Raw genomic sequence first — 56,311 nt, forward strand, 5'->3', positions numbered from 1 at the left:
GCGAATTCAAAAGAACCCGCACTTTCGCCGCTCGAACTCGCCAACCGGATCGAAGCGGCAGACCCACGCGTGCGGGTGACCTTTCTGCCGCTGGGCGTCGTGCCGGGCCGAACCTTGCAAATGCGTGTGCAGGGCCGAACCAATCCGGCCACCGGCAAGCCTTACGCACTGGACTTCAATCAGATCGCAGTCGATCCCGGCACCGGGGTCGTTCAGGGGCGCCGCGACTGGGGCGCGTTGTCGCTCAGGCGGCTCAACCTGATGCCGTTCCTTTATCAATTCCACTACACGCTTTATTTGCCCGCGACCGGTAGCGGTATCGCGACCGGTGTGTGGCTGCTGGGTATCGTCGCCATCGTCTGGTTGTTCGATAGCGTTATCGCGTTGATTCTGGCGTTTCCGAGCTTCAAAACGTGGCGCAAGTCGTTCGCGTTTCGCGTGCGCCGCGGCGGCTACACGGTTGTGTTCGACCTGCATCGCTCCGGCGGCGTGTGGGTGTGGGGCCTGCTGTGCGTGATTGCGCTGACGTCGATTTCAATGAACCTGGAGCGCCCCGTGGTGCGTCCCATCGTATCGCTGTTTTCGCGCCTGACGCCCGGCCCCGAGAGCAATTCCGAGTTGCAGACGCCTGTGCCGGCCGGCACTGCCACGTTGAGCCGCGAGCGTATCGTCGAGTTGGCAACCGCTGCGGGACACCAGATGAAGCTGAATGCCGAGCCCGGCGCGACGTTCGAAATCGCCTCGCTCCATCTTTATGGGGTGGGCTATTTCGAACCGGGCGGCCTTTACGCCGACGGCCGTCTTGGCAATGCATGGACTTACTGGGACGAACGGACCGGGCGCGAGGTCGGCGGCACGGTACCCGGCCAGGGCACCGCGGGCGATATTTTCCTGCAGGCGCAATTCCCGTTGCATTCGGGACGTCTTTTTGGACTGCCGGGCCGCATCCTCGTCAGCTTCATGGGCGTGATGGTGGCGCTGTTGAGCGCAACCGGTCTTGTCATCTGGTTCAAGAAGCTAAAGGCGCGGCGCAGTGCTGCGCGACGGCAGAAGACCGGCAAATCGGCATTGCTTCAGTAGTCCTTTGTTTGCCGGTGTGCGTGGCGTGTTCGTTTTGTCTGGTGAACCTCGCTTGCCTGAGTGGCCTGACTCACCTGACGTATCGGGTTAGTTACCCGCCGCGTTTCCTCATGCCGGGTATTTGACCGTTGCCCGCACGAATTCAACGAAGCGCATCACTACCGCATCATCCCGCCCGTGCTGCCATGTGAGTCCGACTTGCCATTGCGCGGCGGGATTGCGTAACGGCAGCACGCGGGCATCGCGCAGCAGATATTGCGTGCGCGAGGGGAGAAACGCCGAGCCGACCCCTGCCGCGACGGCAGCGAGGACCGACTGGATGTCGTCGACCTGCTGGATCACGCGCGGCACAAAGCCGCGCTCGCTGCACCAGCGGTCGATCTGCGCCGCGAGTCCCGGCCCGCGGCCGCGCGCGAGACCGATAAACCCCAGTTCGTTCAATTCGTCCAGATTGGCGGGGACGCGTTTCCAGCGCGCGTGTTGCGGCACGGCCAGCGCCAGTGCTTCGTCCAGCACCGGAAAGGCGTCCAGCCCGGCATCCGCCGGCAAACGCAGGAACCCGATATCCAGCTTGCCGGCGAGCAAGCGCCTGCTTTGCTCCGCCGACGACAGGTCGTTCAGCGTGACGCTGACGTTCGGATGGCGTCGGCGGAACTCGGCGATCAGTTGCGGCGCGAGCGTCAGCGTCGACAGTCCAAGTCCGACTCGCAAAAAACCGCGCTTGCCGCTGCTCGCCTCGCGTGCCCGCGCATGGATCTCGTCCGCATCGCGTACCAGCGCCTGTGCGTCGGCAAGAAATCCCGAGCCGAAGGTGGTGAGCTCCGCGCCATGCCGGCCGCGCTCGAAGAGCCGCGCGCCCAGGCTGTCTTCCAGTGCGACGATCTGCTTGCTGAGAGCAGGCTGGCTCACGTTCAGCACCTCGGCCGCGTGGCCGAAGTGGCGCAGGTCAGCGACAGCGAGAAAGGCGCGCAGGAGTTTGAGTTCCATTCCAGAAGGTAATCGAATGTATCGGAAGATTCATTTTACTTATCGAATGACGAGCGGTCCAATGGAGCCATTCCTGTCTACCACGCCGTGAGATGTCATCCTTGTCCGTTCCCATGCTTCGCGTTGCATCCGTCCCGCTGCGGTCCTGTCGCGGCGAGGCCGCGCAAAACGTCGCGCGGGTTGCGCAGTCGCTGGCGCTGGCCGCTCGCGAGGCGATCGGCCTGGTCGTTTTTCCGGAGACCTGTCTGGCCGGTTATGGCAGCTTCGCGAAGCTGCATCGCGATGAACTCGAGGCGCTTGCTGAACCGCTCGATGGGCCTTCGCTCGGCGCGGTGGCGGATGCTGTCGAGCGCACGGGTGTGGCGGCCGGCGTGGGCCTGATCGAGCGTGCGCCGGATGGACGACTCTTCAATAGCTACGTGGTATGCATGCCGGGCGGAATCCGGCATTGCCACCGTAAGCTGCATGCATTCGAGCATCGGCGTATTGTGAGCGGGGACCGCTTCACCGTTTTCGATACCGTGTGGGGCATTCGTATTGGAGTCCTGATTGGTGGCGATGCCTATCTGGTTGAGAACGTGCGTATGACGGCGCTCATGGGGGCGACGCTGCTTGTCGCTCCGCATCGCAGTTACGCCACCCAGCGCGGCGGCGCTCGGGCGATGCAGCCGGTGTCGGCCGAACAGTGGCACAAGCGCGATAGTGCGGCCGGCGTGGTGGCCGGATTTGCGGGTGATGGTGATGCGGCGGCGGATGGCGCGCGTACCGTGACAGGGCGCGCCGGACGCTCCGGTGACAGCGCAACGCACTGGTTGCGTGCGTCGCTGCCCGCACGCGCCGCCGACAACGGTATGTTCGTCGTACTGAGCGACGGGCTGGACAACGCCAACGAAACCGCCAACGCCTACGCCGAGCCCGCTTCGGGCACTGGCATGATCGTCGACCCATCTGGCCGTATCGTGGCCGAGAGTGCTGGCGCGAAAGATGAAGCATGCGCCATCGTTTCGGCGAGAATCGACCCGCGCCTGATCGATAGCAGCGCGGGGCATCAATGGCTCAAGGCCCGTCGCCCGGATCTGTACGCGCCGCTCGGTCAGGCGGAGCACCATGCTGCCAGCTTCGAACCGCGCGGCATTTCGGCACGCGGCGCGATCGCCGTCAGTTTCGCGCAGGTCGCGCGCAACCGGCTGGCACGCTAGCGTCGTCTCGAGCGAATGCGAGGCGCTGTCTCCGGCGTCGTCCGGACAACTGCAACCGGCTCCGGCACCCGTCTATAATCTCCCTCGAATTCGACTTGGGACATTCAACCAGTGAAAACGATTATTGCCGTCGCGCTCGCTACGCTCGCTCTCACGGCCTGTGGGTCGTCCGCCGACAAACAGGCGCAACAGGACAACGACTTTGCCCACTCCGAACGCCGTCTCGATGCGGCCCAAACCAACGCTACGGTGAGCTGCCGCGACGAAGCCCAATGCGATCAGGCCTAGCAACTGACGAAGACCTACGTGGCCCAGCATTCGGAAGAGCCGGTGATCCGCGCGGACGCGCTCGCGATCGAATCCGACGTGCCGGGCAGCTCGGGCCACGCCGTCTATTCGGCCGCGCGGGTGGCGAAGGGCAGCGGCGCGACGATCACCCTGTACGCGCAATGCAAGGGCATGTACGGCCCGGACCATTCGATGGCCTCGGACTACGACGAGTGCGTCAAGAAGATCACGACGACGCAGAACGGCTTCGCCTTGTTCCTGCAGCAGCACGTGAACGCCAATTGACGACTCGCCTCGCTTAAGCTTCCCGGCGGCGAAACTCGCCGAGCCATTCGGCGAGTGCGGTGACGGCCTCCAGCGTCACCGCGTTGTACAGCGAAGCGCGCAGGCCGCCGATCGAACGGTGGCCTTCGAGGCCATGAAAACCTTCCCGCCGGGCGCTCTCCAGCAGGCGCGTTTCCATTTGCGGATCGGGCAGGCGGAACGCGACGTTCATCGTCGAGCGGCAAGACGTGGCGCCGTGTACGCGATAAAAGCCGGGATCGGCATCGAGCGCACGGTACAGCACGTCGGATTTGGCCTGGTTGATCGCAGCCATCGCCTGCACGCCGCCGATCTCGTCGCGCAGCCAGCGCGTCACCAGCATCAGCACATAGATAGCGAACACGGGCGGCGTGTTGTAGACCGAGCGCGCGTCGATATGCGTGCGGTAGTCGAGCAGGGTAGGCAAGCCCGTCGTTGCCCGTCGCGCGAACTCGTCGCGCAGGATCACCACCGTGACGCCGGCGGGCCCGAGGTTCTTCTGCGCGTGCGCGTAGATCATGGCGTAGCGTTCCACGTCGAGCGGGGCGGCGAGCAGATTGGACGACATGTCGCAGACCAGCGGCACACCGGGCAGGCCAGGCGTATCGGCGAATTCGAGTCCTTCGACGGTTTCGTTGGACACGTAATGCAGGTAGGCGGCCTCCGGCGAGAGCGGCAGTTCGCCGGCTGCCGGCAACCGTCGATACCCATCGGCGCGGCCGTCCCATATCACGCGGGTGTCGCCTTCGAGGCGCGCCTCCACTGGCGCCTTGGCGCTCCAGTAGCCCGACACGATGTACTCGGCGTGACGGCGGCTCGCGCGCAGGAAATTCATCGGCAACATGGAGAACTGCAGGCTGCTGCCGCCCTGCATGAACAGCACGTGATAGTGCTCGGGGATGCCCAGCAGTGCGCGCAGATTGCGCTCGGCTTCATCGAGTACGCTACGAAACCACTCCGAGCGATGGCTCATGCCCAGCACCGAGAGACCGGTCTCCGGCAGCGCTTCGATGGCGTCGCGCGTTTCGCGCAACACGGAGGCCGGCAACGCGCCTGGGCCGCCGGAAAAATTCATGGGTTCGTTCATTCAAGCCGCCGTGCGACGCTTCATCAACCGTTCGAACGCGTCGACGATATGTTGGACAAAGGGATTCTTGTGGGCCAATGCGCCCGAGCGCCGCTCGTAATGGGCGAGCATCGTCGCGTTGGCCTCGAAGACGAAAACCTGGCCGTCGGGCAGCACCGTGAAGTCGATACCGCCGTAATCGAGATCGAGCCGGCGGCCGATAGCGGCGATCGCCTGCAGCGCCCGTTCGCCCAACACAGCGGCGGGATCCTGCAGGAAGCGCCGCTCTTCATCGAGCTTCCACGCATGGTCTTCCATCTCAGCGGAGAAGTAGTGGACCATCCAGTGCCGCGAGATGGCCAGATGATACGGAAACGGCTCGCGGTCGACGAAAATCATCCGGTACTTACGGTAGTGGCCGTCCGCCGAGCGGTAGTCGCGAAACGCGGTCAGGTATTGCGGGCCGTGGCTCTCGCGCAGTCTTGTCTCCAGCGCGGCGACGCTCTCGCAGAGAGCCAGTCCTTCGCCGCCGTGCGTGGCGGCAGGGCGAGCCAATAACGGCAAGGTCAGCCCGCGGTCGGCCAGCAAGCCGGCAAGCGTGGCGGGCGAGGCAAGCGGGGTGTCGACACGGATGCAGTGCGCAACTTGCACGTCGTGCAGATCGCCGAGCAACTGAGGGATCCGGTCGCGCGCGGTTCGCTCGATCGCGGCAGGCGGATTGAGCAGCGGGCGAGGGGCGTGGCTACCCAGGTGCGCCACGAAGCGGGCGAGCCGCCGCGCGAGCGGCGCCGCGACATCCGGCTCGCCGATCGCATTGAACACCAGGTCGAATGGCGGAAGCTGCGCGTCTTCCGAGTCGGCGGCGTAGTCGATGGCGTATTTGATCCGGCAGTTGATCGCGCCGGGCAGCAGCGCGTCGAACGGCACGTTGCCGGAGGCGCGCGCCGCACACAGCACCAGCACCCGGCGCAGATGGCCCGGCGCCTGCTCGACGAACACGCGCTGGATGCGATAGGCGCGCTCCCGATACGCGTCCGCTTTTGCAGTACGTCCTGCATCTGCGTGGATCGCGGCCAGGTTCTGGCAGGCAATCGCGACGTTCGGGTCGAGCGTGAGGACGAGCTGATACCAGCTGGCGGCGATGTCGTGATCGCCTTTCATGAAGTACCCGGTGGCGACGTCGCAGAGGTTCGCTACGCTGGCTTCGGCGGAGCAGCTCGCGTATGCGTCGAGCGTGTGGGCGGCAATCAGGTGAGCGACGGCGCCGAGTTCGTCGCCGGCGGCACGCCTTGCGTCGGCGAGCGCGCGATGTTGCGCCGGGTCGAGCGGAAAAGCCTGCGTTGCCTCGGCCGGTGGCGCGGCTGAATGATCGGGATCTCGAGTCATATTCCTGCGGGATGGGCGTCGTGGCGATGCGCCAGCGCGCGTCCGAAGAATAGTGGGCGCGCACGAGATCCAGATTACAACCGTTCGTGCGCCCGTTACAGAAATTTACGCGGCGGCGCTAGAAGCGCATGCCCGTCGAGCAGCCTGCCGCGAGCGCGCCGCCGCTGCCGCCGGCGCCGCCGCAGAACACGCCGCATCCCGAGAGCGCGGCGCACAGCACGACGCCCGCCAGTACCGCGCGTACAAGTGACGACCCGCTTCGAGCGCGAAAAGCCGGTACGACGGCCGCGACGGCGCGTTGGCTTGGTCGCGCAAGGGCGAGCGGGGCGTCGGATGAGGACATCGGTTCAGATGGTTCTGGCAGAAGGTTAACTCGCATAAGAAAGAAGGCTCAACGCAGTAGCAAGGATGGGGCGGTCGTCGCGATCGAAAGCAAATCGCAAGTTTCGACCTGCGAGGCGACCGCGGGAGACACGACCCTAACGCAGCACCTTACGCCCCTCAAATACGCAGAATCCGAAAATCAGAGGGGATTGTCAGCTTGCCGACCGAGTCTTACGGTTGGCTCCCTGATAGAATGCGTGAGCCGCAACGTAGTGGACTGCAGATGAGATTGCTTGATGCGTTAGTTGAACAACGTATAGCCGCCGCGGCAGCGCGCGGCGAGTTCGACGATTTGCCGGAAGGGCGCGCCGCGCTTGCACTGGAGGACGATGTCCAGGTTCCTCAGGAAGTGCACGTCGCGAACCGCATCCTGAAGAATGCCGGGTTCGTGCCACCCGCCGTCGAACAACTGCGGGCGCTGCGCGACCTGCAGGACGAACTGAACGCGGTCAGCGACCGCGCCACCCGTTGCCGTCTGCAGGCAAGCATGCTCGCGCTTCACATGGCGCTCGAATCGCTACGCGGCGGCCCGCTGGTCCTGCCGCGCGAGTATTGCCGGCGGATTGCCGAGCGGCTCTCCGAACGCGCCGCGGGCAGCGTCGGCGGCGCATCTGCCGGTGAGCCGGGGCCACAGTGAGCGAGCCGCTCGCGAACCCCGCAGCGCTTGCAGGTTCGAAGGCCTCATCCGATGCGCCCGAGCCTGCCGCTAGCGAAGTCACTTCACACACCACCCACGCTGTTCCCGCCTGTGCCGAGGGCGGCGAATCTTCTGCGTCTGGCCATGCTGTAACGGTTGACGCCCCCCCGGTTATTCCCGTCTCCTTCTCGGAGCGCGATCTTCACTTCATGAAGCTGGCCCAGGCGGCCGCCGAGGAAGCGCGCGCGGCGGGCGAAGTGCCGGTCGGGGCCGTGCTGGTTCGCGGCGACGAGGTCATCGCGAAGGGCTTCAATCATCCCATCGGGGCACACGACCCGTCTGCCCATGCCGAGATGGTCGCGCTGCGCGCGGCGGCACAGGCCCTCGAAAATTACCGGTTACCCGGCTGCGAGCTGTACGTGACGCTCGAGCCCTGTCTGATGTGCGCCGGTGCGATCATGCATGCGCGCATCGCCCGGGTGGTGTTCGGCGCCCGCGATCCGAAGACCGGCGCGTGTGGCAGCGTGGTCGACGCGTTTGCCAATCCGCAACTCAATCATCACACGACGGTGATGGGCGGCGCGCTGGAAAGCGAATGCGCCGCCGCGCTCAAATCTTTCTTCGCAGACCGGCGGCGTGCCGTGCGCGAAGCGCGGGATGCTGCCAGGGGCGAACCTGGGCCTGCTGAGCTACTCTAAAAGCTATTCCCTCCACCACTGCCGATCATGACCGCCCATCGCACTTTCGAACTGGTCGCGCCTTCGGGTTACCCGCATGACGCGGAAGCGATTCACCGGGCGCTGCATCGCTTGCATGCGCAAGGGCATCGCGTCGAGGGCGTCAATGCCACGGAGCGTCGCTATCAGCGCTTCGCCGGGACCGACGGAGAGCGTGCCGCCGAGTTGAACCGGCTGGCCGATCCGTCGCGCAAGCTGCCTGACATCGTGCTCGCCGTGCGCGGCGGCTATGGCGCGGTGCGCATCCTGCATGGCCTCGACTATGAGGGCTTGCAACGGCGGCTGACGGATCAGCCGGTCGCGTTCGTCGGCCATAGCGATTTCACTGCGATCCAGTTGGCGCTACTGGCGCGTGCCGGCCTGAAAACCTTCGCCGGCCCGATGCTGATGGGCGACTTCGGCGCGGAAAATCTCAGCGAACCCATGACGCAGCATTTCTGGTCGGCACTGACCGCGCCGAGCGTGACGGTGACGGGCACGGTGCCGCAAGCGCAGGCGGTGGATGTCAGCGGCATGCTGTGGGGCGGCAATCTGGCCGTGCTGAGCTCGCTGGTCGGCACGCCGTACATGCCGCCGGTGGAGGGCGGCATCCTGTTTGTCGAGGACGTCAACGAACAGCCGTTCCGCCTCGAACGGGCACTCTATCAACTGCATCTGGCGGGGATTCTCGAGCGGCAGCAGGCGCTGGTGCTCGGCGACTTCTCGGGAGGCAAGCCCTTCGAGTACGACAACGGCTACGACCTGAACGCGATGATCGAGCACGTGCGCTCGGTGATCCGCATTCCGGTGATCACGGGGTTGCAGTTCGGGCACATCCCGAACCTGGTGACGCTGCCGGTCGGCGCGGACGCGCATCTCGTCTCGGATGCGCATGGCTTCAGGCTGACGGCGTCCGGTTATCCGCACCTCGGCTGACAGGGAACGGGGCAGGGCGAAGCGGGCATGGCCCGCTTTTTTGCAGGCATAAAACGCAACTAACGGTCAATTTTTTGAGGTGCCCACGGACATCCCGTCAAGTGGCGAATGCAGATTTTGTTGACAAAATCCGCCGCCAGAAAGCTGGCCGATTTCCACGAATCAGGCGCCTGGCCAAGCTGGACAAGCCACCTGCCGGGCCCGATGGGCTCAGCCTATCGCCTTGGTCTGCGATTGTCGAAAATTCAATATTGAAATTGTTGACAATCATTGTGTCCATCCTATGATGGGCACCATAACGGAACGCATATCATGTCGACCCCATCCCTAGCCGGCTCAAATGGTTCGAAACCCGAAGCGATCGCCGAGCGCATCCGCGCCGCGATCCTGGAGCATCGACTCGCGCCTGGGGCCAAGCTCACGGAAGCACAGTTGTGCGAAGTATTCGGCGTCAAGCGCGGACCGATCCGCCAGGCGCTCGCGCTTCTCGCGACCGACCGGCTCGTCGATCTCGAGCCGAACCGCGGTGCCTTCGTCGCGAGTCCGTCGCTGCAGGAAGTGCACGAAGTGTTCGAGATGCGTCGCATCATCGAGCTGGCGGTGGTGGAGCGGATCTGCGCTGGACATGGTCCGCGTCGTCTGAAGAATATGGGCAGCATGATTGGCCGCGAACGCAAGGCGTTCGAAACGCGCGATTTTTCTGCGTGGATCCGCCTCTCCGGCGAGTTCCACACGGCACTGGCCTCGCTCACGGGCAATACGGTGTTGTGCGACTGCCTGAATGGACTGGTTGCGCGTTCAACCTTGATTTCGGCTTTGTACGAATCGCTCGGGCGCAGCCCGTGTTCGTTCGAAGACCACGAAGCGATTCTCGCCGCGCTCGACGCCGGCGATGCCAAAGAGGCGGCGGCCCTGATGTCGCGCCATTTGCAAAGCGTCGAACTGAAGATGCTCGACAGGCCGGCCCGCGGCGCAGCGGATCTGCACGAAGTGTTCGGCTTACGGCCGGGAAAGACCGCGGCAGCCTGATGTGAGTCGCCCGCGCGTTGGATGGCGCGCGCAAAAAAGAGCGCGGCTACGCGCTGCACTAAACAGGAACTGATGAATCATCGCGAACAGGCGGTGTGGCGAAGCTCGTCCATACGATCTGCACGTGGCTGCCTGCAAGGGGCTGCGTAAGCGCGAGAACGTTTCGGCGCGAGCCCGCGGCTGGTGGCGAAGCGATAACAACAAGTGCTTAGTTGTCCATATAAGTACGGAGACAACCGCGGAGCCGCGATGCGCGCAGTCCAACCCGGCCGGGAAGGGCGCCGTGCGTGTCGGATGCATTGCCCGTCGTTTTGCAATCGACGGTCCCCATACTCAAGGAGGAACCATGGCTCAGTTCAGTGCAGCACCGCGTAATCCCGCTATTCCCGCCTTCGACGATGAAGGTCCCGCTACCGATCCCGGCATACCTACCGGCTACAGCGAGCGCCTCTATAACGAAGACCTCGCGCCGCTGCGTCACCAGAGCTGGAGTGCGTACAACATCTTCGCGTTCTGGATGTCAGACGTACACAGCGTGGGCGGTTACGTGTTCGCCGGCAGTCTGTTCGCACTCGGTCTCACCAGTTGGCAGGTGCTGATTGCGCTGCTGGTCGGCATTACCATCGTCAACCTGTTGTGCAACCTGATTGCCAAGCCGAGCCAGCAGAACGGCGTGCCGTATCCGGTCGCCTGTCGCGCGACGTTCGGCGTGCTCGGTGCGAACATTCCCGCAGTGATTCGCGGCCTGATCGCCGTCGCGTGGTACGGCATTCAGACGTATCTCGCGTCGAGTGCACTGGTGATCGTGCTGCTGAAATTTTTCCCGCAACTGCTGCCCTACGCGGACGTGCATCGTCATGGGTTCATGGGACTTTCCACAGTCGGCTGGTGCGGCTTCATGTTGCTATGGGTGCTGCAGGCCCTGGTGTTCTGGCACGGCATGGAGACGATCAAGAAGTTTATCGATTTCGCCGGGCCGGCCGTGTACGTGGTGATGTTCGTCCTTGCGGGCTATATGGTGTGGCGCGCGGGCTGGCAGAACATTGGCATCAACCTGGGCGGCGTCAAATATCACGGGCTCGAAGTGGTGCCGGTGATGATCACGGCAATCTCGCTGGTGGTGTCGTATTTCTCGGGACCGATGCTGAATTTCGGCGACTTCTCCCGCTACGGCAAGAGCTTCCGCAGCGTGAAGAAAGGCAATTTCTGGGGCTTGCCGGTCAACTTCCTCGCTTTCTCGCTGGTGACCGTGGTCACGACCGCCGCGACGCTGCCGGTGTTCGGCCAGTTGATCACCGACCCGGTGGAAACGGTCGGCCGCATCGACTATCCGAGCGCGGTGATTCTCGGTGCGTTGACCTTTACGATTGCGACGATCGGGATCAATATCGTGGCTAACTTCGTTTCGCCGGCCTTCGATTTCTCCAACGTTGCACCGCGGTTCATCAGTTGGCGCATGGGCGGGATGCTGGCAGCGGTCGCGTCGATTTTCATTACGCCGTGGAACCTGTTCAACAACCCGGCAGTGATTCACTACACGCTCGATGTGCTGGGCAGTTTCATCGGTCCTTTGTATGGTGTCCTGATTGTTGATTTTTATCTGGTGAAGCGTCAGAAGATCGTACTGAACGATCTCTACACCGTGTCCGAAACGGGCGCGTACTGGTATCGCAACGGTGTGAATTACAAGGCCGTCGCCGCCTTGCTGCCCGCTGCGGTGATTGCGGTGATCTGCGTGATGGTGCCGTCGCTCGACGGTATGGCCAATTTCTCGTGGTTCATCGGCGCGACGCTCGGCGCCGTGTTCTACCGCGCTTTGACCATCCGGTAAGCCGACTGCAACAGGAGTTCGAGATGCGTATCAAACTGATCAACCCGAACACCACCGTGCGCATGACGGAGGCGATGGGGCGCTGCGCACGGGAAGTCGTCGCACCTGGGACCGAACTGATCGCGGTGAGTCCGTCCATGGGGCCGCCGTCGATCGAGGGCTATTACGACGAGGCGCTCGCCACGCCCGGCCTGCTGGCCGAGATCGCGGCGGGCGAGCGCGAAGGCTGCGACGGTTACGTGATTGCGTGTTTCGGCGACCCCGGCCTGTATGCGGCACGTGAACTGGCGCGCGGGCCCGTGATCGGGATTGCCGAAGCGGCGATGCACGCGGCCAGTGTGCTGGCGCCAGGCTTTTCGGTCGTGACGACGCTCTCACGCACCTGCGGCATGGCCTGGCACCTTGCCGAGCGCTACGGCATGACGCGCTTTTGCCGCAACGTGCGCGCTACCGATGTCGCGGTGCTCGAGCTGGACCAGCCAGGATCCGCCGCGCGCCGCATCATTCTCGACGAATGCCGCCGCGCGCTGGAAGAGGACGGGTCGGACGCCATCGTGCTCGGTTGCGCGGGGATGGCCGAACTCTGTGCGGAGATCGAGGACGCGCTGGGGGCGCCGGTTGTCGAAGGAGTGACGGCCGCGGTGAAGTGGGTGGAGGCGCTGGTGACGCTGCGCCTTGCCACCGCCAAGCGCGGCGACTATGCGCGGCCGCTGGCGAAACGCTACGACGGCGCGCTGGAAGCCTTCAGCCCGACGGAGGCGAATCCAAACCCGATGCCGCCCCGCGTTTCCCGCGCCGGCCAGATGTGAAACGCGGACACCGGGCAGCACCTTCGCTAAGCAGCGAGAATGCGGAAAACGCCTCTCAAGGACGGGTAAACGCTAGCGCGAGCGGGGCCGAACGCCCGTGCGGGCCGGCCGCGCACATACATTGCGTCTGACACGCACTATCTGCCCGGGTGTATGGGCGCACCCGGGTGTTTTCGCTACACTGGTTCCTCAAGTTCCGTCACCCCGTTTTGTCACCACGCATTCGTCAAACCATGCCACTCGACTCGAACTATCCACGCGATCTGATCGGCTACGGCCGCCACCCGGTGCAGGCAAACTGGCCCGGACGGGCGCGCGTCGCGGTGCAATTCGTGCTGAATTACGAAGAGGGCGGTGAAAACTGCGTGCTGCATGGCGATCCGGGCTCGGAGCAGTTCCTGTCCGAGATCGTCGGCGCGGCCGCCTATCCGGCGCGCCACATGAGCATGGAGTCGATCTACGAATACGGCTCGCGGGCGGGTGTCTGGCGCATCCTGCGCGAATTCGAAAAACGTGGCTTGCCGTTGACCGTATTCGGCGTCGGCATGGCGATCGAGCGTCATCCCGATCTCGGGCGCGCCTTTGTCGAATTGGGGCATGAGATTGCGTGCCACGGGTACCGCTGGATTCACTATCAGGATGTGTCGCCGGAGAAAGAGGCCGAGCACATGCGCCTCGGCATGGAAGCGATCGAACGCGTGACGGGCGAGCGGCCGCTCGGCTGGTACACCGGCCGCGACAGTCCCAATACGCACCGTCTGGTCGCCGAATACGGCGGCTTCCTGTACGACTCGGATTACTACGGCGACGACCTGCCGTTCTGGATGGATGTCGAGGTCAGCGGCGGCGCGAAGACGCCGCAACTGATCGTGCCGTACACGCTCGATACCAATGACATGCGCTTTGCGAGCCCGCAAGGCTTCAACACCGCCGATCACTTCTTCACATACCTGCGCGATGCGTTCGACGTGCTCTATGAAGAGGGCGACGAAGCGCCGAAGATGCTTTCAATCGGCATGCACTGCCGGCTGCTGGGCCGCCCGGGCCGGTTCCGCGCGCTGCAGCGCTTCCTCGACCATCTCGAACAGCACGATCGCGTGTGGGTCACGCGGCGCGTCGACATTGCGCGGCACTGGCGCGAACACCATCCTTACCAACAAAACAACCGCGGGGCTGCGGCATGAAGGCGATGCAATACACTCTGGACCAACTGAACCGCATCTCGACCGACGCATTCGTCGCAGCGCTGTCGGGCATCTTCGAGCATTCGCCGTGGGTCGCGGAACTCGCGGCCGGGCAACGGCCTTTTGCCAGCATCGACGCCTTGCATCACACAATGTCGAACGCGGTCGAAACGGCCGGCGAAACGAAGCAGCTCGCGCTTATCAATGCCCACCCGGAGCTCGCGGGCAAGGCTGCCGTGCGCGGCGAACTGACGGCCGAGTCGACCCGCGAACAGAGCGGTGCGGGCCTGTCCCAATGCACGCAGGAAGAATTCGACAAGCTGGTGGGGCTGAACGCGGCGTATCGCGAGAAATTCGGTTTCCCGTTCATTCTCGCGGTGCGTGGCTATGACCGCCACGGCATCATCGCCAACTTCGAAGCGCGCGTGAACAATAGCCGCGCCGACGAACTGCGCGCGAGCCTCGACCAGATCTATCGTATCGCGCGCTTCAGACTCGACGACCTGATCGACGCGTAACCGCGCGTCAGGATCAGCATGCCCGCGCGAGCTTTGTCATGCGGCGTTGCGACTCTCGAACTGAAGCGTTTTCTAGCACTATTAGACAGGAAGGAAGACAACGATGGCACTCCCGATTCTCGACCCTAACGCCCCGGACTTCACGCGCCGCTATGTGAACCTGGCGGACCCGCGTCTCGGCGCGCAGGCGCTCGAGGCGAGCGACGATTTCTTCGCGCCGAAGGACCGGATGCTGAATCCGGAACCTGCTGTCTTCATTCCGGGCAAATACGACGATCACGGCAAGTGGATGGACGGCTGGGAAACGCGCCGCAAGCGCACCACCGGTTACGACTGGTGCGTGGTGAAGCTGGCGCGTCCGGGCGTGATCAAGGGTCTCGACCTCGATACGAGCCACTTCACGGGCAATTTCCCGCCGGCGGCGTCGGTGGAGGCGGCACGCGTGGTGGACGGTGTGCCGAACCAGTCGACCCAGTGGACCGAAATCGTTCCGTCGACCACGCTGCAAGGCAATAGCCACCACTATCACGAAGTCAGCGACGCCAATGCGTACACGCACCTGCGCGTGAACATCTACCCGGACGGCGGGATTGCGCGTCTGCGCGTCTACGGCCAGCCGCAAGTGGACTGGGCCGGCGCGAGCCGCACCGAGCAGTTCGATCTGGCCGCGATGGAAAACGGCGCGTATCTGGTCGCCGCGAACAACCAGCACTTCGGCGCTGCGTCGACGATCCTGATGCCGGGTCGTGGTGTCAATATGGGCGACGGCTGGGAAACGCGCCGTCGTCGCGAACCGGGTAACGACTGGGCGATCGTCGCGCTGGCGCAACCGGGCGTGATCCGCAAGATCGAAGTGGATACGGCGCACTTCAAGGGCAACTATCCAGACCGTTGCTCGATCCAGGCGGCGTACGTGACGGGCGGTACGGACAGCTCGCTGATCACGCAAGCCATGTTCTGGCCGGTGCTGCTGGGCGAACAGAAACTGAAGATGGACAACCAGCACTATTTCGAAAGCGAACTCGCGTCGCTCGGGCCGGTGACGCACGTGCGCTTTAACATCATTCCGGACGGCGGTGTCTCGCGTCTGCGTCTGTGGGGTACGCTCGCATAATGAAAACGCTCGCCATCGAACCGTTGACGAAGGATGCGTTCGCCCTGTTCGGCGACGTGATCGAACTCGAAGGCGCGAAGCAGATTCCGATCAACCTCGGCACCACGATCCGCTATCACGATCTCGCGAAGGTGGACGTGACGGACGAGGGCGGTCGCACGCTGGTGAACCTGTTTCGCGGCCAGCCGCGCGTGCTGCCGTTCGAGGTGAAGATGCTCGAGCGTCATCCGCTCGGCAGTCAGGCGTTTGTGCCGCTGAACGACAAGCCGTATCTCGTCGTCGTGGCGCCGGCCGGCGAGCTCGATGCTGCGCAGATTCGCGCGTTCGTGACGAGCGGCTGGCAGGGCGTGAACTACGCGAAGGGCGTGTGGCATCACCCACTGATCGCGCTTGGCGATGTGAGCGATTTCGTCGTGGTGGATCGTGGCGGTGACGGGCTCAATCTTAACGAGCAGGATCTTGCCGAGTCGCTGTGGTTGACCGAGGACGCATTGAGCGCGGTGACGGTTTGATGGCGTAGCGGATGACGTGTGAGATGCGGCTGGGTTGGTCGCAGGAAGAACAGAACGCCCGGGGCAACCGCCTCGGGCGTTTTTGTATTGAGTATCAGTTTTTCGTGCGGCCGCGTTTGGCAAGGAACGGCGTATTCTCGTCCGAACCTTTGACGATGTATCGGCTGGTCCGAATCGTGGGTTTGCCAAGCGGACCATCAAAGGCAGGGCGCTCCGTCGAGCTTCTTTGCGGCGCGATGAACTTCGGTACGGCACCCGAGATGGCGGCGCGCGCGTAATCGCGAACCAGCGCGGCAAAATGCTCCGCGGTGTTGTCGCCATGAAGGACATCTTTGATATCCAGGGCCTGCAACTCGGTGCCGGGCGCGACGCCCTCGGGTGTCACGGTGACACGTCCGATTCCCATTGCACCCACCACCGCGAGTAGCGACAAGTCGGTCCCGTCGAGCAAGGGCCCAAATTGTTCCCGGATCAGGTTCAGCAAATAGCCTTCGGGCAGATTCTGGCGAAAGAACGGATGCAGGTCGCGTGGCCAACGCCATGCTTCCTGGCGTACAGGCATGGTCAGGCTGACGAAATCGCCCGGAGCAGCGTCGGCTTCATATTGAAGGACATATTCGTCGCGCTCGCGAAAGAGCGTCGCAACTTTTCGGCCTTGCACCTGGACATCGAGCCTCATTGGTTGGGACCCGACGTAGCGCGTTGCTCGGCGAGGATATCCTCGAGCGTGCGGCCATGACCATGCGCGACGACCTTGAGATCGTAGCCTGCCGCTTCGAGCAGACGCACGAGTACCGATACGCTCATGTCATTTTTCGCGAGTGTTTCCATGCGTGCGACGGTAGTTCGCGCAACACCGGCGCGCCGCGCCAGTTCATGCTGTGACAGACTGGTTTCGCGACGCACTTCCTTTAGCATGTCCGAGACATCGGCGAGTGTAGTCATTTGTAGCCCCAGGGCATCATATTTGCGGTAACCAAGCAATATTGTAGCCCAGAAGGCACAAATAACAATATAACGATTGTGTCCTTCGGGCTACATTTTTGGGTAAAATGGCGAATTTTGTAGCCTGAGGGATACAATTATGAGTGAGCGCATGTCGTCTGTGAGCCCGGACGCCGCTCGACATGACGCTTGATACGCTCGCTGCACCCAAAGAAAAACGGGCCTTCCGCTCACACGAAAAGCCCGCTACTCACCTACTACCAACCCCAGTAACTTACTTCAACGCCCCGCCCTGGAACCATGCCGCAATCTTCTGACGCTCATCATCCGTCATATGCGTCACGTTCCCCAGCGGCATCGCCTTCAGCGTCACCGCCTGCTGATAGAGGCGCTGCGCGTTCTGCGAGATCTCATCCGGTGTGTCGAACATCACCCCCGACGGTGCGCTGCCCATCAACGTAGGATGCGCAGAGTGGCATGCGGCACAGCGTTGCTGCAGGATCGGTGCGATGTCGCCGATTTTCAGCGTCGGCGCATTGGCGGCTTCGGCTTGCGGCACGACCGGCTTCGGCATCGTCCAGAAGAGGGCGCCGAACATCAGCGCAATCCCGACCAGCGGCAGATACCACAGCACCTGGCCACGGTGACGCATCACGAAGAACTGACGGATCAGCGCACCAGCCATCATGATCATCGCCAGCACGAGCCAGTTGTACTGGTTCGTGTACGTCATCGCGTAGTGGTTCGACAGCATCGCGAACACCACCGGCAGCGTGAAATACGTGTTGTGCACCGAGCGTTGCTTGCCGCGCTTGCCGTAGATCGGGTTCGGCGTGTCGCCCTTCAGCATGGCGTCGACCATCTTGCGCTGGCCCGGAATGATCACGAAGAACACGTTGGCCGACATGATCGTTGCAAGCATCGCGCCGACGATCAGGTACGCCGCACGGCCCGCGAAGATATGGCACGCGAGCCATGCCGCGATCAGCACGTAAGCGCCCACGCAGATGCCCAGCACCTTGTCCTTGTTGCCCAGCACGCGGCACAGCGAGTCGTAGACGATCCAGCCGGCGGCGAGAAAGCCTAGTGCGGAGAACACCGCCACCACCGGGCCCATGTCCAGCACGTTCTTGTCGATCAGGTAGGTGCTCGGCGAGAACAGATACAGCACCGTGAAGAGACTCGCGCCCGACAGCCACGTGGTGTACGACGGCCACTTCGACCAGTGCAGGTCATCCGGCATTTCCGGCGGCGCGACGGTGTACTTCTGCATGTTGTAGAAGCCGCCGCCGTGGACGTGCCACAGTTCGCCGAACACGCCGCGCCTGCGCTGGTTCGGGTCCGTCGGCGGTTTCAGGCTGTTGTCGAGCGCGACGAAATAAAACGATTCGCCGATCCAGGCGATCGCGGCGATGACGTGAAACCAGCGCAAGGCCAGGTTCAGCCAGTCAGTGATAAAGCCTTCCATGACACTCCTCCACTTCTGATTCGTTGTTTGCGCGGCGGGCGGCGGCTCGATGCCGGTTCAATGACGATCCGGTCATCCGGCCCGTCATGCGCCATGCGCACAAACTGCTGTTAAGGGACGCGGTGCGCTCAGTTCGCACAGCGCCGTATTGCGGTTCCTGATTTGCCCCGATGGGTCAAAGCGATGGGCCTCATGCAGGGCAGTTCGCCTTGCGCTGCGCTTCGCAGGTGTCTCCAGGCATCTGCGAAATGCAGCGGTGGCGAAGTCGGTCAGGCATGAGCCCGGCCCGGTGTCCATCCTGTACGCCGTGGCGTCTCTGTCGCCTCTCAGTGACGTCTTAGCTGCCCCGATAGGTGCTGTACGACCACGGCGACACCAGCAGCGGCACGTGGTAGTGCGCACCGGCGTCGGCCACGCCAAAGCGCAGCACGACACGATCGACGAAGCGCGGCTCGGGGACCTTGGTGCCGATCGAAGCAAAGTAGTCGCCGGCGCCGAACACGAGTTCGTATTCGCCCGCGACCAGCGCGTCGCCTTCGAGCAGCGGCTGGTCGCAGCGGCCGTCGTCATTGGTGAGGGTGGTTTTCAGCGCGCGGCGCGCGTCGCCCGAGAGCGCGAAGAGTTCGACCTTGATGCCCGCGCCGGGACGGCCGTTGGCGGTGTCGAGCACATGGGTAGTGAGCTTTCCCATTCGCAATTTTCCTTATGTGAATGCGAGGTTTCGGCGGCGGCCCGATCCGGAATACGTTGCGGCGGATCGAGGCTCCACGTCAGTGGCTACATACCCGTCGGCGAATTGAAGCGAGCGCCGTGGCAGCCATTGTAAAAAGGATGTTCCCGTCCGCGCACGAGCGATAGGAAAGATAATCGCTGACACATGACAGCCCGCTGTAAGACTCGTCGCCATGCTTAGCACACTCCGCGCAAACCCTTGTCACGCGGTCGTGAGCGCCCTATGACCGGTTGTCTCGATCCTACCGGTGCCAAAAAAGCCCACTATATCGGCTGTGTGAGGTTGGGTATCGCAACGGCGTGAGTTGTCAGCGTTATTTTGGCCGTCGAAGGTTACGCCTGTGCGCAGCAGCAATGCCGCGCACCCCGAAGACGGCGTAGCACGCTGGGTAACCGGGCCAACGGCGTTCGAACGGACGCGGCGGCGCGGTGGCGTGTCCGTCGCATCGCGTTCGAACGACTTTGCACACGGTAGGGCGTACCGGCACAGCCGGCATCAGCCTCGCCGCTGCGGCCAGCCTGCACGATGGCGCGCCGCAACGGCGGCAATCAAAGCGGAGAAAACGAATGACGATGGAACAGCAGGCAGGTACGCGCGCAGACACAGGCGCAAGCGCAGGGAAGCGCGGCAAAACGATGCTGGTGAAGCACGCAGACGTGCTGGTCACGATGGACGGCGCCCGGCGCGAGTTGCGCGACGGCGGCCTGTATATCGAGGACAACCGGATCGTCGCAGTCGGACCGACGGCGGAGCTGCCGCAAACGGCCGACGAAGTGCTGGATATGCGTGGGCACCTGGTGATACCGGGTCTGATCAACACGCATCATCACATGTATCAAAGCCTGACGCGGGCAATTCCCGCCGCGCAGGACGCCGAGTTGTTCGGCTGGCTGACCAACCTTTATAAGGTGTGGGCGAATCTCACGCCGGAGATGATCGAAGTCTCGACGCTGACTGCGATGGCCGAGCTGTTGCTCTCGGGCTGCACGACCTCGAGCGACCATCTGTATATCTACCCGAACGGTAGCCGGCTCGACGACAGCATTGCGGCCGCGCGCCGGATCGGCATGCGCTTTCATGCCGCCCGCGGCAGCATGAGCGTGGGGCAGAAGGACGGCGGCTTGCCGCCCGACTCGGTGGTGGAACGTGAACCGGAGATTCTGAAGGACACGCAGCGCCTGATCGAGACGTATCACGACGAGGGACGGTACGCGATGCTGCGCGTGGTGGTCGCACCGTGTTCGCCGTTTTCGGTGAGTCGCGATCTGATGCGCGAATCGGCGGTGCTGGCGCGTCAATATGGCGTATCGCTGCACACGCACCTGGCGGAGAACGTCAACGATATTGCTTATAGCCGCGAGAAGTTCGGCATGACGCCGGCAGAGTATGCGGAGGACCTGGGCTGGGTGGGGCACGACGTGTGGCATGCCCACTGCGTGCAACTGGACGACGCCGGGATCGCGTTGTTCGCACGGACCGGCACGGGCGTCGCGCATTGCCCGTGTTCGAACATGCGCCTCGCCTCAGGCATTGCGCCGGTGAAGCGGATGCGGCTCGCGGGAGTGCCGGTGGGACTCGGCGTGGACGGCTCGGCGTCGAACGACGGCGCGCAGATGGTCGCGGAAGTGCGCCAGGCGCTGTTGCTGCAGCGGGTCGGTTTCGGTCCCGACGCGATGACCGCCCGCGAGGCGCTGGAGATCGCGACGCTGGGCGGCGCGAAGGTGCTCAACCGCGACGATATCGGCGCGCTGGCGCCAGGCATGGCGGCGGATTTCGTATCGTTCGACTTGCGTCAGCCGTTGTTTGCCGGCGCCTTGCACGATCCGGTGGCCGCGCTGGTGTTCTGCGCACCGTCGCAGGTGTCGTATAGCGTGATTGGCGGGAAGGTGGTGGTGAAGGACGGGCAATTGGCGACGCTTGAACTGGGCCCGGTGATCGAGCAGCACAACCGTCTGGCGAAAGCGCTGTATCAGGCTGCTGCCTGACAGGCGTAAGCCGGGCAGAACCTGACGCCCGCGTCCTGTGGCGCGGGCCTGCAGGACTTTAAGGCTTGTCGATCAGGGTCTTGGTCGCCTCGGCGACCAGGCTTCTCAACCACCGCACTTCATCGGAGTAGTGAACCCGTTCGTGCCACAGCTGGTAGTACTGCATCGGCGGGAAATCCAGCGGCGCGGGCACCACGGTGAGGGGTAGGAACTTCGCGTAGTAGTCCGCAAAAAGCCGCGTCGTCGTGAAGATCAGGTCCGACTTGATCAGCACATACGGCGCAAGGTTGAAGTACGGCAGAGTCACGACGACATGACGCTTCAGGCGCTCGCGCGCGAGGTGAACGTCGATCGCGCCGCGTTGGCCCACCGAATAGGGAGTAGGCGCAAGATGCGGAGCATTCAGATACTGGTCGAGCGTCAACCCGCCGCGCTTGGCGAACGGATGCGCGTTGCTCATCAGGCAGACGATCTGGTCGACAAACAGGTTCGACAGATGCAACTGCTCGGGCGGCTCCGGCCAGTTGCCGACCACGATATCGAGCTTGCCGTCCTCGAGCGCCAGTTCATAGTCGAACGCCGGTCCGAGCGAATGAAATTCCAGCGTCGCATTGGGCGCCGCCTGACGGAAGCGTTCGACCACAGTTGGCACGAACAGCACGTTCAGATAGTCGGGACAGCCGATCCGGTAGCAGCGGATCGAAGTGGCCGGGTCGAAATTGTGCTGCTGAAACTTGATGCGCTCGATTTCGCGCAGGGCGTTTTGCACCGGTTCGAGCAGACGCAGCCCGTATTCGGTCGGGACCATGCCGGACTTGCCGCGCACCAGCAGCGGGTCGCCGGTGATGTCGCGCAGACGCCGCAGCGCCGCGCTAATGGCGGGCTGGGACTGATTGAGTTTGACGGCCGCGCGCGTCACGCTGCGCTCCATCAACAGGGTATGCAAGACGCGCAATAAATATGTGTCGATCGCCTCGCGTTGCTGGCTCATGACTTCTCCGAAATATATGTTCTGGCTGATCGAACGGACCTTGGGGTATATGACTTTTAATATGAACACAAAGATGCGTCAAGAGAGGGATACCCGCACAGCACGCTCTGGCGCGGGTTTGCGGGGAATTTTGGCGGCTCGACTGACAGGGTCGAATTAGGTATTGTCATTTCACCAACAGGCAGGAACGGCGCATTCGTCCGGGGCGCGCCGCCTCGTTGCAACAGACCGTCACACGCGTATTACGGAAACTCATGGGCGATTCTTCTTCTTATAACGGCGACGCCGCCGCGCAGCTTGCGGGCGGTCCGGCTATCCCGGCTGCTGTGCCGCGCCTCGTGCTGGCGGGCATCACCAAGCAATATCCGGCCGTGCGGGCCAACGACGACGTGACGCTGGTCGTCGCACCCGGCGAAATCCATGCGGTACTCGGCGAAAACGGCGCGGGCAAAAGCACGCTGATGAAGATCATCTACGGCGCGGTGCGCCCGGACGCCGGCGAGATCCGTTGGGAAGGGCAAGCGGTGGAGATCGCGAGTCCGGCGGCCGCGCGCAAGCTCGGCATCGGCATGGTGTTCCAGCATTTCTCGCTGTTCGAGACGCTGACGGTGGGCGAGAACATCGCCCTTGCGCTCGACGAACCGTTCGACCTGAAGGCGCTGGCCAAACGCATCCGCGAGGTGTCGGCGGATTACGGCCTCGACATCGACCCGCAGCGCCACGTGCACAGCCTGACGGTGGGCGAGCGGCAGCGCGTCGAGATCGTGCGCTGTCTGCTGCAGAACCCGCGTCTGTTGATCATGGACGAACCGACGTCGGTGCTCACGCCGCAAGCGGTCCGCAAGCTGTTCGAAACGCTGCGGCGCCTCGCTGCCGAAGGCTGCAGCATTCTCTACATCAGCCATAAGCTCGACGAAATCCAGGAGCTGTGCGACACCGCCACGGTGATGCGCGGCGGCCGCGTGACCGGTCACGTGAAGCCGCGCGAGGAAACCCACGCGTCGCTCGCGCAATTGATGGTCGGCCATTCGCTGCCCGACTACACGCGCCGCAAACATACGCCGGGTGACGTGCTGCTCGATGTGAAGCATCTGTCGGCGGCCAGCGACGATCCGTTCGGCACCTCGCTCGACGACGTCTCGTTCAGCGTGCACGCGGGCGAGATCTTCGGCATCGCGGGCGTGTCGGGCAACGGCCAGGCCGAACTGCTGTCGGCGCTGTCCGGCGAGCAGCGCGGCGCGCGTGCCGATGCGATCGCGATCTGCGGCAAGCCCGCAGGCCGGCTCAGTGCCGGTGGACGCCGCTCGCTCGGCTTCGGCTTCGTGCCGGAGGAGCGTCTCGGGCGCGGTGCGGTGCCCGCCATGACGCTCGCGGAAAACGCGCTGCTGACGGGGTATCGGCAGAAGATGGTGAACACCGGCTGGATCAAGGCCGGCGTGATGCGCGCTTTCGCGAAGCAATGCATCGATGCGTTCGACGTGCGCTGCGGCGGCACCGAAGCGCTCGCGCAAAGCCTGTCGGGCGGCAATCTGCAGAAGTACATCGTCGGACGCGAGATTCTGCAGGCGCCGAAGGTGCTGGTGGTCGCGCAGCCCACGTGGGGCGTCGACGTCGGCGCCGCCGCGTTCATTCGTCAGCAGTTGCTGGATCTGTCGGCGCGCGGCGTCGCGATTCTGGTGATCTCCGAAGAGCTCGAAGAACTGTTCGATATCTGCGACCGCATCGCGGTGCTCGCGCGCGGCCGGCTGTCGCCGGTGCGCGTCACGGGCGACACCAATGCCGAGGAGATCGGCCGATGGATGGCGGGCCTGTTCGGCGGCCGGGAAGAGGGCGCGGCGCCTTCGCCTGAAGAACCGGCGCATGTCTGAGCGTGCCTACGCCGCGAATGGCTCACGACGCACTGTTATCGCCCCCATGGAACACCTGAAACCTCACGCTCACGCATAACCCTACGGCACCACGCAGACTCATGATCTTTCCGTACCGACTCGAAGCCCGCACCGCGCCCTCGCGCACGATGCAGCTCGCCGTCCCGCTGATCGCCGCGCTGCTCACGCTCGCGCTCGGTTTCCTGATTTTCGGCCTGGTTGGCCGCGACCCGCTGGAGGCGATGCATGCCTTCTTTATCGAACCGCTGTCCGATGTGAACGGCTGGTCCGAACTGCTGCTCAAGGCGTCGCCGTTGTGCCTGATCGGACTTGGCCTCGCCATCGGCTATCGGGCTAACGTCTGGAACATCGGCGCCGAAGGACAGATGCTGCTCGGCGGCATTGCCGCGAGCGGCGTGGCGATCTATTTCGACCAGGCAAGCGGCTGGTGGATTCTGCCTGCCATGATGCTGGCCGGCGTCGCCGGTGGCATGGTGTGGGCGGCGATTCCTGCGTTTCTGAAGAGCCGCTACAACACCAATGAAATCCTGACGAGCCTGATGCTCACCTACGTCGCCGCGCAGTTGCTGATCTATCTGGTCAGCGGTCCGTGGCGCGATCCGCAGGGCATGAATTTCCCGCTCTCCGAGATGTTCAGCGGCGACGCGCTTTACCCCACGTTTTCCGGCGACTGGCACTGGAAATTCCTGCGCGGCACGCGTCTGAATGCGTCGATCTTCGTCACGCTGGTGGCGATTCCGCTCGTCTGGCTGTTCATGCGCAAGAGCTTTGCGGGCTTTCGCATGAACGTGGGTGGTCTCGCGCCGCTCGCCGCACGCTACGCCGGTTTCTCGGACAAGAAGACCATCTGGACTTCGCTGCTGATCAGCGGCGGTCTCGCGGGTCTGGCCGGCATGGGGGAAATCTCGGGGCCGATCGGCCAGTTGCAGGCGACCTGGTCGCCGGGTTATGGCTTCACGGCGATCATCGTGGTGTTCGTGGGCCGGCTGCATCCGCTCGGTATTGTGCTGGCGAGCCTCCTGATGGCGCTGCTGTACCTGGGCGGTGAAGCGGTGCAGACCTCGATGCAGTTGCCGCAGGCGCTCTCCGGCGTGTTCCAGGGGCTGTTGCTGTTCTGCCTGCTGGGCGCCGACCTGTTTGTGAACTACCGCGTGCGCCGCCGTACCACGGCCGCTCATGTGACTAATGAAGCCCACTGATTTTCCCCGACCGGTCTTATGGATATTCAACAAGCTAGCGCGCTCACCTCGAGCGCCGTCACCGCCGCGATTCCGCTGATGTTTGCAGGCGTGGGCGAACTCGTCACCGAAAAATCGGGGGTCCTAAACCTCGGCGTGGAAGGCATGATGCTGATGGGCGCCGTCAGTGGTTACGCGGTCACGTCGGTCACCGGCGACCCGTGGCTCGGGGTGCTGGCATCGATCGTGGCCGGGCTCGCCATGTCGCTGCTGTTCGGCTTCCTCACGTTGACCATGCTGGCCAATCAGGTTGCCACGGGTCTTTCGCTGACGATCTTCGGCATCGGCTTGTCGGCTTATGTCGGCAAGCCGTATACGTCGGCGGCCGTGCGCGCGTCGATCGACGTGTGGACCATTCCGTTGCTCTCGAAGATCCCCGTGCTGGGGCCGGCGTTTTTCAGTCTGACGCCGCTCGACTACCTCGCGTTCATCATGTTCGCCGTAGTGGGCTGGTTTCTGTACCGCACGCGCGCCGGCCTCGTGCTGCGCTCGGTCGGCGAGTCGCCACAGGTGGCGCACTCGGTAGGCTTCCCGGTGATCGGCGTGCGCTACGGCGCGGTCGCGTTCGGCGGCGGCATGGCGGGTCTGGCCGGCGGCTACTACTCGATTGTCAATCTGCACCTGTGGCAGGAACAGCTCACCTCGGGCCGTGGCTGGATCGCGCTGGCGCTGGTGGTGTTTTCCACGTGGCGTCCGGGGCGTTTGCTGATCGGCGCGCTGCTGTTCGGCGCCGTGACCGGCCTGCAGTTCTATGCGCAGGCGATCGGCGTGCCGGTGCCCACGCAGTTCCTCGCGATGCTGCCGTACGTCGCGACGATCGTGGTGCTGGTGCTGATCTCGCGCAATCCGAATACGATCCGCCTGAACGCGCCGGCGTCGCTCGGCAAGCCTTTCTTTGCGGCGGGTTAGCCGCTTCGGCCCGCTAATTAAACGGTTTCAACGCACGGTTTGAACGAATCAATTACACGACAGGAGAAAACATGAAGAGAAGAAATCTGCTGACCGCTGCGGCGCTGGGAGCCGTTTCGCTCGGCCTTGGCGTAACGCTGTCGCAAACCGCGCAGGCTGCAGATGTGCCGGGCGTGGCGTTTGTCTACCTCGGCAACCCGGGGGACGCCGGCTGGACCTACGCGCACGACCAGGGTTCGAAGGAAGCCGAAGCGAAGTTCGGCAGCAAGATCAGGATCACGCGGATCGAGAACGTGCCTGAGTCGGCCGACTCGGAACGCGTCTTCCGCGATCTCGCCAACAAGGGCAACAAGATCATCATCGGCTCGAGCTTCGGCTACCAGGATTTCGAACTGAAGGTCGCGAAGGACTTCCCGGACACGGTATTCCTGCACGCAACCGGCTACAAGAAGGCGCCGAACTTCGGCACCTATGACGTGCGGATGTATCAGGGCGCGTATCTCGCCGGCGTCGCCGCAGGCTACGTGACGAAGACCAACACGCTGGGCTTTGTCGCTTCGGTGCCGATTCCCGAAGTGATCCGCAACATCAACGCGTACACGCTCGGCGCGCGCTCGGTGAATCCGAAGATCCACACCAAGGTCATCTGGATCAACAGCTGGTTCGATCCGGGCAAGGAAAAGCAGGCGGCCGAAACGCTGATCGGCCAGGGCGCCGACGTGCTGCTGCAGAACACCGATTCAAGCGCGACCCTGGCGACGGCTTCGGAAAAGCACGTGCATGCGTTCGGCTGGGATTCGGACATGAAGAAGTTCGGTCCTGATGCGCATCTGGGCTCGGTGGTGGGCAACTGGGGCGTCTATTACACCGCGGTGATCCAGCAGGTGCTGGACGGCAAGTGGAAGAACGATCCGGTGTGGTGGGGCATTCCGCAGAAGGCCGTCGGCCTGGACGACCTGAACACCTCGGCGATTCCGGCCAATGCGCTGAAGGATGTCGAGGCGAAGCGCGAGCAGATCGCGGGCGGCAAGTGGGACGTGTTCACCGGTCCGATCAAGGATCAGGCGGGTGAGGTGAAGGTGCCGGCCGGCAAGTCGCTGACCGATCCGGAACTGCAGCGTATCAACTGGTATGTGGAGGGGGTGGACGGCGCATTGCCGAAGTGATGGCCGACGCCGGATAACCCGAACGATCGACCAGGCGGCGGCGTAGCAGCCGCTGCTTTTAAGGGCTGCGTCCTCGCGGGCGCAGCTTTTTTTCTTACTCGATCCGCAGACCGACCTTGATGGTCACCTGCCAATGCACGACCTTGTCGTCTTCGATCTGGCCCCGCGTTTCCGTCACTTCGAACCAATGCAGATTGCGCAGCGTCTTGGACGCTTTTTCGATCGCGGTGCGGATCGCATCGTCGCTCGACTTGGCCGATGAGCCGGTCAACTCGATCTGCTTGTAGACGTGGTCTTTCATCTTCTCCTCCTTCTTCTTCAGGTTAGTGAAAAAAGTATAGGCAATCGCGCCCGATGCGCACTGCCGGGTCATGGCGCACATCGCGTGCCTGGTATGGCGGGATGAGGAAACGACTAGGTGTGGCCTAGGTGCGGACTACCATCTTGATAACCTGCTAAAATGATAGGTTGTTCGCCGCAAATTCATTCAAAGGACGCGCCGTGCTGTCTACCGCAAATATCACCATGCAATTCGGGCCCAAGCCCCTCTTCGAGAACATCTCGGTCAAATTCGGGGGAGGGAACCGCTATGGCCTGATTGGTGCGAATGGCTGCGGCAAATCCACTTTCATGAAGATTCTGGGCAGCGATCTGGAACCGAGCTCCGGCAACGTGATGCTCGAACCGAACGTGCGCCTGGGCAAGTTGCGCCAGGACCAGTTCGCGTATGAAGACGTGCGCGTGCTCGACGTCGTGATGATGGGTCACACTGAAATGTGGAACGCCATGACCGAGCGCGATGCGATCTACGCGAACCCGGACGCGACCGACGACGACTACATGCACGCCGCCGAACTCGAAGCGAAGTTCGCCGAGTACGACGGCTACACGGCCGAAGCGCGTGCCGGCGAACTGTTGCTCGGCATCGGCATTGCCATCGAAGACCACAACGGCCCGATGAGCAACGTGGCGCCGGGCTGGAAGCTGCGCGTGCTGCTTGCGCAGGCGCTGTTCTCGAAGCCGGACGTGCTGCTGCTGGACGAGCCGACCAACAACCTGGACATCAACTCGATCCGTTGGCTGGAAGACATGCTCAACCAGTACAACTCGACGATGATCATCATCTCGCACGATCGACACTTCCTGAACCAGGTCTGCACGCACATGGCGGACATGGACTACGGCACGCTGAAGGTCTATCCGGGCAACTACGACGACTACATGCTGGCCAGCACGCAAGCGCGCGAGCGCCAGCAGAACGCCAACGCCAAGGCGAAGGAACGCGTCGCCGACCTGCAGGACTTCGTGCGCCGCTTCTCGGCCAACAAGTCGAAGGCGCGTCAGGCTACCAGCCGTCTGAAGATGATCGACAAGATCAAGATCGAGGAATTCAAGCCTTCGTCGCGGCAGAACCCGTTCATCCGCTTCGAGTACGAGAAGAAGCTGCACAACATCGCGGTGGTGGCCGACACCATCACGAAGAAGTACGAGCGCACGATTTTCAGCAACTTCAGCATCAGCGTTCAGCCGGGCGAGCGCATCGCCATCATCGGCCAGAACGGCGCCGGCAAGACCACGCTGCTGCGTTCGCTGCAAGGCGGCGTGAAGACGGACCACGGCACGGTCAAGTGGGCCGAGAACGCGAATGTCGGCTACATGCCGCAGGACACGTACGAAGAGTTTCCGGACGACGTCACGTTGATGGACTGGATTGACGGCTACCGTCAGGAAGGCGACGACGAGCAGATGGTGCGCGGCACGCTGGGCCGTCTGCTGTTCAATGCGGACGATATCCGCAAGTCGGTGAAGGTGCTCTCCGGCGGCGAGAAGGGCCGCATGATCTGGGGCAAGCTGATGCTGGGCCGCCACAACGTGCTGCTGATGGACGAGCCGACCAACCACATGGACATGGAATCGATCGAGTCGCTGCAGATCGCGCTCGACAAGTACGAAGGCACACTGATCTTCGTGTCGCACGACCGGGAGTTTGTGAGCGGGTTGGCGAACCGGATTATTGAAGTGCGCACGGATGGTACGCTGTACGACTTCGGTGGCAATTACGAGGACTTCCTGGCGAGCCAGGGTGTGCAGTAAGCCGCAGGTGTCCGTTTGATGATGTAGCCGCGTTGTATCCGTCGGATTGTCCGATGGGTGCAACGCGGATCTTGCAGCAACGCGATTCTCGATCGCGCTTCAACTCCCTCTCGTCTTTTCTTCCCGTAGTGCCTCCCTCCAACGCCTGGCACGACGTCTTCCCGCGTCCACAAAATATGACGCATCGTCTGCGCTTTCCTTGGCCAGGATCAAATTTCACCTGAGGCTTCACTCGTAGAATCCGGCGGCGTACGCATTAACTGCGTGGGTTGCGTGTTGCAAAGGTGCAGCTGATTCGGGGGTAGCTCAATGAAAAGCAGGCAAATATGATGAACAAGGGAGTCCTCAACAACAGGGTATGGATACCCGCCGCGGCCGTGCTGGCTGCGTGTCTCTCAGGGTGTAGCAAGCTCGACGTGCTCGACCCGAAAGGGAGCATCGGCGTAGCCGAGAAGTCGCTGATCGGCACCGCGACGTTCACGATGCTCATCGTCGTCGTCCCGGTCATTCTGATGACGCTGTGGTTTGCCTGGCGCTATCGCGCCAGCAACCGTCACGCGACGTACGCGCCGAAATGGGCGCACTCCACGGCGATCGAAGTGGTGATCTGGACGGTCCCGTCCATCATCATCCTGTGTCTCGGGGTGCTGACATGGAAGACCACGCACGAGCTCGATCCGTACAAGCCTATCCAGTCGGCCGTCAAGCCCATCAATGTGGAAGTGGTGGCGCTCGACTGGAAGTGGCTCTTCATTTACCCGGATCTCGGCATCGCGTCGGTCAATCAACTGGCTTTCCCGGTGGGGACGCCTGTTAATTTCCTGATCACGTCGGACTCGGTCATGAACTCGTTTTTCATCCCGCAACTGGGTAGCCAGATCTACGCCATGGCGGGCATGCAAACGCAGTTGCACCTCGTGGCGGACGAAGCAGGCGACTACGCCGGCGTCTCGGCCAACTTCAGCGGCAAGGGTTTTTCGGACATGAAGTTCCGCGCGCTCGCCACCAACCCCGAGCAGTTCAACGCGTGGGTGGACAAGGTCAAGGCGTCGTCCGGCCGGCTCGACATGAACGCATACAACACCGTGGCGCAGCCGAGCGAGAGGGAGCCGGTGCGCTACTTCTCGTCGGTCGATCCGAAGCTGTTCCACAACATCATTGCAAAGTACAACAACGGCAATGTTCTCGATTTGCAGAACAGCAATTGCGGTACGAAGGGGTAACACATGTTCGGAAAACTGACACTTTCGGCGATTCCGTTCGATCAGCCCATCATCATGGGCGCGGCCGCCTTGATGGCTGTGCTCGTCCTCGCTGCACTGGGCGCGCTGACCTGGTTCGGCAAGTGGAAATGGCTGTGGAGCGAATGGCTCACCAGCGTCGATCACAAGAAGATCGGCGTGATGTACATCGTGGTGGCCGTCCTGATGCTGCTGCGCGGCTTTGCCGATGCGGTCATGATGCGTCTGCAACTGGCGCTGGCCTTTCATTCGCCGGGCTATCTGCCGCCGCATCACTACGACCAGATCTTTACGGCGCACGGCGTCATCATGATCTTCTTCATGGCGATGGCGTTGATGGTGGGCCTGTTCAACCTCATCGTGCCGCTGCAGATCGGCGCACGCGACGTGGCGTTCCCGTTCCTGAACTCGCTCTCGTTCTGGATGACCGCGATCAGCGCGATCCTGATCAACCTGTCGCTCGTGATCGGTGAATTTGCGCAGGTTGGCTGGCTTGCGTATCCGCCGCTGTCGGAGCTGCAGTTCAGTCCGGGCGTGGGAGTCGACTACTACATCTGGAGCCTGCAGTTGTCGGGCGTCGGCACGCTGATCACCGCCATCAACTTCTTCGTCACCATTATCCGGATGCGCGCACCGGGCATGTCGCTGATGAAGATGCCGGTGTTCACGTGGACGGCGCTGTGCTCGAACATCCTGATCATGGCGACGTTTCCGATTCTCACGGTGACGCTCGCGCTGCTCGGCCTCGACCGCTATCTCGGCATGCACTTCTTTACGAACGACGGCGGCGGCAACGCCATGATGTACCTGAACCTGATCTGGGCATGGGGTCACCCCGAGGTCTACATTCTGGTTCTGCCTGCGTTCGGCATCTATTCGGAAGTGATCGCCACGTTCGCGAAGAAGCCGCTGTTCGGCTACCGCACAATGGTGTATGCAACCTGCGTGATCACAGTGCTGGCGTTCCTCGTCTGGCTGCATCACTTCTTCACGATGGGTTCCGGCGCGGACGTCAATGCGTTTTTCGGCATTATGACCATGGTCATCGCCATTCCGACCGGCGTAAAGATATTCAACTGGCTGTTCACGATCTATCGTGGGCGCGTCGAATTCACCACTCCGGTGCTGTGGACGATCGGCTTCATGATCACGTTCACGATCGGCGGCATGACCGGCGTGATGATGGCGATTCCCGGCGCGGACTTCGTGCTGCATAACAGCCTGTTCCTGATCGCCCACTTCCATAACGCCATCATCGGCGGTGTGGTGTTCGGGTATCTGGCCGGCGTTCACTACTGGTTCCCAAAGGTCTTCGGCATCAAGCTGAACGAGAAACTCGGCAAGGCCGCATTCTGGCTCTGGTTCGTCGGCTTTTACGTGTCGTTCATGCCGCTCTATGTGCTCGGCTTCATGGGCATGACGCGACGCCTGAACCACTATGACAACCCGGCATGGCATCCGTGGCTGATCTTCGCTGCATGCGGCGTGGTGTTCATCGCGCTTGGCGTGGTCTGCCAGGTGCTGCAGGTGATTGTCACCGTGCGCAATCGCCAACTGCCTGAGTATCGCGACGTCAACGGCGATCCGTGGGACGGTCGGACGCTCGAATGGGCCACGTCGTCGCCGCCACCGGTCTACAACTTCGCGACCATCCCGGTGGTGCATGAGCTCGACGCGTTCACGCACATGAAGGAAACGGCGCAAGGCCTCGGCAAGGAGACGGTGTACAGCGACATTCATATGCCGTCGAACACCAGCGCAGGTTTCTTTATCGGCATCTTTAGCCTGTTGGTGGGTTTTGCCGGGGTCTGGCATATCACATGGCTCGCAGTGGCGGCGCTCGTCGCCATCATGGCGACGGTGATCGGCCGCAGCTTCGGCGACAACAGCGGCTATTTCATCCCCGCCGAAACGGTGCGCCGGACCGAAGAGAACAACGGCCGGGCAAGTCAAGCGAAACGGGGCGACGTGTTCGCCGCTGCGGAGGTCAACTGATGTCACACAGCACTCATATCGCCGCATTAGGCGAGCGGCACAGCGAACACGCACCGTCTCACTCGGTGTTCGGCTTCTGGCTTTATCTGATGACCGACTGCGTGCTGTTTGCGTCGCTATTCGCGGTGTTCGCCGTGATGGCGCATCAGTTCGCGGGCGGCCCGTCGGGCAAGGACCTGTTCGACATTCCCGGTGTCGCGCTGGAGACGGCCGTGCTGCTGCTGAGCAGTATCACCTACGGCTTTGCCATGCTCGGCGCGCATAAGCGCAAGTCGGGCGTCGTGCTGAGCTGGCTGGCCATTACGTTCGTGCTGGGCCTCGCGTTTCTCTGGTTCGAAATGCAGGAGTTTTCGCACCTGATCGCCGAAGGCGCCGGGCCGAGCCGCAGCGCGTTCCTCTCGTCGTTCTTCACGCTGGTCGGCACGCACGGCTTGCACGTAACGGTGGGACTCATCTGGATGGTCGTACTGGCCGTGCAGATCGTGATCAAGCCCGAAATGTCGGAGCGCGAGATTACACGCCTCGCGTGCCTGAGTCTCTTCTGGCACTTTCTGGATATCGTGTGGATCTGTGTGTTTACGTTTGTCTATCTTGGGAGCGTGCTCTAAATGGCTCATACGCAATCGCTTCATGAAGAAGAGGCGCACGGCAGCGCGTTCGGCTATGTTGCCGGTTTTGTCCTCGCCGTGTTGCTGACGGCCGCGGCGTTTGGGCTGGTGATGGGCGGCATGCTGCCCGCGCAGTCAGCCATGGCGGTGCTGGCTGTGCTGGCGTTCGTGCAGATCGTCGTGCATCTGGTGTTCTTCCTGCATCTGAATACGTCGTCCGGTCAGCGCTGGAACGTGATGGCGCTGTGTTATACGGCGGTGGCCGCGATCGTTCTGATCGGCGGCACGATGTGGGTCATGCATAACGTCAGCATGAACATGATGTCGCGGTAAGCGTCGTGCTCGTTGGGTTGAGGCGACCACAGGACGCCACGCGTCTTCTTCGCCGGCTGCTGACAGTGCGTCGCCCATGACCCCGGACAAAGGAGCGTGTGCCCGAACCGGCACACGCTCCTTTTGTTTGATCTGCCGCAATGCGCGCGCCGCCCCATTGGCGAGTATGGCAGTTTTATCTCGTCGACCCGGGGCCTCATGTTCTCATCTCATTCCTTTGCACCGCTGATCATTCGCGGCCGCGCACTCTTGCCGATCGTTCAGGGCGGCATGGGCGTTGGCATTTCGGCGCACCGGCTGGCCGGCAGCGTGGCGCGTGAGGGCGCACTGGGCACGATCGCCAGTATCGACCTGCGTCACCATCATGCGGATCTGGTCGAACGGTGCCGGGCGCATCCGGACCGCGCGACGCTCGAAAGCGCCAATCTCACCGCGCTGGCCCGCGAAATTCAGTCGGCCCGCGCCTTGAGCGAAGGCCGTGGCATGCTGGCCGTCAACGTGATGAAGGCGGTCAATGCGCACGCGGACTATGTGCGCGTGGCCTGCGAGACCGGTGCCGATGCGATCGTGATGGGTGCGGGCTTGCCGCTCGACTTGCCCGACATGACTCAGGGCCACGATATCGCCTTGATTCCGATTCTCTCCGACAGCCGCGGCGTCGCACTCGTGCTGAAGAAGTGGATGAAGAAGGGGCGCTTGCCCGACGCGATCGTCATCGAACATCCGGCTCATGCCGGCGGCCACCTCGGTGTGACGAACCTCGCGGATATGAACGACGGCCGCTTCGACTTTGCGCGTGTCCTCGAGGAACTGGCGCCGGTCTTTGCCTCGCTCGGCCTGAGTCGTCAGGATGTGCCGCTGATCGTCGCGGGCGGCATCAATAGCCACGACGCCGTGCGGGGCTGGCTCACAGCGGGCGCTAACGGCGTGCAGATCGGCACGCCTTTCGCCGTCACGGAGGAGGGCGACGCGCATCCGAACTTCAAGCGTGTACTGGCCGACGCGACCCCGGATGACATCGTCGAGTTCGTCAGCGTCACCGGACTGCCGGCGCGTGCTGTCAAGACGCCATGGCTCACGCGCTATCTGCGCAACGAAACCCGCATCCGCGACAAGATCGGCACGCTAAAGAACGTGTGTCCCACCGCGCTCGAATGCCTGAGCGTGTGCGGCTTGCGCGACGGCATCGAAAAGTTCGGCCACTTCTGCATCGACACGCGGCTCGCCGCGGCGCTGCGTGGCGATGTCGCCAATGGGCTGTTCTTCCGCGGCCGCGAGACCTTGCCGTTCGGCAGTGCGATTCGCAGCGTGCACGACCTGATCGAGCTGTTGCTGACCGGGGTGACGCGACCTCCTGTCGCAGGGCGATGGGCGTTTTCGCTAGATTGACGCGGGTCAAGCCGGCGAGTGCACGGACCTTCGACAATCCACGGGAACCTTTCAACGACCGGGGAACCACGTGAAGAACAAGACAAGAAACGGCCTCAAGGCCGCAGTGATCGCATCGTGCCTGCTGGGTATGGGTCTCGCCATGTCGCAGGCGCGTGCGGCGGGCGATGACGAGATGAGCGGCATCCACGCGGGTGACGTCCTCGTGCGCTTGCGGGCCATCAGCATCATTCCGAATGTGTCCACCAGCAACACCTTGTCGGCGCTCAATGTGGGCGTCAACAATGCGATCGTGCCGGAGCTGGATCTGACCTACATGATTCGCGACTATCTCGGCGTCGAACTGATTCTTGGCACGTCGCGCCATCAGTTGACCTCGAGCCTCGGCAACCTCGGCGGCGTGAACGTGTTGCCGCCTACGCTGTTGCTGCAGTATCACTTCAACCATCAGGGCCGCATCCGGCCGTACCTCGGCGCGGGCGTGAACTACACGTACTTCTACAACAACGGCCTGAACGTCGGTGGCCAGCCGATTTCCATTACCAACCACAGCTTCGGGCCGGCCTTGCAGGCAGGCGTCGACGTCCAGGTGACGAAGTCGCTGTTCGTCAACGCGGACATCAAGAAGATCTGGATGAGAACGGATGCGTCGCTCGGTGGCGCGGCGCTGGGCCGGCTGGATATCGATCCGGTCGTGGTGGGACTCGGCGTCGGGATGCGCTTCTGAGCATGGGGCGCGGGGCGAGGGCAGAACGCCGGGGTGACCCGGCGTTTTTTATTCGACGTTCGATTCGCGCTGTCGCTGTCGTGGCCGCAACAGCAACAGCAACCGCAACCGCAGTCGCAACCGCACGGCCGGTCCGACAATCAAAGCTTGTCGTTCTTGAAACGCATCGCCGTGCCTTCCTGTTCGATGCGTACCCACACCGCGCGCTTTTCCTCGTCGGTGAGGAAGACCCAGTTCGAGACCTCGGTGGCGGTGCGTCCGCAGCCCTTGCAGACTTCATCGAAAAGCGTGGAGCAGACGCCGATGCACGGGCTGTCCGGAAGAGCGTGGAGATTCGAAGCCATTCAAAACCTTGGGACGGAACGCAGGAAAGTGCCGCTATGTTAACCGATGCGGCGCATTCGCCTCGGACGAGACGGACGGATGGCATTGTAAAAGCTTGCTTACAAATTGGCTTCAGTGCGACCCGCCGCTGAAGCGACTCCGCGCCAATCACTCGGCGTGAATCTGAAAGCCATTCGAAGGCTGTTGCGTCACCTTCCATCCGCTCGCTTTCGATTGCGTATGCGCGACGACTCGGCGAAACCGCAATGAAAACCGCCAATCCGATTTCCGTCAGCCCCGGTGTTTTTTTCTGGGTGGACACGCGGCCATAACCCGCTAAAATTGCGCGCAATTTTGTAGCCGCGCGTCAAGCTGGTGCGGTCGAGCAAGGCCATTGCGCTGTACCCTTTGTGCGACAGCCTGGCATTTTTTTTGAAGCGCGCAATAATTAGTGGTAGTTTTCGGGTTTTTCAGGGGAGTCGCGGGCGATGCACCGCGGCGCGTGGAGTGGACGGTCGGCTATGGCCGACAGGATCGGAGAACGGGATGAAAAAACTGGTAGTGCGCCAACTGGCGACGCTTATGCTGTGCGCCACGCCGTGGCTGACGGCGGCCGCAAAAGATACGCAGTTGAACGTGTATAACTGGTCCGACTACATCGCCAAGGACACCATCCCGAACTTCACCAAGCAGACCGGTGTTCAGGTCAAATACGACAACTACGACAGCGACGACACGCTGCAGGCTAAATTGCTCACCGGCAATTCGGGCTATGACATCGTGGTGCCGACCAGCAATTACGCCGGCAAGCAGATTGCCGCGGGCATTTTCGCCCCGCTCGACAAATCGAAGCTGCCGAATCTGAAATACCTCGACCCCTCGCTGATGGCGCTCGTCGCCGGCGCCGATCCGGGCAACAAGTACACGGTACCCTGGGCTTACGGCACGACCGGGCTGGGTTACAACGTCACCAAGGTCCAGCAGATCCTCGGCAAGAATGTCCCGCTCGACAACTGGGACATTCTGTTCAAGCCCGAATACATTTCGAAGCTGAAGACGTGCGGCGTCTCGGTGCTCGATGCGCCTGACCAGATGTTTGCGGCTGCGCTGCACTACATCGGCAAGGATCCGATGAGCACGAACCCGGCCGACTACCGCGCCGCGCTCGAAATGATGAAGAAGATCCGTCCGTACATCACGCAGTTCAACTCGTCGGGTTACATCAACGACCTGGTCGGCGGCGACGTCTGCTTCGCGTACGGCTGGTCGGGCGACGTGGTGATCGCGAAGCATCGTGCGGTCGAAGCGAAGAAGCCGTACCAGATCGAGTACTACGTGCCGAAGGGCGGCGCGCCGGTGTGGTTCGACGTGATGGCGATTCCGAAGGACGCCAAGAACAAGGAAGCCGCGCTCGAGTGGATCAACTACATCGAGACGCCGCAGGTCCACGCCGCGATCACGAACGAGGTCTACTACCCGAGCGCGAATCTCGAAGCGCGCAAGTACGTGGACAAGGACGTGGCGAACGATCCGGCGGTTTATCCGCCGCCTGAAGTCATCAAGACGCTGTTCCTGCTGAAGCCGCTGCCGCCGGAAATCCAGCGTCTGCAGACCCGGCTGTGGACCGAGTTCAAGTCCGGCCGCTGAAGCCTGCGGCCGCAATGATCCATAGCTAAGCCTCATCATGAAGCCCCCGGTGTTCACCGGGGGCTTTGTTCGTCAAACGCGGGAGTGAAGTAGCAAATCATGAGCAGTGACCAGTCGGGTGCGCTGGCAGGGGCCGGCACGCCGCCCCAGGGCAGCTATGCCGTTGCGAACGATGCAGCGGAAAACTTCGTGCAGATCGTCGACGTCGTCAAGAAGTTCGGCGAGACGTTCGCGGTCAAGCAGGTCAACCTGTCGGTCAGGAAGGGCGAACTGTTCGCTCTGCTCGGCAGTTCGGGCTGCGGCAAGTCGACGCTTTTGCGGATGCTGGCGGGCCTCGAAAGTGTGACTTCGGGCAAGATCCTGATCGACGGCGAGGACCTTGCGCAGATGCCGCCGTATCGCCGGCCCGTCAACATGATGTTCCAGTCGTATGCGCTGTTTCCGCACATGACGGTTGAAGGCAACGTCGCCTTCGGCCTGAAGCAGGAAGGCGTGCCGAAGGCCGAACTGAAAGACCGCGTGCAGTCGGTGCTGGACCTCGTGCAGATGGGCCGCTTTGCCAGGCGCAAGCCGCATCAGCTTTCGGGCGGCCAGCAGCAGCGCGTGGCGCTGGCGCGCAGCCTGATCAAGCGGCCCAAGCTGCTGCTGCTCGACGAGCCGATGTCCGCGCTCGACAAGCAGATCCGTCAGCGCACGCAGATCGAGCTGGTCAACATTCTCGACAAGGTCGGCGTTACCTGCATCATGGTGACGCACGATCAGGAAGAGGCGATGACGATGGCCGGCCGGCTCGCGGTGATGAGCGAAGGCGAGATCATCCAGCTCGGCACACCGCATGAAGTGTACGAGTATCCCAATAGCCGGTTTTCGGCAGAGTTCATCGGGTCGACCAATCTGTTCGACGGCAACGTGGTCGAGGACGAACCCGATCACATCTTCGTCGAGACGCCGGATCTGCCGGTGCGTCTGTACGTGAACCACGGCATTACCGGACCGCTCGGCATGCCGTTGACGATCTCAGTGCGGCCCGAGCGCATCGCGCTCACCCGTAAGCCGCCCGAAGGCGCGTACAACTGGGGCAAGGGCGTCGTCACGAATATCGCATACATGGGTGGCTATTCGCTGTATCACGTGAAGCTCGACGGCGGCAAGACGGTGGTGGCGAACGTCACGAGTCTGGCGCTTTCGGAGATCGACCCGCCGACTTGGGGCGACGAGGTCTATGTGCGCTGGAGCGCATCTGCGGGCGTGGTGCTGACGTCATGAAAAGCGCGCTGAGTTCATTCGCGACCTGGCCCGTGCGGCGCTTTGGGCTGACGGGCCGTACCGCCGTGGTGGCCGGACCGTTCATCTGGCTGCTGCTGTTTTTCCTGGTGCCGTTCCTGCTGGTCGTGAAGATCAGCTTTGCGGACCTGCAGCTCGGCATTCCGCCATACACGGAACTGACGAGCTTCCAGGACGGCGTGGTGCATATCGCGCTCGACCTGTCGCACTATGCGTTCCTGCTGACCGACAGCCTGTACTTCGCGACGTATGTGAACTCGGTGGTGGTGGCGGCGGTATCGACGCTGCTATGTCTGCTGCTCGGTTACCCGATGGCGTATTACATCGCGCGCTCGAACCCGGCCACCCGCAACGTTCTGATGATGGCCGTGATGCTGCCGTTCTGGACGTCGTTCCTGATTCGCGTGTATGCGTGGATCGGCATCCTGAAGAATAACGGACTGCTGAATAATTTTCTGATGTCGATTGGGCTGATTCATACGCCGATCGAGCTGTATCACACGAACACGGCGGTTTATATCGGCATGGTGTATTCGTACCTGCCGTTTCTGGTGATGCCGCTGTATGCGCACCTTGTGAAGATGGACATCACGTTGCTGGAAGCCGCTTACGACCTTGGCGCGAAGCCGTGGAAGGCGTTCTGGCAGATCACCTTGCCGCTGTCCAGGAACGGCATTATTGCGGGGTGTCTGCTGGTGTTCATTCCGGCGGTGGGGGAGTATGTGATTCCGGAATTGCTGGGTGGGGCGAACACGCTGATGATTGGCCGGGTGATGTGGAATGAGTTCTTCGACAACGCCGACTGGCCGATGGCTTCTGCTGTGACGTGTGCGATGGTGCTGCTGCTGCTGGTGCCGATGGCGTTCTTCCAGTACGCGCAGGCGAAGGCGTTGGAGGAGCGACGCTGATGAAGCCGAATCGCATGTTGCAGATCATTGCCTTGGGTATTGGGTTTTTGTTTTTGTACATTCCGATTGTCAGCCTGGTGGTGTATTCGTTTAACGAATCGCAACTGGTGACGGTGTGGACGCATTTCTCGACGCGTTGGTACGCTGCGCTGCTGGACGATGACGAGTTGATTGCGGCGGCGTGGCTGTCGTTGCGGATTGGTTTGATGACGGCGTTTGCGTCGGTGTTTATTGGCACTTGGGCGGGGTTTGTGCTGGCGCGGATGGGGCGGTTTCGCGGGTTTACCTTGTACACGGGGATGATCAATGCACCGTTGGTGATACCCGAGGTGATTCAGGGGATTTCGCTGCTGCTGCTGTTTATCGAAATGGCGAAGTGGCTTGGATGGCCGGCTGGGCGTGGGGTGTTCACGATCTGGATCGGGCATGTGATGCTGTGTATTTCTTATGTGGCCATTATTGTGCAGTCGCGGGTGCGGGAGCTGCATCCTTCGCTCGAAGAGGCGGCCCTGGATCTTGGGGCTACGCCGTTGCGGGTCTTCTTCTTTATTACGTTGCCGTTGATTTCGCAGGCTCTTGTGGCGGGGTGGCTTTTGTCCTTTACTCTGTCTATCGACGATCTCGTTCTCTCCGCGTTTTTATCTGGGCCTGGGTCAACTACTTTGCCGCTTGTTGTGTTCTCTCGCGTTCGCTTGGGGTTGAATCCTGAGATGAATGCTTTGGCTACGCTGTTTATTGGGGTTGTTACTGTTGGGGTCATTGTTGGGAACCATTTTATGCAGCGGAGTGAGAGGAAGAAGATGGCTATGGCGGGGTGATTTTTTTTTGCGGCTTTTTGCCTGCGCGGCGGTTTGGTTGTTCTCTTGGGGTGTTGGCCTTTCCTTGATTTCTTAGTGGTCTATTAGGTTCGCCCCTGTGCGGGGCGGCACTTACTTTCTTTGCCGCCGCAAAGAAAGTAAGCAAAGAAAGCGGGCTGCAACCGCTAGCCCGTAGTGAGCCATCTAGGTCTGCTAACGGGAACGGCCCAAGACGAGACCCGCCCTCGCACCACCCACGTTAGTGACAAGGCCATCATCCGTTCCAGCGTCGCGCTGCGCGCCCCGCCGTCGGGTACACCCCCCCTTCTGCAAATTCTGTAGGTATTCTAACTATTTTGCTTTGCCGTTGCCCGTGAGCCGATTCTCGTCCGCTGGGCGTTATCGAGGCCGCGTTGGCTAGTACTTCCTTGGTGGGCGGGCTTGGAACACATCTCGAGTGCCATGGTGAGCCGGGTTTCCCAGGCAGACCCGACCGCGACGCACGGAGTGCGGAGTGGGGTGGATGAGTGCTGTGTCACGAGCGGGGGAAGTGCGAGGGCGGGTCTGGTCTTGGGCCGTTTCCGTTAGCAGACCTAGATGACTCACTATACGCTGGCGGTGTGAGCCCGCTTTCTTTGCTTACTTTCTTTGCGGCGGCAAAGAAAGTAAGTGCCGCCCCGCACAGGGGCGAAGCTAATAGACCGATAAGAAAGCAAGGAAAGGCCAACGCCCTAAGAGAACAACCAAAGCGCCGCGCAGGCAAAAAAAAGCGAGCTAAGCCCTATACCCCATCCTAACCCCACCCCAATGCCTGCCACCAACAAAAACAGGCGCGGAAGCATCCTTCATCAGCACAAACTCCCCACCTCCCATATCGCGCCGATACGTCTGCAACAAAAACCGCTTGGTATGAGTCGCGGCAGCAAGCCCAGTCCGATCATCAAACACCCGCCGATTCCGGCAATTAGCCGCATTCCAGACAGGATCATCGCGCTGCGGCTGAGAAAATTTCTTGTTATGCGTCGGCAAATACCCCCGCGCATCGACCGCGGCACAAAACGCCACCCGTGGATCAAGCCCCAGCAAAGGCTCCTGCACCCCAGGCAACACCCGATCCGTAAACGCCGTAAACCGCGTCATGAACTGCGGCGGATTCGTCCCACCAATCGGCACATACGTCTGGTCGAACAGATCCGCCAAACTCAACTCGCCACTCGCGACCGCCCGCTCAAACAACTTGCCGATCTTCGCCGCCGTCTGCTGCACCGCCTCAATAAACCGCGTGTCCGTCGTCTCGACGCCCGTCGCGGCCGTCAGCTCGATCAGCGTCTCCGATACCCCCAGCAAATTCCCCAGCCGGTCCTTCGCCTGCACAAAGTTCTGGCTCGAATCCTCCACGCCGCTCGCCATCTCCAGCACCTGCGCCTCCAACCCCGTGCACTGGCTCTCGATCTCGCCCGTCAACGTCGCAATTTGCCCCGCCTCCGCATTGAGCTGCGTAATCGCTTCCCCCGTCGAATGCACCACCTCGCCAATCCTGCGCGTGCCTTCCCGCACCCGATGCGCCCGCGCCGTATTCACCGACCCCTCGTTGGTGAGTTGTTCCGTCTGCTGGGTCAATTGCGCAAGGGTGGTCTCGATCTGGCCCGTCGCCTGCGCCGTCTTCGCCGACAGGTTCTTCACCTCCGCCGCAACCACCGCGAAACTCTTGCCGGAGTCGCCGGCCCGCGCGGCTTCGATCGCCGCGTTGAGCGCCAGCAGGTGAGTCTGGCGCGCAATCAGCGAAATCTCCTCGGACACCCGGCTCACATGCGCCAGCGCCGCCCGCAGTGCGCCGATGTGGCTCTCGATGACCGTCACGCCTTCGACGAGGCCGTGGATGTCCTCGAGCGAGGCCTCCAGCGTCTGCTGCGACTCCTGGACTCCGCTCGCCACTTCGGTCGTCACGTCGCGCATCTCGCGCGCGGCCGTCGCAATCCGGCGGTTGCCGGCCATCGTCTGCGCCGCGGCGTCGCGCAGCGAGCGGCACACCTGGGCCTGGCGCTGTACCCGCGCCGCCACTTCCTCGACGTGGCCCGACACATCGCAGATCTCAATGCCCAGTTTGCCCGCCTGCGCGGCAATATCGCCGACGATCGACGGCGTCCGGGACGCCCGGCGGAAGCTAAAGCGCGTCATGTGTCTCTCCTGGATGGCGCCGTTCGGCGCGGTCATCCGGGACGGATGCCGCGTCTTCTCGCTGTATTGACGGCATTCCGGCGCGCGACTTGATACGGGGTATCCCGAGGTCGATATGATGTGGGTCCTGGCACCGGGTCGTCGATCCCGCCCCCGGCGTGCCGGGAAGCCGCTACCGTCCATCGCCTGACTGACTATGATCGAAGCTTTTGCGTGCCTTGCCGGCTGGCAGCAGCTCTACCAGTTGTGGGAACTGATCGTGCTGGCCTGCAAGTTCCTCTGGGATGTGTTGCGCCTGCTCGGAGGCGGCGGCTGAAACAGAAAGGCGCGCAAATCCTCCAGCACGCGCCCGGGATCCTCCTCCATCGGGATGTGGCCCAGCCCTTCGTACATGACGGACTGTGCCCCCGGAATGCGCCGCGCGAACTCCGCCGCATGGGCGGGCGGAATCCAGCGGTCCTTGGCTCCCCACAACACGAGCGATGGCACGTCGACGGTTTTCAGCACGTCGGTGTCGAGGTCGGCGAAATCAAGCGTCGGCACCATCTTGCCGATTGCCGCGCGTGTACCCGCGCCGTGGAAGAACTCGATATAGCGTCGCAGCACGGGCGCCGCAAGCCGGTGCGGATCGCCGTAGACATTGCGTACCGCACTGCGGATGATCGGCTCGGGCAGCCACCACGGTGCGCTCATGCGTACCATCGCGCTGTTGAAGAGGCCAATGTAAATCGGCAGCTTCATCGGAAAGCCCGCCGAGTCGATCAGCACCAGCCGCTCGACCGCATCGCGATGGCGTACCGCGTAGTCCCATGAGATCAACCCGCCTAGCGAGTTGCCGATCAGCGTCGCGCGTTGGATGCCGAGCGCCTGCATGAAGGTATCGATGAAGCGCCGGTACGTAGGCATATTCATCGTCTCGATCGCGCCGGACGGCGTGCGCAGCGGCCCGGTCACGCCGAACGGCGGCAGGTCGAGGCGGATCACGCGATAGCTGCGCGCCAGTTCTTCCGCGACGCCGTCCCAGGTATGCAGCGAAGATGCGAAGCCGTGAATCATCACCAGCAGCTCGCCGCAGCCTTCGTCGACGTAGTGAACGTCGCTGCCCATGATGTTGACGAACTTCGAGCCTGGCTGCGTATAGCGCTGCCGCAGCGCCTCGCGCGGTACGCTGGTGATGCCGAGGCGCGCGGCGAGCGAGCGGGGCGGCAGCGGTGCGCCTGGCGCAGATGGAACGGTTTCGAAGCTTGCCATGGTTGTCTCCCTGGTTGTTTGAGTTCGAAAACAGCGCTGCCTCGCGGCCAACCTCAGCGCGCGAAGCGGTACTCGCGCGCACGCACCCGGCGGGTGCGCTTGCGGAAGCTGAACGTGAAGCCCGGCCAGATGGCGGTGACCTTGCCGCTCTTCGTCTGGTACCAGCTCTGGCAGCCGCTCACCCACACCGAGCGCCGCATGTCTTCTTGCAGGCGCGCGTTGAAGGCGTGCTGCACGTCGGGCCGCAGGTTCATGGTGCGGGCGCCGCGCCGGCGCAGCACGCGCAAACAGTCGGCGATGTATTGCACCTGCGACTCGATCATGTAGATCATCGAGTTGTGGCCGAGCCCTGTGTTCGGACCCACCATCAGGAAGAAATTCGGAAAGTCGGCAATGCTGGTGCCGAGATACGCCTCGGGTCCGTCGCGCAGCCAGCGCGCGTCGAGATCCGCGCCGCCTACGCCGGTGACGTCGAACGGCGCGCCGATGTCGTTGACCTGAAAGCCGGTGCCGCAGATGATCGCGTCGGCGGCGTGATGCGCGCCATCTTCCGTGACGACGCCGTCGGCGACGACTTCGCGGATGGCGGTGGTGACCACCTCCACGTTCGGCTGGCTGAGCGCCGGATAGTATTCGCTCGACAGCAGCACGCGCTTGCAGCCGAGCCGGTAGTTGGGCGTCAGTTTGGCGCGCAGTTCAGGGTCTTTGACGCGCCGTTCCAGATAGCTCAGGCCGAACTTCATTGGATACTTCATCAGCTTCGGATTGACGACGAAGGCGATGGCACGCGATTCGAGCTGCCAGTAGATCGTACTGCGAACGAAGCGCTGCGTGAACGGCAGGTACCGGAACCACCATTGCGCCCGCTTGCTGACCGGCTTGTCGGGTTTCGGCATGATCCACGGCGCAGTACGCTGGAACAGATCGAGCTGCGCGACGCGCGGCTGGATCCGCGGCACGAACTGGATGGCGCTGGCGCCGGTGCCGATCACCGCGACGCGCTTGCCCTCGAGCGGATAGTCATGGTCCCAGCGCGCCGAGTGGAACAGCTTGCCGGTGAAGCGTTCGAGACCGGCGATCTGCGGCATGGCCGGCTGCGACAAGGGGCCGCTTGCCGCAATCACGATGTCGGCTTCGATCGTCTCGCTCTCGTGCGTGGTCGACGAAGCCGCTGCCGCGTTTGCGCCATGCTCGAGTTCGAGCCGCCACACCTGACGGGCCTCGTCGAAGCGGGCCGCCACCACGCGTGTATGGCAGCGCACGAACGGCTCGAGCCCGTACTTGCGGACGCAGTGCTTCATATACGCGAGAATCTCGGCCTGTTGCCCGTACGCGCGCGACCAGCCGGGATTGGGTTCGAAGGAAAACGAATACAGATGCGAGGGCACGTCGCAGGCGGCACCGGGATAAGTGTTGTCGCGCCACGTCCCTCCGATCTCGCCTGCGGCCTCGTAGATCGTGAACGACTCCAGTCCCATCTGCCTCAGCCGGATCGCCATGCCAATGCCGGCGAAGCCGCTCCCGACGATGGCAATGCGTGGCGTAGCAGGCGAGGGCGATGGCATGGGTACGGTACTCCGCGTCAAAGAAGGGGAAAGGCATGAGCGATCAACCGATGTCTACAGTTGTCTACTCCCATAACCCGCAGAGTAGACAACTGTGCACTTGGCGTCAAGATGGTTTACAGTGCAGGCGTTGCACGCGCGTTGCGCGCCTTGTTTTTGAGCCCTATGGAAGCCACTCCCGATCCCGATCTTGACCTCGCGCCGGGCAAACGCCGCCTGATTGAAGCGGCCTTGCGCCTGACGGCCAGCGGGCGCAGCTTTGCGACGCTGGGTCTGCGCGAACTGGCGCGCGAAGCCGGTCTGAACCCCAACACGTTTTACCGGCATTTCGACACGCTCGACGATCTGGCGCGCGAAGCGGTCGAATGGCTGAGCCGGCGCTTGCGGCCGATGCTGCGACGCGAGCGCTGGCTCGCCGCGCACGACGAGCCGCATAGCGTGCCGCGTCGTGCCTGTGCGGCGTTTTTCGCATTTGCGCTGGATAACCGGGAAGCGTTTTTGAGCGCGCTCGCCGAGTATCACGGCACCTCGCCGGCGCTGCGCGACGCGGTGCGAGCGAATCTGAACGAAGTGTCAGCGGAGATGGCCGACGACGTCATGCAACTGAGTCTGGTGCCGGGCCTCGCGCGGGCGACGGTGGATGAAATCTGCACGCAGATCGTGCTGCAACTGTTTCATCTGTCGCATGAGTACATCAGCAATGCCGCCCGGCGCGAGGCGCTGATCGATTACTCCGAGCGCTTTATCGTCAGGCTGTTCGCCGGGGCGGCGGTGCTCGAGCAGCATCAGTCGCCGCTTTCCGCGAGCGCGTGAGCATCGCTCATAAGCAAACAGGCTCCGTGAGGAACGGAGCCTGTTTTTAAGGGTGTTTCGCACACGGTGCATCCGGTGCGTCAGCGCGTGGCGCCGGGCGGCGCAGCGCGTCCCGGTCGATCAGGTATCGCTCCAGCCGCCCGAGTCGTCGTTGCCCATATCGACACCGCCACCGCCGCTGCCGTCGTCCCAGTTATTCGAACCCTGGCCGAAATCGAGGCCGCCGCCATTGTTGTTGTCATTGTTGCCGCCACGACGGCGCGTTTCGTCGTCCTCGACGATCACTTCGCGCTCGCGGCCCGAATTGAGCGCCTCGCCGAGCAGCACGCCCGTCAGGAGGCCACCCATGCCGCCGCCAAAACCGCCACCGCCTTGCTGCACGATAACCTGCGGCTGCTGTTGCGGAGGATACGGGTAGGGCGCTTGCGGCGGATTGCCGAAACGCTCCGCTTCGCGTGCGTAAGCGGAATCGCCCGTGCCGGCCGGTCCCGCAGCATACGGATCGGGGCGGCCCTCGGCGCGTGCCTTGAGGCTGGCGACACGCTGCTCCAGTTCGTCGAGCTGATACGGCGGCACTGGATTCTTGCTGTTCGACAGGGCTTCGACAAGACCGCGCAACTGGTCCTCGGTGCCTTCGACTTCCTTCTCCAACGCCTCATGTCCCACGGCGGTGGAAAGCTTCACGTCGAGCTTCAGCGAGCGCACTGCGTTCAGCAGATCCGTGGCGCGCTTGAGTTGCACGCGACGGTCGTCGTCGGCACGCGAATCGTCCTGCGTGCGGGCACGGCGCAGCGTCCAGCGCAGCACCAGCGCAATCGCGCCGATCAGCACGATGATGCCGATCCACATGCCCACGGACGGACCGTGCCGCTCGGGGACTTGCGGCGCCATCGCCGCCTGCTGCTGCACGGAACCGCTGTTCTGTTGCGCGAACGGATTGCTGGTGTGGCCCGTCGCCACGCCGCCACGCTCCGCGTCGCGGCGGATGCGCGCTTCGGTCTGCGCGAAGCGTGTCGGGTCGGTGAAGCGGATTTGCGGGTCGAGCGTCTTCGCCTGCTGGATCTGCGCCAGGGCGTCGCCGGAGCGGCCTTCGCGATCGAGCACCTGGGCGTACAGGTAGTGAGCCCGTGCGTTGTCCGGATGCGCCTGCAGCACCTGGCTCAGGCCGGCGTCGGCCTGTTGCCAGTTGCCCTGAGCCATGGCCGATTCGATCTGCTGGGCGCTCGGCACGGCGAAGGCCGCGCCGGACACCAGCATCAGCGATGCGAACAGCGCTGCTAGAAATTTTTTCATGTGTCGGACCGGGCGGCTTGATGCCCGTCTCCATGTCAATCGATGCTCCGGTGTGACACGCAGCGCCGCACGGATCGCCGGCGCTGCGTCACCTCCGGTGTACTACCTCGCGACGGCTTACTGCGCCGGCGTGTTCAACTGCTTCTTCAGCGCCTCGAGGCGGTCTTCGACCGACGGGCCGCGATTCAGGTCGGCGAGCTTGTCTTCGAGCGCCTTGCCGCTTTTCACGTCGGCGGAATTCAGGCGCGCGTCCGAGCGTGCATTCGACAATGCCACCTTGTCTTCGAGCTTCTGGAAATCCTCGGAGAGATTGCGCCCGCCGATACCGCCCAGCGCAGTCGCTGCGACGTCTTTGGCCTGGGCGATCTGCTGCTTGGCCTGCAGGATGTTCGACCGTGCGTTGAGGTCGTTGCGACGGCCGCGCATGTCTTCGATCTGGCTCTTCAACTGATCGACCGACGGCTCGAGCGTGGCGAGTTCTTTCGCGAGCGCGTCGCGCTCCGCTTCCGCGGTGGCTTGTGCACCGAGCGCTTCACGGGCGAGCGCTTCGTCGCCCGATTGCAGCGCGCGCTTCGCGCCGTCTTCGTACTTCTTCGCCTTGTCGGCGGCAACGTCGCGCTTGCTTTGCTGAGTGGCGACTTGCGCCTGAATCTCGATCAGCGAGTTCTCTGCTTTGGCGATGCTTTCATCGAGCTCGCGCACGATCTGGCGCGAATCGCGCGACGGATCTTGCACGGAATCGGCAGCGTCGTTCAGGAGACCTTTAAGCGTGCGCGAGATGCTGTCAAATAGCGACATGAAACCCTCCGTAGAATGAAATCGGCGCTGAGTGCCTGGCGCGTTCAACCACTGGTGACCACTAGTTTACGCTGCCACGCGCGGTATTGCGCGGGCAACCGGTGCGGAAGTCGGGGCTTGCGCGCCAATTGCAATAGCAGCCTCGCAAATTGTTTGGCCAGCGCATGGCGCGGGTGTGTCGAACGCAAGCCGGGCAGGCTCAGCAGCTGGCGGATATTACACCACGGCATGTCTTAAAACCGTCTTAAAGCGTCACTTCCTGCGAGTTTCAAACGTCGATTCCGGGCCTACGCGAGCGGAATATTTCAATGTTGGCGACGTGCGGAGCGAAATGCGTCGAAGTGGATCCGGGTTGGGCAAAGTGGTGTGTCCACATCGCGCGCGGGGAGCTCAATGGGCGTGACCTTACAGTCGCGAAAGTATTCGCTGACGAGCCTGGTCTCTAGCGCACGTTGCTACGTGAGCAAGGCATACGTGAGGCATACGCGCGACGCGAGATATCGGTGAGAGATCGGCAGGGGCTCAGGCGAAGCGGCCGTCTTCCGCCGTCGGATCGTTGCGCGGGTCGTCTTCGTCGGGTGTGGTCTCGATGCGTGCCCGGCGGCGCGAAGCAACGGGTGCCACGGACGCCACAGGCACGGCAACGGGCGGCTTTCCTGCCTGCGGCTGGACATGCGCTTGAGGCGCGATCGTGGCCGCTTTGGCGGCCGCCACGCGCGCCACCGCCTGTTCGTCGGCGACGGCCTGTTCTTCTTCCGGCGTGCGCACCAGTGCGGCGAGCACGTCGGCGGGCAGCAGGGATTCATGTGCCGTTTCCGCCTCGTCCGTGACGGCGCTGGGCGGCACCTTCTTCAGCGCGGCAGGCAGGGCTGCCTGAGCGTTGCGCGTACCGTGCGCGACCCGTTCCAGCGCCGCATTGAGGGCATCCGGTTCGCGCGGCGCGCGCAGCCGGTCGACGAGGCTCGCCGCCTTCACCTGTTCGCTGGTCGCGCCGAAACTCAGCACCGCGCGCCGCATCAGCTCGCTGACGCTGATGCCGAGTTCTTCTGCGCTGGCGGCAATCGCGCGCTTCTGGGCGGGTGTCACGAATACGACGATGCGTTCGCTGGGCTTGTTCATAGTCTGCTCGCGTACTTGTTGGCTTCGAACGGCTGAGTTTGCGCGCGGCCGCGCTTTCCCCGCGCGACGAGTCCATCATAAGGCGAGTTGCCGAGATGCGAAACGGGCGGTGCATGAAAATCCCGTGACATCAAAGGCTTGGACCGTTTCCGGCGGACTTGTCCACAGGCCTATGAACATTTTCTGTTGATAACCCGCGGCGGCCGGTGCAGCAAGGGGGCGGCGGGTGCCGGCGAGGTCTTCCCAAGGAATTCTTACAAAAAAAGCACCTTGGGCTCGGCGCGATTTCTTTAAAATGCGCTGTTACGTTGCGCCGGGACCGGTCTGGGCCGAACCCTATCCGGGCGCGCCGCGGGGCCAGCCGGGGGCGTCAGGCCACGCGGTGGTATCAGCCGCCCGCAGAGAGGCGTGGAGTCAAGCGCCAATTATTCGAGTCATGCCAATCATCAAACGACCGCAATCCGCAAATTCTCCGGGTGGTGAAGACCGGGATCCCTATCACCGCAACTCAGGACGCAACGACGCTTCGCGCGACGAGCCGCGCCGCCGTTCGCTCGGCGCGCGCATCGCGCTGAGTTTCGTCGGCCTGCTGGCGACCATTGCGGTCGTCGGTGCGCTGATCCTCGGCTATGCGCTCGTCGTGATGGGGCCGCAACTGCCGTCGCTCGACGCGCTCACCGATTACCGGCCAAAGGTGCCGCTGCGCGTCTATACCGCGGATCACGTGCTGATCGGCGAGTTCGGCGAAGAGCGGCGCAACCTGGTGCGCTTCCAGGATATTCCGGACCAGATGAAGAAAGCGGTGCTCGCGATCGAGGACTACCGCTTCTACGAGCACGGCGGGGTCGATTTCGTCGGCATCCTGCGCGCCGGCACGACCGACCTGATGCACGGCGGCGCGTCGCAGGGCGCGAGTACGATCACCATGCAGGTGGCGCGCAACTTCTTCCTCTCCAGCGAGAAGACCTACACGCGCAAGATCTACGAAATGCTGCTCGCATACAAGATCGAGCGGGCCCTGACCAAGGACCAGATTCTCGAGCTGTACATGAACCAGATTTATCTGGGCGAGCGCGCGTACGGTTTTTCGGCGGCGGCGCGTGTGTATTTCGGCAAGGATCTGAAAGATCTCTCGCTCGCCGAGTGTGCGATGCTTGCCGGGCTGCCGAAGGCGCCGTCGGCGTATAACCCGGTGGTCAATCCGAAGCGCGCGAAGATCCGTCAGGAATACATCCTGAAGCGCATGCTCGATCTGAAGTACATCACGCAGGACCAGTACGACGCGGCGGTCAAGGAAGAGATTCACACCAAGAACCCCGGCAACGAATACAGCGTCCATGCCGAGTACGTAGCGGAAATGGTCCGCCAGATGATGTACGCGCAGTACAAGGACGAAACCTACACGCGCGGTCTGAACGTGATCACCACGATCGATTCCGCGGATCAGGACGCTGCGTACCACGCGGTGCGCAAGGGCGTGATGGACTACGAGCGCCGCCACGGCTATCGCGGTCCGGAAGGCAATGTCGACCTGCCGCCGCCGGGCGACGATCGCGACCAGGCGATCGACGACGCCTTGACCGATCACCCGGATAACGGCGAGATCGTCGCAGCCGTGGTCACCGCGGCAAGCCCGAAGGAAGTGCAGGCGCAGTTCCTCGACGGCACCGAGGCGACCATCAACGGCGATGGCCTGAAGTTCGTGGCCAACGCCCTGAGCGCGCGCGCCACGGCGGCGCAGCGCATCAAGCCGGGCTCGATCGTGCGTCTCGTGGCGGACGACAAGGGCAACTGGCAGATCACGCAATTGCCGCAGGTGGAAGGCGCACTGGTGTCGCTGACGCCGCAGGACGGGGCGATTCGCGCGCTGATCGGCGGCTTTGACTTCAACAAGAACAAGTTCAACCACGTGACCCAGGCATGGCGTCAGCCGGGTTCGAGCTTCAAGCCTTTTATCTATTCGGCCTCGCTCGACAAGGGCCTGGGACCGGCGACGATCATCAACGACGCGCCGCTGTATTTCCCGCCTAGCTCGCCTGGCGGCGACGCCTGGGAGCCGAAGGACGACGACCAGCCGGAAGGTCCGATGCCGATGCGCCTCGCGTTGGAGAAGTCGAAGAACCTGGTGTCGATTCGCATCCTGTCGTTCATCGGCACGAAGTACGCGCAGGACTTCGTGACACAGCGTTTCGGTTTCGACGCCGACAAGACGCCGCCGTATCTGCCAATGGCGCTCGGCGCCGGGCTCGTTACGCCGTTGCAATCGGCGGGGGCGTACTCGGTGTTTGCGAACGGTGGCTACCGGATCAATCCTTACCTGATCGCCGAAGTGAGCGACGCGCACGGCAACGCGATTTCGAAGGCGCAGCCGTTGACGGCGGGCCGCGATGCGCCGCGCACGATCGATCCGCGCAACGCGTACATCATGAACAGCCTGCTGCACTCGGTGGCGACGGCGGGGACGGGCGCGGGCACCAACGTGCTGAAGCGTTCGGACCTGCAGGGCAAGACCGGTACGACGAATGATGCCAAGGACGGCTGGTTCGCCGGCTACCAGCAGTCGCTGGTGGCGGTGGCCTGGATGGGTTACGACCAGCCGAAGAGTCTCGGCAGCCGCGAGTTCGGTGCGCAACTCGCGCTGCCGATCTGGGTGGACTACATGGGCCACGCGCTGCGCGGCGTGCCGCAGGCCGAGCCGGCCATGCCCGATACGGTCACCAGCGTCGACGGCGAGCTGTTCTACACGGATATGACGCCGGGTAACGGCTTTGTCGCCAGCATCGGCCTCGATTCGGCCAATCCGCTCGCCGGTGCGAGCGATGCAGTGGGCGGCGTGGGTCCTGCGGGCATGACGCCGCCGGACGTGTCGTCGAGCGAGAAGCAGCAGATCATGGACATGTTCAGCAAGCACTGATGCCGTACGAGCGTATCCGGGCCGCGGGATCCCCGGATACGCCGCGCCGCGCTTCGCGGCGTCATACGCCACGGGGGTTTGCGGCGGCCATGCAGGGCGGCGCGGTACAAATTGCCCGTCGGCCCGGCGTCAAGTGAATAAGACGTAATGTAACTCCTACCTGATGGTGTGCCGGACAAGGCAAATCCGGTTTACCATTCGAGCCTAATTTGTAAACTCCTGTCTTGCTGAAACGCGAGATCTCCCGCTTTCTTACCTAGGCGCAGCGCGGTACCCGGTTTCGACGCGCGCGCATGTCACTTCTCCCGGCCGCTCAGGCTTGCTTGGGGGAAGTGTTTGCCACACCGCTCTCAACCGGGATCTTCTCGTGAAAAGCCGAATTCTCATCGTCCTCATGACAGGACTCCTACGCGCCTTCGCGTGCCTGCCGTATGGCGTGGTCGCGCGCATCGGCATCGGCATCGGTGCGCTGCTCTATCGCATTCCCAGCACGCGCCGCCGTGTCGTCCATACCAATCTGAAACTCTGCTTCCCGGACATGAGCGACGAGGAGCGCGAACGCCTCGCACGCGCGCACTTCGGCCATGTGATTCGCAGTTACGTCGAGCGCGGGCCGCAGTGGTTCGGCAATGCGCGGGCGATCTCGCGCCTCGTGGAAGTGGAAAGCGCCATCGACCTGGCGGAGGCCCACTCGCGGCCGACGATTTTCGTCGGCTTTCACTTCGTGGGGATCGAGGCCGGTTGCATGATGTATTCGACGCGCCATCCGGTGGCTTCGTTGTACACACCGATGTCGAACGTGCTGTTCGACGCGATGGCCAAGCGTCAGCGCGGCCGTTTCGGCACCGAGATGATTCCGCGCAGCGACAGCGTGCGCCGCGCGTTGCGCGTGCTGCGCGACGGCAAGCCGGTGATGCTGGCGGCGGATATGGATTTCGGCTTGCGCGACTCGGTGTTCGTGCCGTTCTTCGGTGTGCCGGCCTGTACGCTGACTTCGGTGTCGCGCCTTGCCAAGGCGGGCAACGCACGGGTCGTGCCTTTTGTCACCGAGGTGCTGCCGGATTATCGCGGCTACAAACTGACGATCTTTGAAGAACTAAGCAATTTTCCGTCGGACGACGCGACGGTGGATGCGCGCCGGATTACGGAGTTTCTGGAGACGCAGGTGCGGCGGATTCCAGCTCAGTACTACTGGGTGCATAAGCGGTTCAAGCACCGGCCGGTGGGGGAGCCGGCGGTGTATTGAGGGAGTTGAGGGGGCTGCGGCCTGGATGGGTGTGAGCAAGCAGCGCTGCGCTTGTGGCAGACCTCACTATTGCTGCGGCGCCTGTTCTCTACGCAGGTCCTCGGCATCCAGACGGCCCATCTTTGCGGCCAGTCGAAGCCGCGCCGCGCGCCAGTCGGTGAGGGCCTGAATACGTTGCTGTTTCGCCTCTGAAAGCGCCTTCTGTGCGTCGAGTAGTTCGAGGATGTTTCCCACCCCCGCTGCATACCGGTCCTTTGCCACTTCGAACGAACGTTGCGCAATCTGCTTGAGCGTGGCGGTGTTTCCGACATTCCGCATGTTTGTCTGCAATGCCTGGTAACTCTTCCAGACATCGAGCCCGATCTGCTGACGAGCTTCGTCGAGCGCGTCCTGCTGCATTTCCACCTGGGCGTGTGCTCCGCGTACCTTGTAAATCCGGCTGAATCCGTCAAACAAGGGGATCTGCACCTGCAGACCAACATACCAATCGCGGCCGGTTGCGGCGAATTGAGGTTCGCCTAGTCCAAGGCTGGCGGGCTGGTTGTTCTGGCCGTACTTCGCAATCAGGCTCAAATTGGGCAATCCCTCGGCGCGTGCCTGCTGCTCACTGGCGATCGCCGCGTCGAGCTTCGCTCTGGCGGTGGCGATCGACGGATGGGTGTTTTGCGCCTCCTCGATCATCGTGGCGACCGATTCTGCGAACGCCTGGTCCGGCACCTCGCCGCCGTCAGCATCCGGCATGATGATGGGCTGATCGGGGCGCAGGTTCATGTCGGCGGCTAGGGTGCCAAGGGCGGCCTGCAGGTCGCCTTCGGCCTTCGCCCGGTTGAACGTTGCCTGCGCGTACGAAGTCTGGGCCTGCAACTGGTCGGAAAGCGCGGCGACGCCGCGGGTCACGCGTGCGGATGCTGCGATAAAGCTGTCATGCGCGATGCTTTCCGTTTCTTTCGCCGAGGCCAGCTTGCCGGCTGCCGCCTGTGTCGCGTAGTAGTCTGTTGCCGTGGTGGAAAGGACCGTCTGCAAGAGGGCATCCTGGTTGGCTCGCGCAGCAGCGAACAACGCCTGGGCATTGGCAAGCGCCGCCTTCCTGCCGCCGAAGTCGTACAGTAGCCAGCTCGCCGAGACGGAGGCGGAATACGCCGTCGACCGGTTGGCCGAACTCAGGCGAGGGTAGCCCTTCACGTCTGTTACCCCGTCATTGCGCCCGTCCTGCAGGTTGCCGGTCAGACTCGGCAGATACGCTGACTTTGCCACCCCAACCGCAGCGGCTTGCACCTTGACATTCGCCCAGGCCTCGCGTGTTTTAGGGTTCTCGCACAAGGCGCGATTCACGGCCTCAGCCAGACGAAGCGGCGCACCGAGTGGATCGAGCCGGCAGGGATACGCCGCGTCGATATCCGCAAAGGCGGCCGCAGGTGTGCGCGGGACCATGGCGTCGGTATGGAATACATCGATTGCCTGTGCGATTTCCGGAATACCGCCCACTACCGATAGCCCCAGCAAGGCCGGCATCATACGAACGTAAGCCATGAGACCGGGCTTCGTGCGATTGGCCCGTTCAACGTTCATGCAGACTTTCTCGCGTTGTTTGCATCAGCGGGTCGAGAAAATATCCAGCAACGCCGCGCCGTCCGGTCCTTATTTCAGCCGTCACCTGCATGCCCGGCGTGAGGTTAACCGGTTTGTTATTGATCTGCATCTTGTTGGTCGGCAACTGAATGCGTACCGTGAATGTCAGGCCCAGTTTCGGGTCCTTGTTCTGCGCCGCATCGTTCGATACGGACTTTACCGTGCCGGTCAGGTAGCCAAACCGGGTATAGGGGAAAGCGTCCGTCTTGACGATGGCGTCCTGCCCAACATTGACGAAGCCGATGTCCTTGTTCTCTATGTTTGCTTCAACTTCTACCGCGTCGTCCGGTACGATCTCCATGATCGCCTGTGCCGTTGTGACGACACCGCCGGACGTATGTGCGGCCAGTTGTTCGACCGTTCCCGAAACCGGCGCGTAAAGAGTCATCAATCTCTTGCGTGTCACAGCCTTGATTTCTTCAGCGGTGTTCTGCGCCAACTGCTGCTTTGCCTTGTCGAGTGCATCAAGCTGTTCCCGGGAGAATTGCGAGGTGGTGGCCTGGATTACCGCCCGCTGTTCCTCTACGGAGGCGGCCAGTTCGAGAGCGTGACTCTGCTGTGCGGCGAGTTCGTGCGCCTGTTCTAGCGCGATCTGCTCCTTGCTCAGATAGTCATGCTTAGCAACATATTGGCGGCTGGCTAACGCCCGGTAATCTTCGGCTGCGCTACGCGTCAGTGGCGCGGTCGCACGTAGCTTGGCCACTTCCTGCCGGGTCACCGACAGTTCGGCTTCCCGCCTGAGAAGCTCGGCGTGCGACGCGGCGAGCTTGTCCGCGTATTCTCTGTACAACCCTTCGGCGAAATGCTGCGCCTCGACTTGTTGTTCCGACGATGCACTATCGACGGCAACCAGTG

Annotated in this window: 51 protein-coding genes and 1 pseudogene (2 of these 52 only partly in view); 33 read left to right on the forward strand and 19 right to left on the reverse strand. The window is 62.8% G+C overall.

Annotated features, from left to right (window positions below):
- Positions 1-1,080: the 3' portion of a PepSY-associated TM helix domain-containing protein gene (locus P3T42_RS00250; protein WP_429304836.1), read on the forward strand. The gene continues 138 nt to the left of window position 1, outside the view; 1,080 of the gene's 1,218 nt are visible here — the last part of the coding sequence; the start codon falls outside the window, past its left edge; the stop codon is at positions 1,078-1,080.
- A 108-nt stretch (positions 1,081-1,188) separates the two neighbouring features.
- On the opposite strand, the gene P3T42_RS00255 is transcribed toward P3T42_RS00250, so the two are convergent.
- A complete protein-coding gene (locus P3T42_RS00255) occupies positions 1,189-2,067 on the reverse strand; it encodes a LysR family transcriptional regulator (RefSeq protein WP_429304837.1) in 879 nt (292 codons plus the stop codon).
- Between the two features lie 113 nt (positions 2,068-2,180).
- Between P3T42_RS00255 and P3T42_RS00260 the strand changes: the two genes are divergently transcribed.
- The 3 genes from P3T42_RS00260 (at position 2,181) to P3T42_RS00270 (ending at position 3,839) form a co-directional block, all read left to right on the forward strand.
- Positions 2,181-3,266, forward strand: coding sequence for a nitrilase-related carbon-nitrogen hydrolase (locus P3T42_RS00260; protein ID WP_429304838.1), 1,086 nt, complete (start codon positions 2,181-2,183; stop codon positions 3,264-3,266).
- Between the two features lie 111 nt (positions 3,267-3,377).
- Positions 3,378-3,554: a hypothetical protein gene (locus P3T42_RS00265; RefSeq protein WP_429304839.1), complete on the forward strand. Its 177-nt coding sequence runs from the start codon at positions 3,378-3,380 to the stop codon at positions 3,552-3,554.
- Positions 3,555-3,572: 18 nt separating this feature from the next.
- Positions 3,573-3,839, forward strand: a complete 267-nt coding sequence (locus P3T42_RS00270; protein WP_429304840.1) for a hypothetical protein — start codon at positions 3,573-3,575, stop codon at positions 3,837-3,839.
- A 13-nt stretch (positions 3,840-3,852) separates the two neighbouring features.
- On the opposite strand, the gene P3T42_RS00275 is transcribed toward P3T42_RS00270, so the two are convergent.
- The 3 genes from P3T42_RS00275 to P3T42_RS00285 all read right to left on the reverse strand — a co-directional run bounded on the left by P3T42_RS00275 (position 3,853) and on the right by P3T42_RS00285 (position 6,652).
- Positions 3,853-4,944, reverse strand: coding sequence for a phosphoserine transaminase (locus P3T42_RS00275; RefSeq protein WP_429304841.1), 1,092 nt, complete (start codon positions 4,942-4,944; stop codon positions 3,853-3,855).
- Positions 4,945-6,309 carry a hypothetical protein gene (locus tag P3T42_RS00280; RefSeq protein WP_429304842.1) on the reverse strand — a complete coding sequence of 455 codons (1,365 nt, stop codon included), beginning with the start codon at positions 6,307-6,309 and terminating at the stop codon, positions 4,945-4,947.
- 118 nt (positions 6,310-6,427) lie between these two features.
- Complete coding sequence (locus P3T42_RS00285) at positions 6,428-6,652, reverse strand: hypothetical protein (protein ID WP_429304843.1); 225 nt, start codon at positions 6,650-6,652, stop codon at positions 6,428-6,430.
- 264 nt (positions 6,653-6,916) lie between these two features.
- On the opposite strand from P3T42_RS00285, the gene P3T42_RS00290 reads away from it, so the two are divergent.
- From P3T42_RS00290 to P3T42_RS00335, 10 genes are all read left to right on the forward strand, one after another.
- The gene (locus P3T42_RS00290) at positions 6,917-7,330 is read left to right on the forward strand and encodes a DnaJ family domain-containing protein (RefSeq protein ID WP_074299536.1); all 414 of its coding nucleotides are present in this window, start codon (positions 6,917-6,919) and stop codon (positions 7,328-7,330) included.
- A gap of 173 nt (positions 7,331-7,503) precedes the next feature.
- Positions 7,504-8,028, forward strand: coding sequence for a tRNA adenosine(34) deaminase TadA (gene tadA, locus P3T42_RS00295; RefSeq protein ID WP_429305238.1), 525 nt, complete (start codon positions 7,504-7,506; stop codon positions 8,026-8,028).
- A 27-nt stretch (positions 8,029-8,055) separates the two neighbouring features.
- Entirely contained in the window at positions 8,056-8,982 is a 927-nt protein-coding gene (ldcA, locus tag P3T42_RS00300) for a muramoyltetrapeptide carboxypeptidase (RefSeq protein WP_074299531.1), read from the forward strand.
- Between the two features lie 312 nt (positions 8,983-9,294).
- Positions 9,295-10,011 (forward strand): GntR family transcriptional regulator, encoded by a 717-nt coding sequence (locus P3T42_RS00305; protein ID WP_074299529.1) that lies wholly within the window; start codon positions 9,295-9,297, stop codon positions 10,009-10,011.
- 346 nt (positions 10,012-10,357) lie between these two features.
- A complete protein-coding gene (locus tag P3T42_RS00310) occupies positions 10,358-11,842 on the forward strand; it encodes an NCS1 family nucleobase:cation symporter-1 (RefSeq protein ID WP_429304844.1) in 1,485 nt (494 codons plus the stop codon).
- Between the two features lie 23 nt (positions 11,843-11,865).
- The gene (locus P3T42_RS00315; protein ID WP_429304845.1) at positions 11,866-12,651 is read left to right on the forward strand and encodes an aspartate/glutamate racemase family protein; all 786 of its coding nucleotides are present in this window, start codon (positions 11,866-11,868) and stop codon (positions 12,649-12,651) included.
- Between the two features lie 233 nt (positions 12,652-12,884).
- A complete protein-coding gene (gene puuE / locus P3T42_RS00320; protein WP_429304846.1) occupies positions 12,885-13,835 on the forward strand; it encodes an allantoinase PuuE in 951 nt (316 codons plus the stop codon).
- A complete protein-coding gene (gene uraD / locus P3T42_RS00325; RefSeq protein ID WP_074299521.1) occupies positions 13,832-14,353 on the forward strand; it encodes a 2-oxo-4-hydroxy-4-carboxy-5-ureidoimidazoline decarboxylase in 522 nt (173 codons plus the stop codon). Before puuE ends, uraD begins: the two co-directional genes overlap by 4 nt.
- Positions 14,354-14,456: 103 nt before the next feature.
- Positions 14,457-15,467 carry an allantoicase gene (alc, locus tag P3T42_RS00330; RefSeq protein WP_074299519.1) on the forward strand — a complete coding sequence of 337 codons (1,011 nt, stop codon included), beginning with the start codon at positions 14,457-14,459 and terminating at the stop codon, positions 15,465-15,467.
- Complete coding sequence (locus P3T42_RS00335; protein WP_429304847.1) at positions 15,467-15,979, forward strand: ureidoglycolate lyase; 513 nt, start codon at positions 15,467-15,469, stop codon at positions 15,977-15,979. Before alc ends, P3T42_RS00335 begins: the two co-directional genes overlap by 1 nt.
- A 121-nt stretch (positions 15,980-16,100) precedes the next feature.
- Here the strand turns inward: P3T42_RS00335 and P3T42_RS00340 are convergent.
- The 4 genes and pseudogenes from P3T42_RS00340 to uraH all read right to left on the reverse strand — a co-directional run.
- Positions 16,101-16,658 (reverse strand): annotated as a pseudogene (locus P3T42_RS00340) (HipA N-terminal domain-containing protein); the annotation flags it as partial.
- Positions 16,655-16,924 (reverse strand): helix-turn-helix domain-containing protein, encoded by a 270-nt coding sequence (locus tag P3T42_RS00345; RefSeq protein ID WP_429304848.1) that lies wholly within the window; start codon positions 16,922-16,924, stop codon positions 16,655-16,657. The pseudogene P3T42_RS00340 and the gene P3T42_RS00345, both read right to left, overlap by 4 nt.
- Positions 16,925-17,198: 274 nt before the next feature.
- Complete coding sequence (locus tag P3T42_RS00350) at positions 17,199-18,392, reverse strand: urate hydroxylase PuuD (protein ID WP_074299510.1); 1,194 nt, start codon at positions 18,390-18,392, stop codon at positions 17,199-17,201.
- 337 nt (positions 18,393-18,729) lie between these two features.
- The gene (uraH, locus tag P3T42_RS00355; protein ID WP_429304849.1) at positions 18,730-19,083 is read right to left on the reverse strand and encodes a hydroxyisourate hydrolase; all 354 of its coding nucleotides are present in this window, start codon (positions 19,081-19,083) and stop codon (positions 18,730-18,732) included.
- A gap of 608 nt (positions 19,084-19,691) precedes the next feature.
- Between uraH and P3T42_RS00360 the strand changes: the two genes are divergently transcribed.
- Positions 19,692-21,110: an 8-oxoguanine deaminase gene (locus P3T42_RS00360; protein WP_074301653.1), complete on the forward strand. Its 1,419-nt coding sequence runs from the start codon at positions 19,692-19,694 to the stop codon at positions 21,108-21,110.
- A 58-nt stretch (positions 21,111-21,168) separates the two neighbouring features.
- Here the strand turns inward: P3T42_RS00360 and P3T42_RS00365 are convergent, their stop codons facing one another.
- Positions 21,169-22,101 carry a LysR substrate-binding domain-containing protein gene (locus P3T42_RS00365; protein WP_012433318.1) on the reverse strand — a complete coding sequence of 311 codons (933 nt, stop codon included), beginning with the start codon at positions 22,099-22,101 and terminating at the stop codon, positions 21,169-21,171.
- A gap of 254 nt (positions 22,102-22,355) precedes the next feature.
- On the opposite strand from P3T42_RS00365, the gene P3T42_RS00370 reads away from it, so the two are divergent.
- The 4 genes from P3T42_RS00370 (at position 22,356) to P3T42_RS00385 (ending at position 27,303) form a co-directional block, all read left to right on the forward strand.
- Entirely contained in the window at positions 22,356-23,969 is a 1,614-nt protein-coding gene (locus P3T42_RS00370; protein ID WP_429304850.1) for an ABC transporter ATP-binding protein, read from the forward strand.
- Positions 23,970-24,070: 101 nt separating this feature from the next.
- A complete protein-coding gene (locus P3T42_RS00375) occupies positions 24,071-25,189 on the forward strand; it encodes an ABC transporter permease (protein ID WP_429304851.1) in 1,119 nt (372 codons plus the stop codon).
- 18 nt (positions 25,190-25,207) lie between these two features.
- Positions 25,208-26,137 carry an ABC transporter permease gene (locus P3T42_RS00380; RefSeq protein ID WP_074299502.1) on the forward strand — a complete coding sequence of 310 codons (930 nt, stop codon included), beginning with the start codon at positions 25,208-25,210 and terminating at the stop codon, positions 26,135-26,137.
- A gap of 71 nt (positions 26,138-26,208) precedes the next feature.
- Positions 26,209-27,303: a BMP family ABC transporter substrate-binding protein gene (locus tag P3T42_RS00385; RefSeq protein ID WP_429304852.1), complete on the forward strand. Its 1,095-nt coding sequence runs from the start codon at positions 26,209-26,211 to the stop codon at positions 27,301-27,303.
- Positions 27,304-27,397: 94 nt separating this feature from the next.
- Here P3T42_RS00385 and P3T42_RS00390 read toward each other — a convergent pair whose 3' ends face one another.
- Positions 27,398-27,604 carry a dodecin gene (locus P3T42_RS00390; RefSeq protein ID WP_074301652.1) on the reverse strand — a complete coding sequence of 69 codons (207 nt, stop codon included), beginning with the start codon at positions 27,602-27,604 and terminating at the stop codon, positions 27,398-27,400.
- 200 nt (positions 27,605-27,804) lie between these two features.
- On the opposite strand from P3T42_RS00390, the gene P3T42_RS00395 reads away from it, so the two are divergent.
- The 7 genes from P3T42_RS00395 to P3T42_RS00425 all read left to right on the forward strand — a co-directional run bounded on the left by P3T42_RS00395 (position 27,805) and on the right by P3T42_RS00425 (position 35,690).
- Entirely contained in the window at positions 27,805-29,397 is a 1,593-nt protein-coding gene (locus tag P3T42_RS00395; RefSeq protein ID WP_074301651.1) for an ABC-F family ATPase, read from the forward strand.
- Between the two features lie 329 nt (positions 29,398-29,726).
- Positions 29,727-30,620 carry a ubiquinol oxidase subunit II gene (gene cyoA / locus P3T42_RS00400; protein ID WP_429305239.1) on the forward strand — a complete coding sequence of 298 codons (894 nt, stop codon included), beginning with the start codon at positions 29,727-29,729 and terminating at the stop codon, positions 30,618-30,620.
- Between the two features lie 3 nt (positions 30,621-30,623).
- Positions 30,624-32,633 (forward strand): cytochrome o ubiquinol oxidase subunit I, encoded by a 2,010-nt coding sequence (gene cyoB, locus P3T42_RS00405; protein WP_429304853.1) that lies wholly within the window; start codon positions 30,624-30,626, stop codon positions 32,631-32,633.
- Positions 32,633-33,241 (forward strand): cytochrome o ubiquinol oxidase subunit III, encoded by a 609-nt coding sequence (cyoC, locus tag P3T42_RS00410; protein ID WP_429304854.1) that lies wholly within the window; start codon positions 32,633-32,635, stop codon positions 33,239-33,241. The genes cyoB and cyoC overlap by 1 nt, the downstream gene beginning before the upstream one ends.
- Positions 33,242-33,574: a cytochrome o ubiquinol oxidase subunit IV gene (cyoD, locus tag P3T42_RS00415; protein WP_074299492.1), complete on the forward strand. Its 333-nt coding sequence runs from the start codon at positions 33,242-33,244 to the stop codon at positions 33,572-33,574.
- A 198-nt stretch (positions 33,575-33,772) separates the two neighbouring features.
- The gene (locus P3T42_RS00420; RefSeq protein WP_074301650.1) at positions 33,773-34,963 is read left to right on the forward strand and encodes an NAD(P)H-dependent flavin oxidoreductase; all 1,191 of its coding nucleotides are present in this window, start codon (positions 33,773-33,775) and stop codon (positions 34,961-34,963) included.
- A gap of 130 nt (positions 34,964-35,093) precedes the next feature.
- Complete coding sequence (locus P3T42_RS00425) at positions 35,094-35,690, forward strand: OmpW/AlkL family protein (protein ID WP_074299490.1); 597 nt, start codon at positions 35,094-35,096, stop codon at positions 35,688-35,690.
- A 140-nt stretch (positions 35,691-35,830) separates the two neighbouring features.
- Here P3T42_RS00425 and P3T42_RS00430 read toward each other — a convergent pair whose 3' ends face one another.
- On the reverse strand, positions 35,831-36,034 hold the full coding sequence (locus P3T42_RS00430) for a DUF1289 domain-containing protein (RefSeq protein WP_074299488.1): 204 nt from the start codon (positions 36,032-36,034) through the stop codon (positions 35,831-35,833).
- Between the two features lie 526 nt (positions 36,035-36,560).
- Here P3T42_RS00430 and P3T42_RS00435 point away from each other — a divergent pair.
- The 4 genes from P3T42_RS00435 (at position 36,561) to P3T42_RS00450 (ending at position 40,671) form a co-directional block, all read left to right on the forward strand.
- Positions 36,561-37,661, forward strand: coding sequence for a polyamine ABC transporter substrate-binding protein (locus tag P3T42_RS00435; RefSeq protein WP_074299486.1), 1,101 nt, complete (start codon positions 36,561-36,563; stop codon positions 37,659-37,661).
- Positions 37,662-37,760: 99 nt separating this feature from the next.
- Positions 37,761-38,927 carry an ABC transporter ATP-binding protein gene (locus P3T42_RS00440; RefSeq protein WP_074299484.1) on the forward strand — a complete coding sequence of 389 codons (1,167 nt, stop codon included), beginning with the start codon at positions 37,761-37,763 and terminating at the stop codon, positions 38,925-38,927.
- On the forward strand, positions 38,924-39,853 hold the full coding sequence (locus P3T42_RS00445; RefSeq protein WP_074299482.1) for an ABC transporter permease subunit: 930 nt from the start codon (positions 38,924-38,926) through the stop codon (positions 39,851-39,853). Before P3T42_RS00440 ends, P3T42_RS00445 begins: the two co-directional genes overlap by 4 nt.
- Complete coding sequence (locus P3T42_RS00450; RefSeq protein WP_074299480.1) at positions 39,853-40,671, forward strand: ABC transporter permease subunit; 819 nt, start codon at positions 39,853-39,855, stop codon at positions 40,669-40,671. The genes P3T42_RS00445 and P3T42_RS00450 overlap by 1 nt, the downstream gene beginning before the upstream one ends.
- 753 nt (positions 40,672-41,424) lie before the next feature.
- Here P3T42_RS00450 and P3T42_RS00455 read toward each other — a convergent pair.
- The 3 genes from P3T42_RS00455 to P3T42_RS00465 form a co-directional block, all read right to left on the reverse strand.
- Positions 41,425-42,828, reverse strand: coding sequence for a methyl-accepting chemotaxis protein (locus P3T42_RS00455; RefSeq protein ID WP_074299475.1), 1,404 nt, complete (start codon positions 42,826-42,828; stop codon positions 41,425-41,427).
- A 237-nt stretch (positions 42,829-43,065) separates the two neighbouring features.
- Positions 43,066-44,079, reverse strand: coding sequence for an alpha/beta fold hydrolase (locus tag P3T42_RS00460; RefSeq protein WP_429304855.1), 1,014 nt, complete (start codon positions 44,077-44,079; stop codon positions 43,066-43,068).
- Between the two features lie 53 nt (positions 44,080-44,132).
- Positions 44,133-45,644 carry a flavin-containing monooxygenase gene (locus P3T42_RS00465; RefSeq protein WP_429304856.1) on the reverse strand — a complete coding sequence of 504 codons (1,512 nt, stop codon included), beginning with the start codon at positions 45,642-45,644 and terminating at the stop codon, positions 44,133-44,135.
- A gap of 165 nt (positions 45,645-45,809) precedes the next feature.
- On the opposite strand from P3T42_RS00465, the gene P3T42_RS00470 reads away from it, so the two are divergent.
- Entirely contained in the window at positions 45,810-46,457 is a 648-nt protein-coding gene (locus P3T42_RS00470; protein WP_074299469.1) for a TetR family transcriptional regulator, read from the forward strand.
- A 120-nt stretch (positions 46,458-46,577) separates the two neighbouring features.
- Here the strand turns inward: P3T42_RS00470 and P3T42_RS00475 are convergent, their stop codons facing one another.
- From P3T42_RS00475 to P3T42_RS00485, 3 genes are all read right to left on the reverse strand, one after another.
- Positions 46,578-47,750, reverse strand: coding sequence for a tetratricopeptide repeat protein (locus tag P3T42_RS00475; RefSeq protein ID WP_074299467.1), 1,173 nt, complete (start codon positions 47,748-47,750; stop codon positions 46,578-46,580).
- Between the two features lie 117 nt (positions 47,751-47,867).
- Positions 47,868-48,548, reverse strand: a complete 681-nt coding sequence (locus P3T42_RS00480; RefSeq protein ID WP_074299464.1) for a PspA/IM30 family protein — start codon at positions 48,546-48,548, stop codon at positions 47,868-47,870.
- 522 nt (positions 48,549-49,070) lie between these two features.
- Positions 49,071-49,667, reverse strand: coding sequence for a plasmid mobilization protein (locus tag P3T42_RS00485; RefSeq protein WP_429304857.1), 597 nt, complete (start codon positions 49,665-49,667; stop codon positions 49,071-49,073).
- Positions 49,668-50,103: 436 nt separating this feature from the next.
- Between P3T42_RS00485 and P3T42_RS00490 the strand changes: the two genes are divergently transcribed.
- Positions 50,104-52,581: a penicillin-binding protein 1A gene (locus P3T42_RS00490; protein WP_074299460.1), complete on the forward strand. Its 2,478-nt coding sequence runs from the start codon at positions 50,104-50,106 to the stop codon at positions 52,579-52,581.
- Between the two features lie 367 nt (positions 52,582-52,948).
- Positions 52,949-53,827: a lipid A biosynthesis lauroyl acyltransferase gene (locus P3T42_RS00495; protein ID WP_074299458.1), complete on the forward strand. Its 879-nt coding sequence runs from the start codon at positions 52,949-52,951 to the stop codon at positions 53,825-53,827.
- A 66-nt stretch (positions 53,828-53,893) separates the two neighbouring features.
- On the opposite strand, the gene P3T42_RS00500 is transcribed toward P3T42_RS00495, so the two are convergent.
- Together P3T42_RS00500 and P3T42_RS00505 are read right to left on the reverse strand one after the other, a co-directional pair.
- Positions 53,894-55,342 (reverse strand): TolC family protein, encoded by a 1,449-nt coding sequence (locus P3T42_RS00500; RefSeq protein ID WP_429304858.1) that lies wholly within the window; start codon positions 55,340-55,342, stop codon positions 53,894-53,896.
- A gap of 43 nt (positions 55,343-55,385) precedes the next feature.
- Positions 55,386-56,311: the 3' portion of an HlyD family type I secretion periplasmic adaptor subunit gene (locus P3T42_RS00505; protein ID WP_429304859.1), read on the reverse strand. The gene runs 499 nt beyond the window's last position; 926 of the gene's 1,425 nt are visible here — the last part of the coding sequence; its start codon lies off the right edge, out of view — the gene reads right to left on this strand; the stop codon is at positions 55,386-55,388.

The organism is Paraburkholderia sp. GAS38, assembly GCF_050434965.1.
GTDB classification, from domain to species: domain Bacteria; phylum Pseudomonadota; class Gammaproteobacteria; order Burkholderiales; family Burkholderiaceae; genus Paraburkholderia; species Paraburkholderia phenazinium_A.

What these genes read in the sequence shown, in the direction of transcription:
- P3T42_RS00450 (WP_074299480.1), top strand. Translation starts at nt 39,853, where the DNA reads ATGAAGCCGAATCGCATGTTGCAGATCATTGCCTTGGGTATTGGGTTT.
- P3T42_RS00380 (WP_074299502.1), top strand. Translation starts at nt 25,208, where the DNA reads ATGGATATTCAACAAGCTAGCGCGCTCACCTCGAGCGCCGTCACCGCC.
- P3T42_RS00350 (WP_074299510.1), bottom strand. Translation starts at nt 18,392, where the DNA reads ATGGAAGGCTTTATCACTGACTGGCTGAACCTGGCCTTGCGCTGGTTT.
- P3T42_RS00390 (WP_074301652.1), bottom strand. Translation starts at nt 27,604, where the DNA reads ATGAAAGACCACGTCTACAAGCAGATCGAGTTGACCGGCTCATCGGCC.
- P3T42_RS00310 (WP_429304844.1), top strand. Translation starts at nt 10,358, where the DNA reads ATGGCTCAGTTCAGTGCAGCACCGCGTAATCCCGCTATTCCCGCCTTC.
- uraH (WP_429304849.1), bottom strand. Translation starts at nt 19,083, where the DNA reads ATGGGAAAGCTCACTACCCATGTGCTCGACACCGCCAACGGCCGTCCC.
- P3T42_RS00455 (WP_074299475.1), bottom strand. Translation starts at nt 42,828, where the DNA reads ATGACGCGCTTTAGCTTCCGCCGGGCGTCCCGGACGCCGTCGATCGTC.
- cyoC (WP_429304854.1), top strand. Translation starts at nt 32,633, where the DNA reads ATGTCACACAGCACTCATATCGCCGCATTAGGCGAGCGGCACAGCGAA.
- P3T42_RS00425 (WP_074299490.1), top strand. Translation starts at nt 35,094, where the DNA reads ATGGGTCTCGCCATGTCGCAGGCGCGTGCGGCGGGCGATGACGAGATG.
- P3T42_RS00420 (WP_074301650.1), top strand. Translation starts at nt 33,773, where the DNA reads ATGTTCTCATCTCATTCCTTTGCACCGCTGATCATTCGCGGCCGCGCA.
- P3T42_RS00490 (WP_074299460.1), top strand. Translation starts at nt 50,104, where the DNA reads ATGCCAATCATCAAACGACCGCAATCCGCAAATTCTCCGGGTGGTGAA.
- P3T42_RS00305 (WP_074299529.1), top strand. Translation starts at nt 9,295, where the DNA reads ATGTCGACCCCATCCCTAGCCGGCTCAAATGGTTCGAAACCCGAAGCG.
- P3T42_RS00370 (WP_429304850.1), top strand. Translation starts at nt 22,356, where the DNA reads ATGGGCGATTCTTCTTCTTATAACGGCGACGCCGCCGCGCAGCTTGCG.
- P3T42_RS00375 (WP_429304851.1), top strand. Translation starts at nt 24,071, where the DNA reads ATGATCTTTCCGTACCGACTCGAAGCCCGCACCGCGCCCTCGCGCACG.
- P3T42_RS00440 (WP_074299484.1), top strand. Translation starts at nt 37,761, where the DNA reads ATGAGCAGTGACCAGTCGGGTGCGCTGGCAGGGGCCGGCACGCCGCCC.
- P3T42_RS00465 (WP_429304856.1), bottom strand. Translation starts at nt 45,644, where the DNA reads ATGCCATCGCCCTCGCCTGCTACGCCACGCATTGCCATCGTCGGGAGC.
- P3T42_RS00345 (WP_429304848.1), bottom strand. Translation starts at nt 16,924, where the DNA reads ATGACTACACTCGCCGATGTCTCGGACATGCTAAAGGAAGTGCGTCGC.
- ldcA (WP_074299531.1), top strand. Translation starts at nt 8,056, where the DNA reads ATGACCGCCCATCGCACTTTCGAACTGGTCGCGCCTTCGGGTTACCCG.
- P3T42_RS00255 (WP_429304837.1), bottom strand. Translation starts at nt 2,067, where the DNA reads ATGGAACTCAAACTCCTGCGCGCCTTTCTCGCTGTCGCTGACCTGCGC.
- puuE (WP_429304846.1), top strand. Translation starts at nt 12,885, where the DNA reads ATGCCACTCGACTCGAACTATCCACGCGATCTGATCGGCTACGGCCGC.
- P3T42_RS00500 (WP_429304858.1), bottom strand. Translation starts at nt 55,342, where the DNA reads ATGATGCCGGCCTTGCTGGGGCTATCGGTAGTGGGCGGTATTCCGGAA.
- P3T42_RS00285 (WP_429304843.1), bottom strand. Translation starts at nt 6,652, where the DNA reads ATGTCCTCATCCGACGCCCCGCTCGCCCTTGCGCGACCAAGCCAACGC.
- P3T42_RS00275 (WP_429304841.1), bottom strand. Translation starts at nt 4,944, where the DNA reads ATGAACGAACCCATGAATTTTTCCGGCGGCCCAGGCGCGTTGCCGGCC.
- uraD (WP_074299521.1), top strand. Translation starts at nt 13,832, where the DNA reads ATGAAGGCGATGCAATACACTCTGGACCAACTGAACCGCATCTCGACC.
- P3T42_RS00475 (WP_074299467.1), bottom strand. Translation starts at nt 47,750, where the DNA reads ATGAAAAAATTTCTAGCAGCGCTGTTCGCATCGCTGATGCTGGTGTCC.
- P3T42_RS00290 (WP_074299536.1), top strand. Translation starts at nt 6,917, where the DNA reads ATGAGATTGCTTGATGCGTTAGTTGAACAACGTATAGCCGCCGCGGCA.
- P3T42_RS00260 (WP_429304838.1), top strand. Translation starts at nt 2,181, where the DNA reads ATGCTTCGCGTTGCATCCGTCCCGCTGCGGTCCTGTCGCGGCGAGGCC.
- P3T42_RS00335 (WP_429304847.1), top strand. Translation starts at nt 15,467, where the DNA reads ATGAAAACGCTCGCCATCGAACCGTTGACGAAGGATGCGTTCGCCCTG.
- P3T42_RS00280 (WP_429304842.1), bottom strand. Translation starts at nt 6,309, where the DNA reads ATGACTCGAGATCCCGATCATTCAGCCGCGCCACCGGCCGAGGCAACG.
- alc (WP_074299519.1), top strand. Translation starts at nt 14,457, where the DNA reads ATGGCACTCCCGATTCTCGACCCTAACGCCCCGGACTTCACGCGCCGC.
- P3T42_RS00385 (WP_429304852.1), top strand. Translation starts at nt 26,209, where the DNA reads ATGAAGAGAAGAAATCTGCTGACCGCTGCGGCGCTGGGAGCCGTTTCG.
- cyoB (WP_429304853.1), top strand. Translation starts at nt 30,624, where the DNA reads ATGTTCGGAAAACTGACACTTTCGGCGATTCCGTTCGATCAGCCCATC.
- P3T42_RS00360 (WP_074301653.1), top strand. Translation starts at nt 19,692, where the DNA reads ATGACGATGGAACAGCAGGCAGGTACGCGCGCAGACACAGGCGCAAGC.
- P3T42_RS00480 (WP_074299464.1), bottom strand. Translation starts at nt 48,548, where the DNA reads ATGTCGCTATTTGACAGCATCTCGCGCACGCTTAAAGGTCTCCTGAAC.
- P3T42_RS00470 (WP_074299469.1), top strand. Translation starts at nt 45,810, where the DNA reads ATGGAAGCCACTCCCGATCCCGATCTTGACCTCGCGCCGGGCAAACGC.
- P3T42_RS00315 (WP_429304845.1), top strand. Translation starts at nt 11,866, where the DNA reads ATGCGTATCAAACTGATCAACCCGAACACCACCGTGCGCATGACGGAG.
- cyoA (WP_429305239.1), top strand. Translation starts at nt 29,727, where the DNA reads ATGAACAAGGGAGTCCTCAACAACAGGGTATGGATACCCGCCGCGGCC.
- P3T42_RS00485 (WP_429304857.1), bottom strand. Translation starts at nt 49,667, where the DNA reads ATGAACAAGCCCAGCGAACGCATCGTCGTATTCGTGACACCCGCCCAG.
- P3T42_RS00460 (WP_429304855.1), bottom strand. Translation starts at nt 44,079, where the DNA reads ATGGCAAGCTTCGAAACCGTTCCATCTGCGCCAGGCGCACCGCTGCCG.
- P3T42_RS00445 (WP_074299482.1), top strand. Translation starts at nt 38,924, where the DNA reads ATGAAAAGCGCGCTGAGTTCATTCGCGACCTGGCCCGTGCGGCGCTTT.
- P3T42_RS00435 (WP_074299486.1), top strand. Translation starts at nt 36,561, where the DNA reads ATGAAAAAACTGGTAGTGCGCCAACTGGCGACGCTTATGCTGTGCGCC.
- P3T42_RS00365 (WP_012433318.1), bottom strand. Translation starts at nt 22,101, where the DNA reads ATGAGCCAGCAACGCGAGGCGATCGACACATATTTATTGCGCGTCTTG.
- P3T42_RS00430 (WP_074299488.1), bottom strand. Translation starts at nt 36,034, where the DNA reads ATGGCTTCGAATCTCCACGCTCTTCCGGACAGCCCGTGCATCGGCGTC.
- cyoD (WP_074299492.1), top strand. Translation starts at nt 33,242, where the DNA reads ATGGCTCATACGCAATCGCTTCATGAAGAAGAGGCGCACGGCAGCGCG.